51 protein-coding genes (1 of these 51 running past the window's edge) are annotated in these 56513 nt (G+C 73.7%); 32 read left to right on the forward strand and 19 right to left on the reverse strand.

Translation table 11 applies throughout. The features are described 5' to 3' along the window. Positions 1-316 precede the first annotated feature (316 nt). Entirely contained in the window at positions 317-793 is a 477-nt protein-coding gene (locus ACZ4W5_RS24165; protein ID WP_465656797.1) for a DUF4232 domain-containing protein, read from the reverse strand. Between the two features lie 433 nt (positions 794-1226). Here ACZ4W5_RS24165 and ACZ4W5_RS24170 point away from each other — a divergent pair, with 433 nt between their 5' ends. Continuing rightward, on the forward strand, positions 1227-1487 hold the full coding sequence (locus ACZ4W5_RS24170) for a hypothetical protein (RefSeq protein WP_465656798.1): 261 nt from the start codon (positions 1227-1229) through the stop codon (positions 1485-1487). Between the two features lie 146 nt (positions 1488-1633). After that, positions 1634-2842 (forward strand): response regulator, encoded by a 1209-nt coding sequence (locus ACZ4W5_RS24175; RefSeq protein WP_465656800.1) that lies wholly within the window; start codon positions 1634-1636, stop codon positions 2840-2842. 98 nt (positions 2843-2940) lie between these two features. Here the strand turns inward: ACZ4W5_RS24175 and ACZ4W5_RS24180 are convergent, their stop codons facing one another. The 3 genes from ACZ4W5_RS24180 to ACZ4W5_RS24190 all read right to left on the reverse strand — a co-directional run bounded on the left by ACZ4W5_RS24180 (position 2941) and on the right by ACZ4W5_RS24190 (position 5049). Next, positions 2941-3264, reverse strand: a complete 324-nt coding sequence (locus ACZ4W5_RS24180; RefSeq protein ID WP_465656802.1) for a hypothetical protein — start codon at positions 3262-3264, stop codon at positions 2941-2943. Positions 3265-3347: 83 nt separating this feature from the next. Then, positions 3348-4241, reverse strand: a complete 894-nt coding sequence (locus ACZ4W5_RS24185) for a hypothetical protein (RefSeq protein WP_465656804.1) — start codon at positions 4239-4241, stop codon at positions 3348-3350. Positions 4242-4362: 121 nt separating this feature from the next. Further along, positions 4363-5049, reverse strand: a complete 687-nt coding sequence (locus ACZ4W5_RS24190; protein ID WP_465656805.1) for an alpha/beta fold hydrolase — start codon at positions 5047-5049, stop codon at positions 4363-4365. Positions 5050-5172: 123 nt separating this feature from the next. On the opposite strand from ACZ4W5_RS24190, the gene ACZ4W5_RS24195 reads away from it, so the two are divergent. After that, on the forward strand, positions 5173-5424 hold the full coding sequence (locus tag ACZ4W5_RS24195; RefSeq protein ID WP_465656807.1) for a hypothetical protein: 252 nt from the start codon (positions 5173-5175) through the stop codon (positions 5422-5424). Then, positions 5421-5912, forward strand: a complete 492-nt coding sequence (locus ACZ4W5_RS24200; protein ID WP_465656809.1) for a YcxB family protein — start codon at positions 5421-5423, stop codon at positions 5910-5912. The genes ACZ4W5_RS24195 and ACZ4W5_RS24200 overlap by 4 nt, the downstream gene beginning before the upstream one ends. Positions 5913-5919: 7 nt before the next feature. Here the strand turns inward: ACZ4W5_RS24200 and ACZ4W5_RS24205 are convergent, their stop codons facing one another. Further along, a complete protein-coding gene (locus ACZ4W5_RS24205) occupies positions 5920-6777 on the reverse strand; it encodes a hypothetical protein (protein ID WP_465656810.1) in 858 nt (285 codons plus the stop codon). Positions 6778-7343: 566 nt separating this feature from the next. On the opposite strand from ACZ4W5_RS24205, the gene ACZ4W5_RS24210 reads away from it, so the two are divergent. The 9 genes from ACZ4W5_RS24210 to ACZ4W5_RS24250 all read left to right on the forward strand — a co-directional run bounded on the left by ACZ4W5_RS24210 (position 7344) and on the right by ACZ4W5_RS24250 (position 19773). Next, a complete protein-coding gene (locus tag ACZ4W5_RS24210) occupies positions 7344-8333 on the forward strand; it encodes a nucleotidyl transferase AbiEii/AbiGii toxin family protein (protein WP_465656812.1) in 990 nt (329 codons plus the stop codon). A gap of 115 nt (positions 8334-8448) precedes the next feature. Next, complete coding sequence (locus ACZ4W5_RS24215; RefSeq protein WP_465656813.1) at positions 8449-8970, forward strand: MarR family winged helix-turn-helix transcriptional regulator; 522 nt, start codon at positions 8449-8451, stop codon at positions 8968-8970. A gap of 157 nt (positions 8971-9127) precedes the next feature. Then, on the forward strand, positions 9128-9658 hold the full coding sequence (locus ACZ4W5_RS24220) for a hypothetical protein (protein ID WP_465656815.1): 531 nt from the start codon (positions 9128-9130) through the stop codon (positions 9656-9658). Continuing rightward, entirely contained in the window at positions 9655-10521 is an 867-nt protein-coding gene (locus ACZ4W5_RS24225; RefSeq protein WP_465656817.1) for an NmrA family NAD(P)-binding protein, read from the forward strand. The genes ACZ4W5_RS24220 and ACZ4W5_RS24225 overlap by 4 nt, the downstream gene beginning before the upstream one ends. Before the next feature lie 462 nt (positions 10522-10983). After that, complete coding sequence (locus ACZ4W5_RS24230) at positions 10984-14835, forward strand: Pls/PosA family non-ribosomal peptide synthetase (protein WP_465656887.1); 3852 nt, start codon at positions 10984-10986, stop codon at positions 14833-14835. An 89-nt stretch (positions 14836-14924) separates the two neighbouring features. Continuing rightward, positions 14925-16250 (forward strand): M1 family metallopeptidase, encoded by a 1326-nt coding sequence (locus ACZ4W5_RS24235; protein ID WP_465656819.1) that lies wholly within the window; start codon positions 14925-14927, stop codon positions 16248-16250. Positions 16251-16322: 72 nt separating this feature from the next. Continuing rightward, positions 16323-17717 carry a serine hydrolase domain-containing protein gene (locus ACZ4W5_RS24240; protein ID WP_465656821.1) on the forward strand — a complete coding sequence of 465 codons (1395 nt, stop codon included), beginning with the start codon at positions 16323-16325 and terminating at the stop codon, positions 17715-17717. Positions 17718-18031: 314 nt separating this feature from the next. Further along, positions 18032-18868 carry a GNAT family N-acetyltransferase gene (locus ACZ4W5_RS24245; RefSeq protein WP_465656823.1) on the forward strand — a complete coding sequence of 279 codons (837 nt, stop codon included), beginning with the start codon at positions 18032-18034 and terminating at the stop codon, positions 18866-18868. Then, positions 18865-19773 (forward strand): lysophospholipid acyltransferase family protein, encoded by a 909-nt coding sequence (locus ACZ4W5_RS24250; RefSeq protein WP_465656824.1) that lies wholly within the window; start codon positions 18865-18867, stop codon positions 19771-19773. Before ACZ4W5_RS24245 ends, ACZ4W5_RS24250 begins: the two co-directional genes overlap by 4 nt. A gap of 116 nt (positions 19774-19889) precedes the next feature. Here the strand turns inward: ACZ4W5_RS24250 and ACZ4W5_RS24255 are convergent, their stop codons facing one another. Then, positions 19890-21452, reverse strand: coding sequence for an MFS transporter (locus tag ACZ4W5_RS24255; RefSeq protein WP_465656825.1), 1563 nt, complete (start codon positions 21450-21452; stop codon positions 19890-19892). A gap of 125 nt (positions 21453-21577) precedes the next feature. Between ACZ4W5_RS24255 and ACZ4W5_RS24260 the strand changes: the two genes are divergently transcribed. The 4 genes from ACZ4W5_RS24260 to ACZ4W5_RS24275 all read left to right on the forward strand — a co-directional run bounded on the left by ACZ4W5_RS24260 (position 21578) and on the right by ACZ4W5_RS24275 (position 24940). Beyond that, the gene (locus tag ACZ4W5_RS24260) at positions 21578-22276 is read left to right on the forward strand and encodes a TetR/AcrR family transcriptional regulator (protein WP_402476632.1); all 699 of its coding nucleotides are present in this window, start codon (positions 21578-21580) and stop codon (positions 22274-22276) included. A gap of 72 nt (positions 22277-22348) precedes the next feature. Then, positions 22349-22810 carry a hypothetical protein gene (locus ACZ4W5_RS24265; protein WP_465656827.1) on the forward strand — a complete coding sequence of 154 codons (462 nt, stop codon included), beginning with the start codon at positions 22349-22351 and terminating at the stop codon, positions 22808-22810. Between the two features lie 133 nt (positions 22811-22943). Next, positions 22944-23906: a prolyl aminopeptidase gene (gene pip / locus ACZ4W5_RS24270; RefSeq protein WP_465656828.1), complete on the forward strand. Its 963-nt coding sequence runs from the start codon at positions 22944-22946 to the stop codon at positions 23904-23906. 35 nt (positions 23907-23941) lie between these two features. Beyond that, complete coding sequence (locus ACZ4W5_RS24275; protein WP_360242196.1) at positions 23942-24940, forward strand: YdcF family protein; 999 nt, start codon at positions 23942-23944, stop codon at positions 24938-24940. Between the two features lie 120 nt (positions 24941-25060). On the opposite strand, the gene mca is transcribed toward ACZ4W5_RS24275, so the two are convergent. Beyond that, positions 25061-25990 carry a mycothiol conjugate amidase Mca gene (gene mca / locus ACZ4W5_RS24280; protein ID WP_465656830.1) on the reverse strand — a complete coding sequence of 310 codons (930 nt, stop codon included), beginning with the start codon at positions 25988-25990 and terminating at the stop codon, positions 25061-25063. Positions 25991-26041: 51 nt separating this feature from the next. Continuing rightward, positions 26042-27508 (reverse strand): MDR family MFS transporter, encoded by a 1467-nt coding sequence (locus ACZ4W5_RS24285; protein WP_465656831.1) that lies wholly within the window; start codon positions 27506-27508, stop codon positions 26042-26044. A gap of 127 nt (positions 27509-27635) precedes the next feature. Between ACZ4W5_RS24285 and ACZ4W5_RS24290 the strand changes: the two genes are divergently transcribed. From ACZ4W5_RS24290 to ACZ4W5_RS24300, 3 genes are all read left to right on the forward strand, one after another. Next, a complete protein-coding gene (locus ACZ4W5_RS24290; RefSeq protein WP_465656833.1) occupies positions 27636-28325 on the forward strand; it encodes a TetR/AcrR family transcriptional regulator in 690 nt (229 codons plus the stop codon). Positions 28326-28489: 164 nt separating this feature from the next. Further along, complete coding sequence (locus ACZ4W5_RS24295; RefSeq protein WP_465656834.1) at positions 28490-29461, forward strand: hypothetical protein; 972 nt, start codon at positions 28490-28492, stop codon at positions 29459-29461. Between the two features lie 86 nt (positions 29462-29547). Next, positions 29548-29994 carry a nitroreductase family deazaflavin-dependent oxidoreductase gene (locus ACZ4W5_RS24300; RefSeq protein WP_465656836.1) on the forward strand — a complete coding sequence of 149 codons (447 nt, stop codon included), beginning with the start codon at positions 29548-29550 and terminating at the stop codon, positions 29992-29994. A gap of 13 nt (positions 29995-30007) precedes the next feature. Here the strand turns inward: ACZ4W5_RS24300 and ACZ4W5_RS24305 are convergent, their stop codons facing one another. Further along, entirely contained in the window at positions 30008-30796 is a 789-nt protein-coding gene (locus tag ACZ4W5_RS24305) for an alpha/beta fold hydrolase (RefSeq protein WP_465656838.1), read from the reverse strand. Between the two features lie 104 nt (positions 30797-30900). Here ACZ4W5_RS24305 and ACZ4W5_RS24310 point away from each other — a divergent pair, with 104 nt between their 5' ends. Further along, entirely contained in the window at positions 30901-31767 is an 867-nt protein-coding gene (locus ACZ4W5_RS24310; RefSeq protein WP_465656839.1) for an AraC family transcriptional regulator, read from the forward strand. Positions 31768-32161: 394 nt separating this feature from the next. Here ACZ4W5_RS24310 and ACZ4W5_RS24315 read toward each other — a convergent pair whose 3' ends face one another. Continuing rightward, complete coding sequence (locus tag ACZ4W5_RS24315) at positions 32162-32593, reverse strand: hypothetical protein (RefSeq protein WP_465656841.1); 432 nt, start codon at positions 32591-32593, stop codon at positions 32162-32164. A 293-nt stretch (positions 32594-32886) separates the two neighbouring features. Between ACZ4W5_RS24315 and ACZ4W5_RS24320 the strand changes: the two genes are divergently transcribed. The 8 genes from ACZ4W5_RS24320 (at position 32887) to murQ (ending at position 41559) form a co-directional block, all read left to right on the forward strand. Continuing rightward, positions 32887-34491 (forward strand): DUF2079 domain-containing protein, encoded by a 1605-nt coding sequence (locus ACZ4W5_RS24320; protein WP_465656843.1) that lies wholly within the window; start codon positions 32887-32889, stop codon positions 34489-34491. Positions 34492-35300: 809 nt separating this feature from the next. Further along, positions 35301-35897, forward strand: a complete 597-nt coding sequence (locus ACZ4W5_RS24325; RefSeq protein WP_465656844.1) for a hypothetical protein — start codon at positions 35301-35303, stop codon at positions 35895-35897. A gap of 254 nt (positions 35898-36151) precedes the next feature. Beyond that, positions 36152-37078 (forward strand): phosphotransferase family protein, encoded by a 927-nt coding sequence (locus ACZ4W5_RS24330; protein WP_465656846.1) that lies wholly within the window; start codon positions 36152-36154, stop codon positions 37076-37078. 116 nt (positions 37079-37194) lie between these two features. Next, a complete protein-coding gene (locus ACZ4W5_RS24335) occupies positions 37195-37602 on the forward strand; it encodes a GntR family transcriptional regulator (protein WP_360242232.1) in 408 nt (135 codons plus the stop codon). A gap of 137 nt (positions 37603-37739) precedes the next feature. Then, entirely contained in the window at positions 37740-38711 is a 972-nt protein-coding gene (locus tag ACZ4W5_RS24340) for an ABC transporter ATP-binding protein (protein WP_465656848.1), read from the forward strand. Then, the gene (locus tag ACZ4W5_RS24345; RefSeq protein ID WP_465656850.1) at positions 38708-39718 is read left to right on the forward strand and encodes an ABC transporter permease; all 1011 of its coding nucleotides are present in this window, start codon (positions 38708-38710) and stop codon (positions 39716-39718) included. Before ACZ4W5_RS24340 ends, ACZ4W5_RS24345 begins: the two co-directional genes overlap by 4 nt. A 139-nt stretch (positions 39719-39857) precedes the next feature. Next, entirely contained in the window at positions 39858-40538 is a 681-nt protein-coding gene (locus tag ACZ4W5_RS24350) for a DUF6445 family protein (protein ID WP_380587683.1), read from the forward strand. 70 nt (positions 40539-40608) lie between these two features. Further along, on the forward strand, positions 40609-41559 hold the full coding sequence (murQ, locus tag ACZ4W5_RS24355) for an N-acetylmuramic acid 6-phosphate etherase (RefSeq protein ID WP_465656851.1): 951 nt from the start codon (positions 40609-40611) through the stop codon (positions 41557-41559). A 111-nt stretch (positions 41560-41670) separates the two neighbouring features. On the opposite strand, the gene ACZ4W5_RS24360 is transcribed toward murQ, so the two are convergent. Both ACZ4W5_RS24360 and ACZ4W5_RS24365 read right to left on the reverse strand, forming a co-directional pair. Then, positions 41671-42183: an isochorismatase family protein gene (locus ACZ4W5_RS24360; RefSeq protein ID WP_465656853.1), complete on the reverse strand. Its 513-nt coding sequence runs from the start codon at positions 42181-42183 to the stop codon at positions 41671-41673. A 5-nt stretch (positions 42184-42188) separates the two neighbouring features. Further along, positions 42189-42911 (reverse strand): TetR/AcrR family transcriptional regulator C-terminal domain-containing protein, encoded by a 723-nt coding sequence (locus tag ACZ4W5_RS24365; protein ID WP_465656855.1) that lies wholly within the window; start codon positions 42909-42911, stop codon positions 42189-42191. 165 nt (positions 42912-43076) lie between these two features. On the opposite strand from ACZ4W5_RS24365, the gene ACZ4W5_RS24370 reads away from it, so the two are divergent. Next, positions 43077-44351 (forward strand): MFS transporter, encoded by a 1275-nt coding sequence (locus ACZ4W5_RS24370; RefSeq protein WP_465656857.1) that lies wholly within the window; start codon positions 43077-43079, stop codon positions 44349-44351. Between the two features lie 77 nt (positions 44352-44428). On the opposite strand, the gene ACZ4W5_RS24375 is transcribed toward ACZ4W5_RS24370, so the two are convergent. The 4 genes from ACZ4W5_RS24375 to ACZ4W5_RS24390 all read right to left on the reverse strand — a co-directional run bounded on the left by ACZ4W5_RS24375 (position 44429) and on the right by ACZ4W5_RS24390 (position 50181). Beyond that, positions 44429-45637, reverse strand: a complete 1209-nt coding sequence (locus tag ACZ4W5_RS24375) for a hypothetical protein (protein WP_465656859.1) — start codon at positions 45635-45637, stop codon at positions 44429-44431. Then, on the reverse strand, positions 45634-48018 hold the full coding sequence (locus ACZ4W5_RS24380) for a hypothetical protein (protein ID WP_465656860.1): 2385 nt from the start codon (positions 48016-48018) through the stop codon (positions 45634-45636). The genes ACZ4W5_RS24375 and ACZ4W5_RS24380 overlap by 4 nt, the downstream gene beginning before the upstream one ends. Next, a complete protein-coding gene (locus ACZ4W5_RS24385; RefSeq protein ID WP_465656861.1) occupies positions 48015-48356 on the reverse strand; it encodes a hypothetical protein in 342 nt (113 codons plus the stop codon). The genes ACZ4W5_RS24380 and ACZ4W5_RS24385 overlap by 4 nt, the downstream gene beginning before the upstream one ends. Before the next feature lie 265 nt (positions 48357-48621). Beyond that, entirely contained in the window at positions 48622-50181 is a 1560-nt protein-coding gene (locus tag ACZ4W5_RS24390) for a glutamate synthase subunit beta (RefSeq protein WP_465656863.1), read from the reverse strand. A gap of 162 nt (positions 50182-50343) precedes the next feature. On the opposite strand from ACZ4W5_RS24390, the gene ACZ4W5_RS24395 reads away from it, so the two are divergent. Continuing rightward, positions 50344-51027 carry a response regulator transcription factor gene (locus ACZ4W5_RS24395; RefSeq protein WP_360242265.1) on the forward strand — a complete coding sequence of 228 codons (684 nt, stop codon included), beginning with the start codon at positions 50344-50346 and terminating at the stop codon, positions 51025-51027. Further along, positions 51024-52409, forward strand: a complete 1386-nt coding sequence (locus ACZ4W5_RS24400; protein ID WP_465656865.1) for a HAMP domain-containing sensor histidine kinase — start codon at positions 51024-51026, stop codon at positions 52407-52409. The genes ACZ4W5_RS24395 and ACZ4W5_RS24400 overlap by 4 nt, the downstream gene beginning before the upstream one ends. Positions 52410-52534: 125 nt before the next feature. Here the strand turns inward: ACZ4W5_RS24400 and efeB are convergent, their stop codons facing one another. The 3 genes from efeB to ACZ4W5_RS24415 form a co-directional block, all read right to left on the reverse strand. Next, positions 52535-53908 carry an iron uptake transporter deferrochelatase/peroxidase subunit gene (gene efeB / locus ACZ4W5_RS24405; protein ID WP_465656866.1) on the reverse strand — a complete coding sequence of 458 codons (1374 nt, stop codon included), beginning with the start codon at positions 53906-53908 and terminating at the stop codon, positions 52535-52537. Continuing rightward, the gene (gene efeU, locus ACZ4W5_RS24410) at positions 53908-55992 is read right to left on the reverse strand and encodes an iron uptake transporter permease EfeU (RefSeq protein ID WP_465656868.1); all 2085 of its coding nucleotides are present in this window, start codon (positions 55990-55992) and stop codon (positions 53908-53910) included. The genes efeB and efeU overlap by 1 nt, the downstream gene beginning before the upstream one ends. Positions 55993-56250: 258 nt before the next feature. Then, a protein-coding gene (locus ACZ4W5_RS24415; RefSeq protein WP_465656870.1) for a hypothetical protein crosses the window boundary here: on the reverse strand, positions 56251-56513 show its 3' portion. 64 nt of this gene lie beyond the right edge of the window; only the last 263 of its 327 coding nucleotides appear in the window; its start codon lies off the right edge, out of view — the gene reads right to left on this strand; its stop codon occupies positions 56251-56253.

The raw sequence follows: 56513 nt of genomic DNA on the forward strand, positions 1-56513 counted from the left end.
GAAAGCTACACAGCAGGACTGCACCTCCGCGGATCGATCATGTGGCTGAAGTCCCTGACCGCAACCACATGATCCGAACCTTGAACAGCTCCTAGTGGCCGCAAAGTCAGTGGCACTGCGCCTGGCGGTTGAAGGACGCGTTCCCGGCCTCCCGCCAGATCCCGCTCGCCGCCTTCTCTCGTTCTCACTTCTCTCGTGTTCTCGCCGAAGGGGTGTTGCCGAGGCATCACCAGGAGGTGGCGTCGTCCATCGACTGCTGCCAGTAGGTGACCTTGAGGGAGCCGTCCACGAAGACGCCCTCGGCGGGCAGCGAGGGCTAGGATCCGGCACCGACGCTCTCGTTGCCGGACGGGCCGTGGAAGTAGACGGCCAGGGAGTTCACCGTCTGGCCGTTGGTGCTGTCGGTGCTGTCGGTGCCGTCGGTGGAGGACAGGTTCACGGAGGCGTAGCCGGAGTCGCCGGGCTTGAGCGTGACGACGGCCTGCGGCCTGGAGTCGGCGATCACCGGGGGCACGGACTGGGCCTCCCCGAACCCGACCGCCGGGTAGCCGTACAGGAAGCACCTGCCGCTGCCGGTGTTGGTGACCGTGAGCAGCATGTGGTTCACGAGGCGGTTCAGCGGGGCGGCCGTCGTCCTGGTGTTGTCGCCTGTACAGGTGACCGGCTTGGCCTCCTCCGAGGCCTGCCCGCCGGACGACTTGGACGCGGTGGCGTTCGCTCCGGGCTTCGCACCGGTGGACGCGGGCCCGGCGGTTGAGGGCTTTCCGGCGCCACCGGCCGGAGCGGCGGGCACCGGCGTGGTGCTCGGCGCCCTTCGGAAAGCGGTCGAACCCTTCGTCGACCGGATGACCGAAGCCTGTGAGACGGTCCGTCCCAGCCGCCGGACCGCACGCCCCGTTGGGGACACTGGAACGGTGAAAGGCCCCTGACCTGCGGGAACGAGGCGCCCCTGGAACGTCGAAACGGGACGCCGAGGGGCTTCGCGGGCCCTTGCATCCCCCGTCAGTGCGGCTGCCGGTCGGACTGTTCGTCGTCCTGCGTCGCCCGGCAGGCAGCTCGCCACGCCGCATCGATCCCGGCATCGGTGTTGCCGATCGGTGTTGCCGCCCCGGAAACGGGGGCGCAACGGGGGCTGGACTGTCCATGCTGTGACGCACCGTCAGCTCGATCCGACTGGCGGGCAGGTCGTGGTCGGCGGAGGCCGCCACGGATCGAGGAGGTTCACGGTGCGGCGTCCGCTGCTGTCGACCAGGGCGACCCTGGTACTGCTGATCGGCGTGCTCACGGGGATAGGCGCGGGCGTCCTGGCCGCCGCTGGGGGCGTGCACGCGGCCCAGTGCGTGCTGTACGGCGCCGGGGCCTTCGGCGTCAGCGTGCCCTTCGTCGACCGGCTCGTCGCCGGTCCGGAGCAGGAGCCCGCCGAGAAGGCGCCGGCCGAACGGGCCCCGGCCGGAACGGCTCCGGCCGGAACGGAGCCCAGTTCCTGACACCGGCGCGGCCCGGGCCCCGGGCTCCCGGTCCCCGGGCCGCGACCGGACCGACGTGCCGATACACCGACACGCCGACACACCAACACACCGATACTGCAAGGATGGTGCCGTTGTGGAGCCCGTAGGACGCAGGGGGTGACCGGGTGGGGAACTTGCAGCCGCTGAGCCCCGATCTGAACGAGGAGTGCCGTGCCTTCGCCGAGGCCCTGCGCAGTCTGTTCGCCGGGCTGTGGCCCGCGGTGTCGGTGCGCCGCTACGGCTCGCGCCGGCACCTGAGCCCGGGGGCGCTGTCCCGCTATCTGTCCGGGCAGCGAATCCCGTCCTGGCAGTTCGTCCAGGACCTGCTCACCGACGTGGGCGCCGACCGGGGCACCGTCGCCACCCTGGAGACCGTCGAGCTCCTCCGTTCCCTGCACGCGGCCGCGCTGCGGACCAGTGCCTCGGTGGGCCACGCCGTGCAGCAGCTGCAGTTCCAACTGGCCGAGGCCGACCGGCTGTCGAGGCGCTCGGCCGCGCACAGCGACGTCCTGGGCGACGCCCTGCTCGACAAGAACCACCGCATCGCCGATCTGGAACTGCGCCTCAACCAGCTGGAGAGCGACTGGGCGCGGGAGCGCGCCCGCGCGGACGAGATCGCCGTCTACGTCGACGACCGCGAGGACCTGCTCCTGGAGAAGCAGGACCTGGAGAAGGAGGTCGCCCGGCTGGAGGCCGAGTTGGGCGAGGCGCTCCGGCGCCGGCTCGCCGCCGAGGCCCGCTGCGAGCTGCTGGAACGCCAGCTGATCGCGGCGGAGCAACAGGCCGGCGAGGACCCGCTGCGGATCGAGGCGGTCGCGGCCGATACCGCCGTCCCGGCCGTCACCGGTCGGCCGAGGGTCCTGGTGGTCGACGACCAGCCCTCGAACCTGGTGGCCCTGGAGGCCGTCCTCGCGGCCGCCGACTGGGACGTCCTGGCCGTCACCTCCGGTCCGGACGCGCTCAAGGCGCTGCTCCAGCACAACGACATCGCCGTCATCGTCCTGGACGTGCAGATGCCCGGCATGGACGGCTACGCGACCGTGGCCCAGATCAAGGGCCGCGCACAGACTCGCGACATCCCGATCATCTTCGTCACCGCGATCGGCTCCGACCCGGAGAACACCCTGCGCGGCTACGACGCGGGGGCAGTCGACTTCATCGTCAAGCCCTTCGACCCCTGGCTGCTGCGCGCCAAGGTCACCGCCCTGACCGGCATGTACCTGAGCTACCGCGGCACCCCCCGTCCCGCCCCCGCGCACCGGCCTCCGCACCCCACCACCGACTGGCTCCTGCCCTCCACCGCCGCCCCCGCTCCCCCGCACCAGCCGTCCTGACCCCGGGCCTTTCTCGTGGAGCAGTCGGGGTCGCGGGGGTCTTCCAGGTCTTCACGCGTCGAAACGAGACGCCCTCGCAGAGAATGACCGACCAGGGTTCAGCCCACGACCGCGCCATTGCCGACGCCGATGAGCTGATCGTACGAGGTGCGGTACTCCCTCAGCGCCTCTCCACGGAAGAGCGCCAGTTCCTCCGCCGTGAGCGGGGCGGTCCGCGCGGCGATCTCCCCCAGGGACTCACCCGCACAGGCCGCGGTCAGCGAGTACCCGGCCCCTCGGTCGCAGCAGACCTGAACCAGTGCCGCGCGGACACTCGGGTCATCGCTCTCGCCCAGGTACATGGCGGCGTCCACCCGCTCATCCTCACGCGCTCCAGAATCCAGCACGAGCTTGATCAGTGGCTCAATCCGCCATGCCTCCATGCGAACATCCTGCCCGATCAACCCGACAAGTGGCGCCGGTCGGACGCGCGGAGCACACGGGGCGAACGTGGTCTGATGCGGCACTAGCAGGGCGCGGTGGGGCTACGGGTGACGTGCACCGTCGTCCAGTCCGCCGTTCCCCGATCAGGGCTTAACTCGAGCCGTTGGGAGTCACCGCCCAGGAGTTCGGCGCACACCGTGCCCTCGGCGTTCACGGAGCCGTCCACGTTCTGCAGCGTGACGACGATTCCGAACTGCCTGGCGAGCCCGGTGTTCGGATCGTGCGAGGTCACATCGAGAAGGAGGTCGACGGTCGTGGTGTTGGCGGGGTTGGCCAGGCTCATCCTGACGCTGTAGTCGCCGATCGTGCAGGTCTGGGCGAGCGCCTTCTGCTGCGCTGCCGCCGTCCGGACGGCGGCAGCGGAAGCCGATGCGGACGCTGCCGCCGACGCGGACGCCGATGCCGCAGCAGAGGCCTCGCCCCGCGCAGCGCCCGACGCCCCCGTGGACGCCGACGACGACGCCTCCGTGCCGACCCGGCCGGAACCACCACCGGTTCCCGGCCTCGCCAGCGCGGCCGCCAGCACACCGTCGGGGGACACCGCCGGCTGCGGCCTGCCGTCCTCCGGCGTCAGCTCCTGGGCGCTCACCGGACCGATGCGACAAGCCAGATCGCGATCGGTGACGCTGTCCAGGATGCTGGCGGCGGCGATAGTGTGCCGGCCGGGCGGCACGTAGTAGACCGTGCGGCCGGCGTCGAAGGCGTGGCGCTCGGTACTCGTGCAGGCGAGGTCGATCGTGTACGCCAGCATGCGGGGAGAGCGGTTGTCGACCGATAGCGCGCACCGCTCCGTTCGCATCCGACCGCCCAGGACGGGATCGACGCCTTCCGATGCACACAGGATGAGTCCCACCTCCGCACTGCGGTCCCGATCCGGCACCGAGGAGGAGCAACCGGACAGCATGGTGACCGCCACCAGTGCCGCGGTGACGCAGGCGGAGTTCCCGGCGGAGGTCACGGCGGAGGCGGCCAGGGAAGCGAAGGGGTGATCCTCAGCTCGGGCGGGACCCGGTTCCGGGGCCGGAGTGCGGGTGCGATCAGCCGCGGGGCGCCATCTCGTCGAGGAGGTGGGCGAGTTCGGCGGGCCTGGTGAACATGGGCCAGTGGCCGGAGTCGATGTCGACGAAGTCGACGTGCTCGGCCCGGGCGAGTTCCGGGGCCTCGCCGGCGGCGATCCACTCCCGGGCCTGCTGCGGGGTGAACTCCGGGCAGACCACCACGACCGGCACCTGGTAGCGGCGGCGGTCCGTCAGCCGGACCACTCCCCTGGCCACCTGTTCGGGGACGGGTACGGCCTCGGCGGCGGTACGGCGGCGGAGCTCCTCGTCGAGGTCGGCGCTGTCGGCCCCCTCGAACGGGCCCCAGCCGGGGAAGGGCATCGCGCCGTCGTGGATGGCGAAGAAGTCGGCATAGGGGCGGCCGTCCTGGTGGGGGAAGCCGCCGATCAGCGCCAGTTTGGCGACCCGGTCCGGGCGGGCGTCGGCAGCGAGCCAGCCGAGGGTGGCGGCGGCCGAGTGCGCTACGACGAGGGGCTTCTCCTCGGCGGCGTCCACGGCGGCGAGGACTGCGGCGAGCTGGTCGTCGAGCGTGGCGGACGAGCGTCCGTCGCCCTGGCCCGGCAGGGTCACGGGCCGCGGGCGGTGCCCCAGCGCCTCCAACGCGGGTACCACCGCGTCCCAGGCGCTGCCGTCGAGCCAGAGGCCGCCGATGAGCAGGATGTCCACGGTGGGACTCACTTCCTTGGTCGAGGTTTGCGGGGAGGCAGCGGGAGGAGGCCGCGACCGTCCCGGAGCGGACGCGCCGCGCCGCGCCGCGCGGACAGCGTACGCACCTACCGGATCGACCGGGTGCAGGCGGCCGAGGAACTCCCGGCCGGATTCCGGATGCCCGAGGGCCTCGACCCGGTCGCGGTGCTGGAGCAGCACCTGGGCGCCGCCCTGGCCGTCCGTCTCACCGCGGCCGTGTCCGGACCTGCGGCACCGTCCCGTCCCCGCCCCCTGAACCCCGGTGCGGGCCAGAGCACTTGGCGCCCGCCGCCGCTGCTGGCAGGATACCGGGGCGACGGGACAGTGGACGAACCACCGGAGGGCGAACTGTGAGCATCCACGTCAGCTACGAGCTGACGGCCGAGGAGGAGTACCGCGGGGTGCGGCGGGCCTACCGGCGCCGCTTCGCGGTGGTCCGGACCTGCTGCGCGGTGCTCGCGGCCTGCGGCATCGCCCTGCTGGTGACGGGTGGCCAGACGGTGCTCGGCGTGGTGCTGGTGGTGGTCGCGCCGCTGCTCGCCTTCTGGCAGTCGTTCGTCACCAGGCTCCGCGTCGCCCGCCACCGGGCGCAGTACCCCGGCCCGCTGACCATCACCTTCGCCGACAGCGGCTGCGCCTTCACCACCGGGGGCTTCCGGCAGGCGTTCTCCTGGTCGCGCTTCTCCCGGATCAGGGACGACCGGGACCACCTGTACCTCTACGCCCGCGGTGAACTCCCGGTGGCCGTACCGAAGAGCGAGTTCCACCCCTACGAACTGGGCGAACTGCTGCGGGTGTTGCGGTCCCGGCCGAACTACCGCCCGCCCCGGCCCTCTTCCTGAGGCACCGTCAGAGCGAGTAGCCGCGCGGCCGCATGGCGGTCGAGAGCCCCAGCGCGCCGCGGACGGCCTGGTCCGGGTCCATGGCGGCGTGGTCGGCCTCGCGGGCGGCGTCCATCTGATGGTGGATCTCGGCGCGGGTCGTCCCGGCCGCCGCCGCCTGCCAGGCGGACACGGCCTTGCGGTGCTGGTCGAGCACGACGGCGAACTGCTGCTCGGCCCCGGCCGGTGCTCCGGCCTTCCGGAGTTCGTCCACCGCATGCTGCTCGGCCGTGGCCATCTCGCCCGCCCAGGCGGTCAGGTGGTCGTTGGTCGACTCCCCCGCGTCCAGGCCGACCGAGGAGACGTTGTCGTAGGAGCGCACGGCGTCCAGGTAGCGGCGCTGCTCGGCGGTCAGGCGGGAGGTGTCGGCGCGCAGCGGGCGGGTGAGCGGGATGCTCCGGCCCAGGTAGAGGCAGGTCGCGACCGGGTGGTCCTTGAGGTCCTGCTCCCGCGGGGGCAGGGGGGTGATGACGGCGTTGTCCGGGAGGGCCCAGAAGTCCGGGTTGTAGTCCGCGAAGGGCTCCCGGCAGGCCAGTTGCGAGGCGGTGGCGAGGTCGTTGTGGCGGACCTGGTCGGGGTCGAGGGCGGCCTGGGCGACCACTTCGCCGCGGTGCGGCTCGGTGCATGTCACGGGCAGCACGTCACGGCCCGGCCCGTCCGGGGCATCGTGATGGGCCTGGAGGTAGCTCGCGGAGGGGTTCCGGAAGCAGGTGCCGGGCGCGAGCGAGGTCAGCGCCACCGGACTCTCGCGGTCATCCGACGGGGAGGCGAGGACCACGGCCAGTCCGGCGGCCAGCAGCACGCAGCCCGCGATCCCGGTCCACATCCACGCCCGGGCACGCGGGCCACGCCCCGAACGCCCCGCAGGCCCCGTACGCCCCGCAGGCCACCCCGACCGGGCCGCGGTCGGCGCGGCGTCCATGAGCCGGCCCGGCCTGTCGGAGGGGTGCTGTTCGGCACTCGGTGGCGGCTCGGCCGGAGTTGACACGCGGAACCCCTTCATGAAGATCACCCGATACGACTGCGAGACCTACTCCAGCGGTCGCCGAAGGATCCGGTCGGGCATCGGCATCCTCCGCGTCCGAGCTGTGCCCACCGGCGCTGGACCCCCGGCCCGCTGGCATGTCCGCGGCCGAAAGTTCGCAGGTCAAAGCTCTGTTCATGCGGCCCGGACCGGTCTAGCATTCCGGGTCACAGCAGCCCCACCACCCCCTCGCGGGGCTGCTGGGCAGACCGGCCACGCCCCCACGTCGGCCGGTGCCTCCCACGGCCGGGACCGCGGGCCTCCCCCCGTCCCCGCGGTCCCGGCCGGCCCGCACGCTGTCGGTGGTGGCCACTACAGTCGGCCACCGACGAGCGGACGGACGGACGAGCAGGCGCGGAGTGGCGGAAGTGAAGGATCTCGCGGGGGACTTCGAGCACGACGGCGGTCGCCGTCGAGCCCACCGGGCCGTCCTCGACCACCTCCTCGCCCTGGTCGCCACTTCCCGCCTGGGGGACATCCTGGTGCTGCGCGGAAGCATGGTGATGCCGGCCTGGGTGGGGGCCGACGCACGGGAGCCCGCCGACCTCGACTGGATCGTCCCGCCGCCACCACTGATCCCCGTCGATCCCGGGCACCCGTACCCGTACGTGGCGGAGCCGGCCACCCTCCAGCAGTGGCCGGAAGCCGCCGACGGCGCTGCCCGGTACGAGATCTGGAGCTTCGAGGAGGTCGACACGCCCGGTCTGCGACCCGTGCTCGCACCCGAAGGACTGCACTGGATCGGCGCGGCGGAGCCGGAGGCCGACCCGCCCCACCGGACGCTGCTCGACCTGGTGCGTGAGCAGCCGACGGCCGCCCCGGGGCTGGTCCTCGACCCGGCCGCCGCCCGGCTCGACGGCACCTGGACCTACGCGGAGTACGACTCCCCGGGCATCCGCCTGGCCATCCCCTGGCGGGCCGACGGTCTCCCGCCCGGCGAGGTGACACTGGACTTCGCCCGCGACGAGCGGCTCCCCGAGGCCCCCGTGTGGACGGCGGTCCCCCGCGGCGACGGCGCTGCGCCGACCCCCGTACGCACCGCGAGCCGTGAGCTGTCGCTCGCCTGGAAGCTGTTGTGGCTGCACGCCGACTCCGCGACGGAGGGCCGCGCCGAGCCCAAGGACCTCTACGACGCCGTCCTGCTCGCGGAGGCCGCCGGCACCGGCCCCTCCCCGCAACTGCTGCACCGGGTGTTCCGCCGAGGACCCGTCACCCCGGCGAGCGGGACCACCTTGCACCTGGACTCGTTGGCCCTCCCGCCCGGGGCCTGGGACGACTTCCGGGCACGGCACCCCATGGTCCGGGGCACGGCCCAGGACTGGCTGACCCGTCTGCGCCGGGCACTGAACGGGCACTGACCGGGCGCTGACCGACCGAAGGGGCCCTACCGCACCACCGTCGCCGGGCCGGTCTCCCGGGCACGGGCGACCGGGGCAGCTTGACCGGAATCTGATGAGGCGCCATATTACTTTCATGACGCAGCACCCCGAGACCGGTCCCGCCGCCCCCAGCATCGAGCAGGTCCGTCGGCAGATCGCCCGCTACGGCCTGTCGGCCGATCCGCAGGCGATCCTGGTCGCGGCCCGGCTGATGACGGCGGGGGCGCGGCTCGGGCAGGCCGGAGAGGTGCACTTCGGGCGGTTCGGCCTGTCGACCGGCCGGTACCGGCTGCTGGCAGACCTGGAGGACCACGGCGGCGAGAAGTCGCCGTCCCAGCTCGCGGCGACCCTCGGGGTCTCCCGGGCGACCGTGACCGGCCTGGTCGACGGGCTGGAGCGGGAGGGGCTGGTGGTCCGCCGGCCGTCGGCCGAGGACGGCCGTGGCAACGTGGTGATCCTGACCGCGCGCGGCGCCGACCGGCTGCGCGAGCTCGCCCCCGAGCACTTCGCCCGGATGCAGTCGCTGGTCGGCGGTCTCAGCGTCGAGGAGCGCGCGACCTTCCTGGACCTGCTGGCCCGGATCGTCGCGGGCATCGACGCCCTCGCCGAGGACTGACGCCCCCACACCGAGGACCGACACCCCGCCCCGAGGGCGGCAAGCACCACCCGAGCCCGAGGCGGGCCGCCGAGCGGTCCGCCTTCTCTTCACCCCAATAGTTAGGCACCTAAGCACAAATGCTTAGGTGCCTAACCAGATCCATCGAGGAGCAACCGTGAGCAAGAAGGCCCCCGGGGCACCCCCGCCCTTCGTCCTCTGGCGGGAGGTCCTGACCTCCTACGCGATGCCCGCCGTCAGCGCCGGGATCGGCGGCGTCGCCACCCAGCAGCCCCAGCTGGTCGTCGCCGCCTTCACCACCATCGGCGGCACCTCCGCCCTGGTGGCCGCCGTGCTGGGCGCCGCACTCCGCCGCCGCTCGGCCCGGGCCGCACCGACCCGGACGCCCCGGACGCCCCGGGCGCTCGCGGCCGCCGCCTCCGGGCTGCTCGCCGCCGCCCTCGGCCTCGCCGTCGGCCTGGCCGCCGCGCGCTGGCTCCCGCACCTCCCGCCGCTCGCCGACAGCCCCTGGCCACGGCGGCTGCCCGTCGACCTGCCGGTCTCCTCGGCGATCGCCGGGACCATCACCACCTGGCGCTGGCGCGCCAACCGGCCCGCCCGGGAGCCGCAGCACCGGCTCCCCGCCGACACCACGACCAACGCCAACACCAACGCCAACACCACCCGACCCGAAAGGCAGACGTCATGATCGTCATCATGGGCGCCGGAGGCGCCACCGGCGGTGCCACCCTGCGCAGCCTGGCCGCCCTCGGCGTACCGACCCGCGCCCTCAGCCGCGACCCCGCCCGACTGGCCGCCGCGCTGGACGACCACACGCTCGCCCGGACCACCACCCTCCCGGCCGACGCCGCCGACCCGGCCTCGCTGCGCCGGGCGTTCCAGGGCGCGCGCCAGCTGTTCCTCACCATGGCCAACGGCCCACGCCAGGTGCAGTACGAACTGGCCGCGATCGAGGCGGCCGTCGACTGCGGCGTGGAGCACATCGTCAAGGTGTCCGCCCCGGCCGCGGAACCGGACTCCCCGGTCGCCGTCTCCCGGGGCCACCACCGGATCGAGGAGCACCTGCGGTCGCTGCGCGTCACCACGACCGTCCTGCGGCCGTACGCCTTCCTGCAGAAGCTGCTGCTCCTGGCGCCCGGCGTGGCGGCCGGCGGGGTGCTGCACGGCGCGATGGGGCAGGCCCGGTGCAACTACGTGGACGCCCGGGACATCGGCGACGCCGCGGCGGAGGTGCTGACCCACCCGGAGCTGGCCGGCGGCAGCTACCCGCTCACCGGCGGGCGCGCCTACAGCCACCCGGAGCTCGCCGCGCTGCTGGGCGAGCTGCTGGGCCGACCGGTCCGCTACCTGGACCTGGCGCCCGGCGAGCTGCACGCCCACCTGGTCGGCCGGGCCGGGATGCCGGACTGGCTGGCCGCCCACGTGGTGGAGATCCAGCAGCTCGCGATGGTCCGCAGGGAGGTCCCGGACGACACCTTCACCCGCCTGACCGGGCGCCCCCCGCGCAGCCTGACGGCCTTCCTCGACGAGCACCTGCACCTCTTCCGCTGACCGTCCGACCCCGGGCGGTGCCGCGCCCGGCACCGCCCGGCCCGGCCCGCCACCCGAACGGAGCAGCATTTCCTGTGGCATGGGTCACGATCGAAAAGTCGACCTGACGATCCGTCAATTCGACTGACGAATCGTCACATCGATACGAACGGGCATCAGTTGTTGACTGACGTGACGTCAGATTCGGCCGTTCAAGGCCAAGTTGAGCCTTCTGCGGCCCGCTGCCGGCTCACCGCCCCGGGGCTACCATCGGTCGGGTTGTCCGCTCCGGCCCCGGAGCGGGGTCACCCGTCGCACAGGTGATCCCGCCGCCCCAGGGGTCGGACATCGGTAGGAACGGGGCGAGGACAGAGGAGCGCACGGGCTGCCATGACCGCTGAACCGAGCCACCCGAAGCAGAACGCCACGCCGCCGCGACCCGCGCCGGAGCCCGCGCCGGAGCCGCTGCCGGTGCCGGACTCCATGCCGCCGCGGCCCGCGCCGCCCCGGGCCCTGTTCCCCGGCCGCCCGGCCGCCGCCCCGCGTACCCTGGTCGACGTGCTGGACGCCACCGTGCGCGCCCACCCCGACGAGCCGGCCCTCGACGACGGGCGCACCGTGCTCAGCTACCGGGCCCTGGCCGCCGAGGTCGAGCAGCTGCGCCGTCGCCTGGCCGCCGCCGGGATCGGCCCCGGCGACCGGGTCGGCGTCCGGGTGCCCTCCGGCACCAACGACCTGTACGTCTCGATCCTCGCCGTGCTCGCGGCCGGCGCCGCCTACGTCCCGGTGGACGCCGAGGACCCGGACGAGCGCGCCCAGCTGGTCTTCGGCGAGGCCGCCGTGGCCGCCGTGCTCGGCGCCGGGCGCGCCCTGAGCGGCACCGCGGAGCGCGCGCCCGCCCCGGAGCGCCGCCCCTCCCCCGCCGACGACGCCTGGATCATCTTCACCTCCGGCTCCACCGGAAAGCCCAAGGGCGTCGCGGTCACCCACCGCAACGCCGCCGCCTTCGTCGACGCCGAGGCCGCGCTCTTCCTCCAGGAGGAGCCGATCGGCCCCGGCGACCGGGTGATGGCCGGCCTGTCGGTCGCCTTCGACGCCTCCTGCGAGGAGATGTGGCTGGCCTGGCGGCACGGCGCCTGCCTGGTGCCCGTCCCCCGCTCCCAGGTGCGCAGCGGCGCCGACCTGGGTCCCTGGCTGGCCGAGCAGGAGATCACCGTGGTCTCCACCGTCCCGACCCTGGCCGCGCTGTGGCCCGCGGAGGCGCTCAACGAGGTCCGGCTGCTGATCTTCGGTGGCGAGGCCTGCCCGCCCGAGCTGGTGCAGCGCCTGGTCACCGAGGGCCGCGAGGTGTGGAACACCTACGGCCCGACCGAGGCCACCGTGGTCGCCTGCGCCGCCCTGCTGACCGGTGAAGGCCCGGTCCGGATCGGCCTGCCGCTGGACGGCTGGGACCTCGCCGTGGTCGACGAGGCCGGGCAGCCGGTCGCCCCCGGCGGCACCGGGCAGCTGGTGATCGGCGGGGTCGGCCTGGCCCGCTACCTCGACCCGGAGAAGGACGCCGAGAAGTACGCCCCGCTGCCCTCGCTGGGCTGGGAGCGCGCCTACCGCAGCGGTGACCTGGTCCAGGCCGACCCGGCCGGCCTGCTGTTCCTCGGCCGCACCGACGAGCAGATCAAGCTCGGCGGGCGCCGGATCGAGCTCGGCGAGGTCGACGCCGCCCTGCAGGCGCTGCCCGGCGTGGCCGGCGCGGCCGCGGCCGTCCGGACCGCGCGCGGCGGCAACCAGCTGCTGGTCGGCTACCTGGTGCTCCAGGACGGCTTCGACCGCGAGCGGGCCGTGGAGCGGCTGCGCGCCGAGCTGCCCGCCGCCCTGGTGCCGCTGCTCGCGCCGGTCGACGCGCTGCCCACCCGCACCTCCGGCAAGGTCGACCGCAACGCCCTGCCCTGGCCGCTGCCCGAGCTGGAGGCCGCCGGGCCGGGCGAGCGGCTGTACGGCACCGAGGCCTGGCTGGCCGAGCAGTGGTCGGAGATCCTCGGCGTGCAGGTGGCCGGGGCCCGGGACGACTTCTTCGCCATCGGCGGCGGCAGCCTGGCCGCCGCCCGGCTGACCACCCTGCTGCGCACCCGTTACCCGAACGCCGCGGTGCTGGACATCTACCAGCACCCGACACTGCGCAAGCTCGCCCGCCACCTGGAGCGCACGGCCACCTCCGACGGCGAGGCCCGTACCGTCACCCTGGTGCCGACCAGGGCCAAGCTGCTCCAGCTGCTCCTGCTGGTCCCGCTGTTCACCGTGGTCGGCCTGCGCTGGACGGTCGCCCTGCTGGCCGCCGGGAACCTGCTCGCGCACGTCGGCGACTACCCGTGGGCGCCCACCGCGTCCTGGTGGGTGGTCGGTGCGGGCGCGCTGCTGCTGTACAGCTCGCCGGGCCGGCTCGCGATCGGAGCCGGCGGCGCCCGGCTGCTGCTGCGCGGCCTGCGCCCCGGCCGCTACCCGCGCGGCGGCGCCGTGCACCTGCGGCTGTGGGCGGCCGAGCGGCTCGCCGAGCTGAGCGGCGCGACCGAGCTGTCCGGCGCCTGGCTGGTCCCCTACGCCCGGGTGCTGGGTGCCAAGGTCGCGAAGGAGGTGGACCTCCACTCGCTGCCGCCGGTGACCGGGATGCTCAAGCTGGGCCGGGGCTGCGCCGTCGAGGCCGAGGTCGACCTGTCCGGCTACTGGCTGGACGGCGACCGGCTGGAGGTCGGCCAGATCAAGGTCGGCGCCGACGCGGTGGTCGGCACCCGGTCGACGCTGCTGCCCGGTGCCCGGGTCGGCAAGCGCGCCCAGGTGCTGCCCGGCTCCAGCGTCACCGGCCAGGTGCCGACCGGCCAGCGCTGGGGCGGCGCGCCCGCCGTCAAGCTGGGCCGGGCCGAGTGGTCCTGGCCGACGGAGGCTCCCGTGCGCCGGCCCGCCTGGGCCGCGCTGTACGGCGCCGGCGACGCCCTGATCGGCCTGCTCCCGGTCCTGCCCGCCGCGGCCGCCCTCGCCGTGCTCTCCCGGTTCGTCGAGCAGGGCGCGGACCTCGGTCCGGCGCTCGGCGGCGCCCTGCTCGGCCTGCTGCCCGCCACCCTGGCGTACGGCGCGCTGTACGCGGCGCAGCTGGTGGTGCTGGTCCGGCTGCTGAGCATCGGCCTGGTGCCCGGGGTGCACCCGCTGCACGGCCGGGTCAGCTGGCAGGCGTGGACGGTCAGCCAGCTGATGGACCGGGCCCGCGAGGTGCTCTTCCCGCTGTACGCCGGACTGGTCACCCCGCTGTGGCTGCGGGCGCTGGGGATGCGGGTCGGCCGGGGCGCCGAGGTGTCCACGGTGCTGGCGCTGCCCAGCCTGACCACCGTCGGGGACGGTGCGTTCCTGGCCGACGACACCCTGATCGCGCCCTACGAGCTGGGCGGCGGCTGGATGCGCCTGGGCGAGGCGAAGGTCGGCGACCGGGCCTTCCTCGGCAACTCGGGGATGACCGCGCCGGGCCGCTCGGTGCCCAAGCGGGGTCTGGTGGGCGTGCTGTCGGCGACGCCGGCGAAGGCGAAGAAGGGCAGCTCCTACCTGGGCATGCCGCCGGTGCGGCTGCCGCGCGCGGCCGACCGGGCGGACCAGAGCCTGACCTACGAGCCGCCGGCCCGGCTGCGCTGGGCGCGCGGGCTGGTCGAGCTGGCCCGGCTGCTGCCGGTGCTCGCCTCGGGGGCGCTGGGCCTGCTGACGGTGGCGGCGCTGTCCTGGCTGGCGGACGGCTCCCCGTTGGCGGCGGCGCTGCTCTCCGGCCTGGTGCTGCTGGCGGCGGGCGGGGTGGCCTGCCTGGTGGCGGTGGCCGCGAAGTGGCTGCTGGTCGGCCGGTTCCGGGCGGTGGAGCACCCGCTGTGGAGCGGCTTCGTGTGGCGCAACGAGCTCGCCGACACCTTCGTCGAGGTACTGGCGGTGCCCTGGCTGGTCGGCGCGGTGCCGGGCACCCCGGTGCTGAACCTGTGGCTGCGCGCGCTCGGTGCCAAGGTCGGGCACGGCGTGTGGTGCGAGAGCTACTGGCTGCCGGAGGCGGACCTGGTCACCCTCGGCGACGGGGTCAGCGTGAACCGGGGCTGCGTGGTGCAGACCCACCTCTTCCACGACCGGATCATGCGGATGGATACTGTGGTCCTCCGCGAGGGCGCCACCCTGGGCCCGGGCGGGATCGTGCTGCCCGGCAGCACGGTGGGCGAGCGCAGCACGCTGGGCCCGGCCTCGCTGGTGATGCGGGCCGAGTCCGTCCCCGCGGACACCCGGTGGCTGGGCAACCCCATCGAGGCGTGGCAGACCACGTCGTGACCGCCCCTCCCTCCGGTACGACCACCCCTCCCCGTCCCACTGGTACGACCGCCCCCACCCGTCCCGGCCCGCAGGAAGCGCCCGCCCCCGTGAAGCCCAAGCACGCCCCGCCGGCCGCCGCCGGACCGGACCCGTACTTCCCGAACAGCGGAGACCACCGCTACCGGGTGCACCGCTACGAACTCGCGCTGGACTACCGGCCCGGGCCCAACCGGCTGGCCGCCTCGGCCCGGCTGAGCGCGGTCGCGGACGCGGCGCTGGCCGAGTTCGCGCTCGACCTGGCCGAGTTCCGGATCGGACGGGTGCTGGTCGACGGCCGGGCCGCCCGCTACACCCACCGCGGCGGCAAGCTGCGGATCCGCCCGGCGAAGGCGCTCGCGGCCGGTGCGGCGTTCACCGTCGAGGTGCACTACACCGGCAACCCCCGCCCGGTGCGCAGCCCGTGGGGCGGCCTGGGCTGGGAGGAGCTGACCGAGGGCGCGCTGGTGGCCAGCCAGCCGGTCGGCGCGCCGTCCTGGTTCCCGTGCAACGACCGGCCCGCGGACAAGGCGACGTACCAGGTGGCGGTCACCACGCCGTCCCCGTTCACGGTGCTGAGCGGCGGACGGCTGCTCACCCGGACCACCCGGGCGTCCAGCACCACCTGGGTGTACGAGCAGAGCGCGCCGACCTCGCCGTACCTGGTGACGGTCTCCATCGGGCACTACCGGGCGGTGCCGCTGGCCGCCCGGCCGTCGGTGCCGCAGACCGGGTACGTGCCGGAGCGGCTGGTCGGGGACCTCACCCGGGACTTCGCCCGGCAGCCCGAGATGATGGCCCACTTCGCCGAGGTCTTCGGGCCGTACCCGTTCGGCGAGTACGCGGTGGTGGTCGCGGACGAGGAGCTGGACGTCCCGGTGGAGGCGCAGGGCGTGGCCACCTTCGGCACCAACCACCTCGGCGGCGGCTGGGAGCGGGAGCGGCTGATCGCCCACGAGCTGGCCCACCAGTGGTTCGGCAACAGCGTCACGATCGCCGACTGGCGGCACATCTGGCTGAACGAGGGCTTCGCCAAGTACGCGGAGTGGCTCTGGTCCGAGCACGCCGGGGGCCCGGCCGCCGCCGTGCACGCCGCCGCCGCGCACCGGCTGCTGGCCGGGCTGCCGCAGGACCTCCGGCTCGGCGACCCGGGCCGCCGGCTGATGTTCGACGACCGGCTGTACCAGCGCGGCGGCCTGGTGGTGCACGCGCTGCGGCGGGCGCTCGGCGAGGACGCGTTCTTCGCGATGCTGCGGGACTGGGCCGGCGTCAACCGGCACGGCGTGGTCACCACCGGCGACCTCCTGACGCACGCCTCCCGGTACACCACGGCCCCCCTCGGCCCGCTGTTCGAGGCGTGGCTGGAGCGGCCGGAGCTACCGCCACTGCCGGGCTGAGCGGATGTCGCCGCTGCCGCGCTGAGCGGATATTCGGTCGGGCCCACGGGTCGGCTGGGCTACTGTCCGGGCATGCCGAACAGTGATCACTTCGCCGACCTGCCCGACCGACTGCTGCCCACGACCGCCCGCGCCCTGCTGCACCGCACCGCCGTCGCCCAGGCCGAGGGCCGCACCCCCTCGATGGTGGCGGGCGTGGTGCGGGACGGCCGGCTGGTGTGGACCGGCGCCCGCAGCATGATCGAGGGGCACGCACCGGACCTGGACGTCCAGTACCGGATCGGCTCGCTCAGCAAGACCTTCGCCGCGGTGCTGGTGCTGCGGCTGCGCGACGAGGGCCTGCTCGACCTCGCCGACCCGCTCGGCCGCCACCTGCCCGGCACCCCGGCCGACGACCTCACCGTCGCCCAGCTGCTCGCCCACTCCGGCGGGCTCGCCGCCGAGACGCCCGGGCCCTGGTGGGAGCGGACCGAAGGCGCCCTGCGGCCCGGACTCGGGGACCTGCTGGAGGAGTCGAGCCCGCTCAAGCACCCGGCCGGGCGCCGCCACCACTACTCCAACCCCGGCTACGCGCTGCTCGGCGCCCTGGTCGAGCGGCTGCGCGGCGAGCCCTGGGGCGAGGCGCTGCGCCGCGAGGTGCTGGCCCCGCTCGGCATGGACCGCACCACCCTGCTGCCCGAGCACCCGCACGCCGGGGGCTTCGCCGTCCACCCGTGGGCCGACGTCATGCTTCCCGAACCCCCCACCGACACCGGGCTGATGGCCCCGGCCGGTCAACTCTGGTCCACCGGTGCCGACCTGGCCCGCTGGGCGGCCTTCCTCGCGGCCGGCGACGACCAGGTGCTCAAGGCCGACACCCTCGCCGAGATGCGCCGCCCCGAGGTCGGCCCGGAGGACGCCGAGTGGACCTCCGCCTACGGCCTCGGCGTGCAACTGTCCCGCCACGAAGGCCGGGTGCTGTACGGCCACACCGGCTCGATGCCCGGCTTCACGGCCTGCCTGTGGATCAGCGCCGAGGACGGCCTGGCCGCCTTCGCGCTGTCCAACGCCAACGGCAGCGGCACCGGCCGGCTGGCCGCCGAACTGATCGGCATCACGGCCGCCCACGAGCCCCGGCTGCCCGAACCCTGGCGCCCGCTGCCCGAGGTGGACGAGGAGCTGCTCGCCCTCACCGGGCCCTGGTACTGGGGCGCCGCGCCCAACGCCCTGCGGCTGCGCGCCGAGGGCGTCCTGGAACTGACCCCGCTGACCGGCGCGGGCCGGGGCTCCCGCTTCCGGCCGCAGCCGGACGGCACCTGGCTGGGCCTCGACCGCTACTACGCGGGCGAGACCCTGCGGGTGGTCCGGCACCCCGACGGCACGGTCAGCCACCTGGACATCGGCTCCTTCGTCTACACCCGCGAACCGTACGGACCGGCCGACGCCGTCCCGGGCGGCGTCGACCCGGCGGGCTGGCGGGGCTTCTGATCCTCGGGCCGACCCGGGGGCCGACTCTGGGGGCATTCTCCGGGGGCGCGTACGAATCAGGTACGCGCCCCCGTTGTCCACCCCGGCCGAACGACCGCCCGGTGCCCGGCAGATGACCGACAGGCCAAGGCCCGCCACGGGTGGCCCCATTCAACAGGTGCACATCTGCGCTCCTCCGGCCCGCAACGTGAATGCCAACCGGCTTGGAGACACATACGGGGACCGGTCCGCGCCCGATGCACGACCCCTGCGGGCCGGAACGGTGCCCTGGCGATCCACGGCACCGCCGATCGTGCTGCCCTGGAGGGTCCGCCATGACCACCGTCCCCACGTACGCTCCGTCCGCAGTCGCCCCCACCCACGACACCCCGGCGGTCCCCGCGCCCCGCACCCGGCCGGCCCCGGCGCCGACCGCCTACACCGTCTCCCTCGCCCGCGACGAGGACGACGTGCGCGCCGCCCAGCGGCTGCGCCACCAGGTCTTCGCCGCCGAGCTCGGCGCCGTCCTGCACAGCCCCGTCGCCGGACTCGACGTCGACCCCTTCGACGAGTACTGCGACCACCTGCTGGTCCGCGAGGGCCAGGACGGGCCCGTCGTCGGCACGTACCGGCTGCTCCGTCCCGAAGCCGCCCGCCGGGCCGGACGGCTGTACTCCGACGGCGAGTTCGACCTCTCCGCGCTGGCGCCCGTCCGGCCCGGCCTGGTCGAGCTCGGCCGCTCCTGCATCAGCCCCGAGCACCGGGGCAGCGGTGCCGTCATCAACCTGATGTGGGGCGGCATCGCCCGCTACCTCGCCGACACCGGAAACACCTGGGTCGGCGGCTGCTGCTCCATCGACCTGGAGGACGGCGGTGCCACGGCGGCCCGGGTCTGGGACACCGTCAGCGCCAAGCACCTGGCCCCGGCGGAGTACCGGGTCACCCCGCACCGCCGCTGGGACGCCACCGGCGTGCCGCGCGCCGAGCGCGGCGCCCTGCCCGCCCTGCTCCGCGGCTACCTGCGGCTCGGCGCCTGGGTCTGCGGCGAGCCCGCCCACGACCCGGACTTCAACTGCGCGGACCTGTACGTCCTGCTGTCGCTGGAGCGCACCGACCCGCGCTACCTGCGGCACTTCCTGTCCGGAGCGGCCGCCCTGGGCAGCTCGTCATGAGCGTCTGGCTGCCGACCGCGCCCTGCCGGCCGGAGACCTGCCTCAGTGAGCGCGCGCCGGAGGTCTCGCACCCCCGGCGGGTGCTGCGGCTGACCGCCTGCCTGGTGGCGGTGGCGGCCGGCGTGCTGCTCACCCCGCCGGTGCGACTGCTGCCGTACGGCGCCCGGGACCGGCTGATCCGGCTCTGGGCGCGGGTGGTGCTGCGCTCCCTCGGGGTGACCGTACACCTCGGCACGGCCCGGACCCCCGGGGCGAACGGGCGGACCGGGGCGGGCGGGGCTGCTGGGGTGGACGGGCGGACCGGGGCGGTCGGCTTCGTCCGGAGCCGGGACGGCCGGGCGGTCGGCGCCGACGGGGCGCTGGTGGTCGCCAACCACGTCTCCTGGCTGGACATCCCGCTGCTCGCGGCCGGTCGCCCGGGGCGGTCGCTGGCCAAGACCGAGGTCCGACGGTGGCCGGTGCTCGGGCCCCTGGTCGCCTGGGGAGGAACCGTGTTCCTGGACCGCGACCGGCTGCGCACGCTCCCGGACACCGTGGCGGCGGTGGCCGAGGTGCTGCGCTCCGGACACCCGGTGATCGTCTTCCCGGAGGGGTCGACCTGGTGCGGGCGGGAGAGCGGGCGCTTCCGGCCCGCACTGTTCCAGGCCGCGGTGGAGGCGGGCGCCTTCGTCCAGCCGGTGACGATCCGCTACCGGCTCGCGGACGGGCGGCCGACCAGCGCGCCCGCCTTCATCGGCGACGACGGGCTGCTCACCTCGCTCGCCCGGGTGGTCGCGGTGCGCGGGCTGGTCGCCGAGGTCACCTTCCTGCCGCCGATCCCGCCGCCCGGACCGCAGCCCACCCGGGCGGGGGCCCGGCGGGAGCTGGCCCGGGCGGCCCAGGCCGCGGTGGAGGGGATCCGCTGAGCCGGCCGGACCCCGGGCGTCAGAGCTGTCCGGTAGCGCCCGACCGGGGGCACCGGCCGACCGGGGCACCGCTCGACCAGGGCAACGGCCGCCCAGGGGCAACGGCCGACCGGGGCCTACCGGTTCGCCCCGGCCAGTTCCTCCGGCTGCGCTGCGCCCGGGGCGGCCCCGGCGATCGGGCGGGCCCGGCCCAGCAGCACCGCGACCAGCACGGCGGTGACGGCCAGTGCGGCCGATCCGCAGCGCAGCGCGAGGTGGATGCCGTCGACGAAGGCGCCGTCCACGGCCTGCTGGACCGGCGCGGGCAGCGCTCCGGCCGGGCCGCCACCGCCGTGCGCGGCACCGGTGGGCGCGTCCGCGACCGGCCCCACCGCCCCGGCCGGGACACCGAGCCGGTGCAGGGCCGAGGTCAGCTCGTCCGTCATCCGGTTGGTCAGGACGGCGCCGAGCACCGCGATCCCGAGCACGCCGCCGAGTTCCCGCAGGGTGTTGACGGTCGCCGAGGCCATCCCGGTCTGCGCCGGAGCGACCCGTCGGAGCACCGCGATCGAGATCGGGGTGAAGGTCAGGCCCATCCCGAAGCCCAGCATGAACAGCGTCCAGAGGTACTCGACGTAGTGGGCGCGGTCGCCGTACAGCGACAGCCCGCCGAGGCCGACCGCGCAGAGCGCGAGCCCGAGCACCATCGGCAGCCGGGGGCCGTACCGGGCCGCCAGCCGGCCGGACAGCGGGCCCGCCACCACCAGCATGGCGGTCATCGGCAGCCCGCCGTAGGCCGCACCGGAGGGGGACCAGCCGAGCACGCCCTGCATCATCAGCGGCAGGAAGAACAGCGCCCCGAACATCCCGAAGCTGACCATGAAGCCGCTCAGCAGCGCCCCGTTCAGCGCGCCGTCCCGGAACAGCCGCAGCTCCAGCATCGGCTCGGCCAGGCGCAGTTCGAGCAGCAGGAAGGCGACCAGCAGGGCGAGCGCGGCGGCGCCGCAGCCGACCACCAGCGAGTCGGTCCAGCCTCGTGACGGGCCCTCGATCAGGGCGTACACCAGCAGCCCGAGGCCTGCCGCGGAGAGCGCGAAGCCCCCGAAGTCGATCCGCCGGGCCCGTGGCGGGATGCCCGGGAGGACCTTGGCGGCGAGCACCACGCCGACCACGCCGATCGGCACGTTGATCCAGAACACGCTGGCCCAGCCGAGGTGTTCGACCATGGGGCCGCCGATCACCGGGCCGATCGACAGGCCGAGTGCGGACACCCCCGACCAGAGGCCGACGGCCCTGGTGCGCTCGCGCTCGTCGGTGAACACATGGCCCAGCAGGGTGAGGCTGCCCGGGGTGAGCAGCGCGGCCCCCACGCCCTGGACCATCCGGCCGCCGACCAGCACCTCGATCGTCCCGGCGAGCGCGGCCACCGCGGAGCCCGCCGTGAACAGGCCCAGGCCCAGCACGAACATCCGGGTGCGGCCGTAGCGGTCGCCCACTGCACCGCCGGTCAGCACCAGAGCGGCGTAGACCAGGCTGTAGCCCTCGGCGACCCACTGGAGGCCGCTGATCCCGGCGTCCAGGTCCTGCCCGATGCGGGGCAGGGCGACGTTGACGACGACGTTGTCCAACATGGCCATGAACATGGCCACGCAGAGCGTCAGCAGGGCGAGCCGCTTGCGGCGGGCGCTCGCTCCTTCCATGGATTCCCTCCCACGACTGAGCCCCTAACGCCGTTAGGGGCGGCTTCGATGGCCACAGGCTGCCCCTAACGGTGTTAGATTGCAAATGGGATTCCGCAGCCGCACCCGGAGGTGTCCGCACAGCCGTGCCGGAGAACGACAGCGCCACACCGGCGCACCACACCACGCCACCCGCCCTGACCAGGGAGAGCCTCGCCCAGGCGGCGCTCCGCGTGCTGGAGCGGGACGGCCTGGCCGGGCTGTCCATGCGCAAGGTCGCCGCCGAGGTCGGCGTCAAGGCCGCGTCGCTGTACTGGCACGTCCGCAACAAGGAAGAGCTGCTCGACCTGCTCAACGACGCGATCATCGCCTCGGCCGAGCCCCCGCCCCGCGAAGGCGGCTGGCGGGTCCAGATGCGCGGATACTGCTGGAACTACCGTCGGCTGCTGCACGAGAACCGCGACGCCGCCAAGGTCATGGCCGGACGCCTCGCACCGGGACCGCACATGCTCGGCCTGCTGGACGACCAGCTGGACCGCCTGCGCGAGGCCGGATTCTCCGACGCCCACGCCGCCCTGACCACCTACCTGCTGAGCTCCTTCGTCCAGGGCTTCGTCCTCCAGGAGCAGTCGCCGCTGTCGGCCGCCGAGGCCGAGGGCGCCAGCCGGCTGGAGGTCGTCACCGAGGTCCGCGAGCGCTTCCGCGCACTGCCCGTCGAGGACTTCCCCAACCTGGTCGCGCTCGCCGCCGACCTCACCGAGCCGAACCACGACGTCCGCTTCGAGTTCTGCGTCGAGCGCATCCTCGACGGGCTGGCCGCCCTGCTGCCGCCGGACCACCGCTGACCTGCGGCGCCGCAGCGAGGATCCGCTACGCTACCCACCGGGCAAAGGATGGGCAAAGGAGTGGGGTGGGGCATGGCCGGGGAGCAGGCAGCACAGGAGCCGGGGGCGGTGCCAGGAGCGGAGCCGGTCCGGCACCAGCCCGGGGACCCGAGCCCCGTCCCCGGCGGCCAGGTGGGACTGGCCACCGGACTGACCACCGGCCTGGCCCGCCACTCGGCCGGCTGCCTCGGCGAGTTCATCCTCGAAGCCGTCGGCGGCGTGGTGCTCCTCGCGCTCACCACGGCTTCACTGGCGGGCACGTTCCTGCTCGCCCAGACCCTCCACCGGGCCAGCCCGGCCGCCGCCTACGCACTCGCCGCGGCGGGCCTGCTCGGACTCGTCCACGGCATCCGCCACCGGCGCAGGCCGAAGGAACAACGCAGCCGGCTCGGCCGGATCACCGCCGGGATCGTGGGCGCGCTCGGCCTCTGGCTGGTCCTCTGCGTCGGCTACGCCTCCTTCGACAGCGCCTTCGGAGTGAACATCGGCCTCTGAGCACCGGGCTCCGAACACCGTCCTCTGAGTACCGGACCCTGAGCACCCGACTCTGAATATCGGACTCCGCCCCGCCCGACAACGGGTAGGCTCGCCCGGCGCCCCGCCCGAACGTCCACGGAGGAGTTCCCCGATGTCCGAGCCGTACCAGCACGACGAACCCTACGCACAGGGTCTGTTGGACGTCGGCGACGGGCAGCGGATCCACTGGAACACCTCCGGCGCCCCGGACGGGAAGCCCGCCGTGGTGGTGCACGGCGGGCCCGGATCGGGCCACAACCCGGGCAGCCGACGGTACTTCGACCCGCAGCGCTACCGCGTCGTCCAGTACGACCAGCGCGGCTGCGGACGCAGCCTGCCGCACGCCGCCGACCCGTCGACCGGGCTGGAGCACAACACCACCACCCACCTGGTCGCCGACCTGGAGCGGCTGCGCGAGCACCTGGGCATCGACAAGTGGCTGCTGTACGGCGGCTCCTGGGGCTCCACCCTGATCCTGGCGTACGCGCAGGCCCACCCGGAGCGGGTCTCCGCGATCGTGCTCTGCGGGGTGACCACGACCCGCCCGGCCGAGACCGAGTGGCTCTACCAGGGTGTCGGCCGCTTCCTGCCGGGCCCGTGGGCGGAGTTCCGCGACTTCCTGCCCGCCGCCGACCGGGACGGCGACGTGTTCGACCTGCTCTCCGCCTACAGCAGACTGCTCAACAGCCCGGAGGAGAGCACCCGTCGGGCTGCCGCCCAGGCCTGGGCCACCTGGGAGGACGCGGTGATCTCGCACGAGGTGCTGGGCAAGCCGAACGCCTACTCGGACCGCCCTTCCGACGCCCTGATGGCCTTCACCCGGATCACGGCGCACTACTTCTCGCACCGGGCCTTCCTCCCCGACGACCAACTGCTGCGCGACGCCGGCCGACTGGCCGGGATCCCGGGCGAGCTGATCCACGGACGACTCGACCTCGGTGGCCCTCTCGACACCGCCTGGCACCTGGCCGAGGCCTGGCCGGACGCGAAGTTGACGGTGATCGACGAGGCCGGGCACACCGGAAGTCCCAAGATGGCCGAGGCCCTCCGCGCGGCGGTCGACCGCTTCGCCTGATCCACCTCTCCAACCCTCCCCCTACGATACGAACCATGCTCGCCTACGCTCCGGCCGCCCTGTTCTTCCTCCTGTTCGGAATAGGGGTGCTGCGCGACCGACGCCAGTTCAGCAACGCCGTGCTGCTCGGCATCGCCGTCTCGCTCCTCTCGCTCGCCCTGCTCGCCGAACTCCGCAGAGCACCCACACTGGTGGCGGAGCTCGCGGCCGTGGCGATCATCCTGCTGCCCACCGTCGGAACGGTGGCCCTGGTCTGGTTCCTGCTCTCCAACGGCGTGACGATGATCCGCAAGGAGGGCACCCGTCCGGCCAACCTGCTGTCCCTGCTGGCCGGGCTCGGCATCATCGCCGTGATCGCGCTGCTGGCCGCCGCCATCGTCACCCACTCACCGCGGCTGGCCATCCTGGCCGGCACCGCCGTCCTGGTGGTCGGCTACGTCTCCTTCCTCTTCGTCTGCTTCGTCGGTTACGCCTTCCTCTACGGACGCCACCGGCCGCGCCGGGACGTCGACTTCGTGGTCGTCCTCGGTTCCGGGCTGATCGGCGGCGAACGCGTGCCGCCGCTGCTGGCCAGCCGGCTCAACCGGGGCCGCGAGGTGTACGAGGCCCAGGCCGCACGCGGCAACCCGCCGGTGCTGATCACCTCCGGTGGCCAGGGCCCGGACGAGAAGCTGCCGGAGTCCCACGCCATGGCCGACTACCTGGTCGAACGCGGCTTCCCCGCCGAGCACATCGAGCGGGAGGACCGCTCGCGCACCACCGAGGAGAACCTGCTGTTCAGCCGGGCCATCATGGAGCAGGCCAAGCCCGACTACCGCTGCGTCGTGGTGACCAACAACTTCCACGCCTTCCGGGCCGCGTTGACCGCCCGCAGGACCGGCGTCAACGGGCACGTCTTCGGCTCGCCCACCGCCCGGTACTACTGGCCGAGCGCGACCATCCGCGAGTTCGCGGCGATCTTCCTCTCGCACAAGCTGGTCAACTTCGGCATCTGCGGACTCCTTGCGCTCTGCGGGGTGCTGGCCGCGCTCTGAGCGGTAGTTGACCGGTGGGTCCCCTGGCCCGGTGGGCCCCCTGGCCCGGTGGGCCCCCTGGCCCGGGCCTCCGTCGTTGCCATCATCAACCTGCCCTCTTCGAACGCCCGAACGCCCGGCTCAAGGCTTGCTCAGTGCTCCTCCTTCCCCGGCATTCCGGTCGGCCCGCAGCCCCGCGAACAGATCGGTCTCGACCGCACCCGCCCCGCCGGCACCTTCGGCACCGGCCACGAAACTGCGCGCCAGGTGGTAGTCCTCGGTCGGCCAGACCTCGCGTTCGACGTCCCGCGGGTGGGCCATGAAGGCCACCCCGGGCTGGACCTGGGTGGCGTGCGCCAGCATCGCCGCGTCCCGGACGGCGAACTGCTCGCCGCACGCGATCCGGGTGGTGGTCGCGAGGGCGGGCGGGGCATCGGGCCACCCGGCGAGCAGTTCACCCATCGCCGAGGGGATCCCACGCTCCGTCATGGCGTCGTGCATCGTCTGGAACCAGGGCCGGGAGAGGGCCAGGTGGTAGTAGAGCTTCGCCGTCTGCCAGGGTTCGCCGGCCTCCGGGTGGCGCTTCGGGTCGGCGGCGGCCTCGAAGGCCTCCACGGCGACCTTGTGGGTCATCACGTGGTCCGGGTGCGGGTACCCGCCGGTCTCGTCGTAGGTGATCAGGACGTGCGGACGGAACTCCCGGATCAGCTCGACCAGCGGCGCCGCCGCTACCTCCACCGGCTGGGCGGCGAAGCAGCCCTCCGGCAGCGGTTCGTCCGGGCCCGGCATCCCGGAGTCGACGAAGCCGAGGAACTGCTGTCGCACACCGAGGATGTCGCGCGCGGCCGCCATCTCCTCGCGCCGGATCCGGGTGAGGTCGGCGCGGACCTCCGGGCGGTCCAGCTCCGGATTGAGCACCGACCCGCGCTCGCCTCCGGTGCAGGTGGCGACCAGGACGTCCACGCCCTCCGCGGCGTACCGGGCGAGGGTGGCCGCCCCCTTGCTGGACTCGTCGTCGGGGTGGGCGTGCACGGTGAGCAGACGCAGGCCACCGGGGTGCTTGGTGAACACGGATACCTCCAAGGTCGGGGTTCGGAAGGGGAACTGCGGAATGATCTACGGTCAGGCCGCCCTGCGGGCGGTGCCCGGGTAGAGCAGGGCCGGCGCGATCGAGAGTGCCGACAGGGCCAGCACCCACCAGAAGGTCGTGCCGAAGGCCGCAGCGGGGCGATCCGGCCGCGCCGCCTGTGCGTGCTGGAGGACCAACGTCAGCACCGCCGTACCGAGCGCCCCGCCGAGCCGGTTGAGCACGTTCACCGCACCGGCGGCAGCGGGCACCTGGGTCCTGTCGACGCTCCCGTACACCGCCGCCATGCCGGGGATCACGATGACTCCCATGCCCACCCCGCGCAGCACCAGCGAGCCGACGACCAGCCAGTCCGCCGGGCCGGAGCCACGCCCCAGCTGGGTGAAGGCTAGGGTGCCGAGCAGCGAGCAGCCGATGCCGAGCAGGATCAGCGGGCGCGGCGCGACCCGGTCGGCTATTCGGCCGGACAGCAGCGAGGTGACCGCCGTGCCGAGCGCCTGGGGCGCCAGCAGCAGCCCGGCCGCGACGGCCCCGGTGTGCTCCAGCTGCTGGTAGTAGAGCGGCACCAGGAACATCGAGCTGTACAGCACGGCCCCTTGCAGGAAGCTGTTCGCCGTCGCCACCGCGAAGCCCCGCCGGGCGAACAGCCGCAGGTCGATCAGCGGGGCCCGGCCGGCACGGCGCCCGGCCCGCAACGCGTGCCACCCGTAGGCCACCAGCAGCACCGCCCCCGCCGCGACCGTAACCCGGCCGGTCGCGCTGCCCTCACCGCCCTCACCGGCCGCGCCGATCGTGGCGAGCCCGTAGACCAGGGCGGTCAGACCGGGCGACAGCAGCGCCAGGCCCGTCACGTCCAGCCTGGGCGCCGGGAGTTCGGACGGCTCCGCGGCCGGGAGCCACCGGGCCGCCAGCAGCACCGTCACCAGCCCGACCGGCACGTTCAGCAGGAACATCCAGCGCCAGTCCAGGTACTCCAGCACCAGCCCGCCGAGGATCGGCCCCAGGACGGGAGCGAGGCTGATCGGAAGCAGCAGCGTGCCCATCACCCGGCCGAGCCGGGACGGTCCGGCCGCCTGCACCATGATCACCTGCCCCAGCGGCTGGATCATCCCGCCGCCGACGCCCTGCAGCACCCGGAAGGCGATCAGGCTCCCCGTCGACCAGGCCAGGCCGCACAGCGCGGACCCCAGCACGAACAGCACCACCGAGGCCAGCCAGGCCCGGCGGGCCCCGAACCGGCCGGCGGCCCAGCCCGAGAGCGGCATGGTCAGCGATATCGCCAGTAGGTAGCCCGTCACCACCCACTGCACCGCCGCCACCGAGCTGTGCAGCTCACGGGTGACGGCATCGATGCCGACGTTCACGATCGTGGTGTCCAGCAGTGCCAGGACCGGGCCCAGCGCGAGCACCGCCCCCATCCTCATCAGGCCCGGCGGCAACGGCTCCGGCCTCGTCGACCGGGCCTCCCCCGGCCTGCCCTTCCTCGCGACCGAGACGTTCATGCGCCCTCCCCAGGCTCGTTCCACCGACAGCCGCTCCGGCCGCCGAGGAAGAACTTAGGACGAGCCCACTGATTAGGTCAAGCATAATTACTGTGACCGACCCAGCGAACTGCGCTAGGCTCGCGCCATGACCGACACCGGGACCGCACCGAACCTCCGCGAGCTCAACAAGCGCCGCACCCGCGAGGCGATCTCGCACGCCGCGACCAGGCTCTTCATCGAGCGCGGCTTCGACCGCACGACCATCGCCGAGGTCGCGACCGCGGCCGGGGTCGCCAAGATGACCGTCACCAACCACTTCCCGCGCAAGGAGGACCTCTTCTTCGACCTGCACGAGGAACTCGCCGGCCGGCTCGCCCGGACCGTGGCCGAGCGCGCCCCCGGCGAGTCCGCCCTCGCCGCCCTGCGCCGCGACTGCCTGGCCGGACTCGACCGCCACGACCCCCGACTCGGCTTCTCCGGACCGGACTTCGCCCGGACCGTCGCCGAGAGCCCCGCCCTCGGCGCACGACTGCGCGAACTACACGAACTGAGCGAGACCGCACTCGCCGAGGCGCTCGCCGAGGCCGTACACGCGATACCCGTCGATTTCGAGAGCCGGGTCGCCGCCGCCCTGCTCGCCGCCGTCGACCGGTCCGTGCTCGCCGAGGTCTTCCGCCGCACGCTGGCCGGCGACGACCACGCCACCATCGCCGCCGCCGTCCGCCCCTCGGCCGTCCGGGCCTTCGACCGACTGGAGGGCACCCTCGGCTCGTACGCCGTCCGCGAGGAGCCGGAGGGCCGGGCGGACGGGAGCGCTCCGGAGGAACGGGGGTGAGGCGGGAGAGGACGGCCCGGGCCGTGACGGCTCGTCGGATCCGACAGCGGTGAGCACTGGCAACGGGGGTGACGGACGCTCTTATCCTTCCCTTAGATCGTCCACCTAGCGTCTCGCCCATGATGACGCCACGCAGTGCATTCGGAGCCGTTGCCCTCACGGCCGTGACCTTGACGGCCACCGTCGGGGCGGCCGCCCCCGGCAAGGCCGCCGCAGCCCACGGCCCCGGCAAGGTGACGGACAACCTCTACATGTCGCTCGGCGCCTTCGAGGACGCGACCTCCGGCGCGGACCCGAGGGTCAAGGCGATGATCGACCGTGCGGACATCGGCGGCGTCCAGGTGGTGGCCCCCTGGAAGGCCCTGGAGGGAAAGAAGGGAGAGTACAAGTGGTCACGACTGGAGAGCGCGCTGGAGTACCTCCAGGAACGCCACAAGAAGTTGTTCGTCCAGGTTCAGGACCGGTTCTTCGACGTGGCCGTGGGAGACGCCAACCTTCCCCAGTACGTGAAGGACGAGGGCGGGGTCACGCCGACGGTCGACGAGAACCCCGACAACCCGACCACCCACGGGGCGATGGCCGCCCAGTGGAACACGCAGGTCCGAGCGGACTTCCAGGCCATGCTCAAGGCGATGGCGGAGAAGTTCGACGGCAGGCTCGCGGGGGTGAACCTGCCGGAGACCGCGGTCGAAGTGGACACCGAGAAGGACCGGACCGGGTACACCTCGGCGTCCTACATCGATGCCGAGATCGACAACATGCGCTACGGCAGGAAGGTCTTCACCAGGACGCAGTTCATCCAGTACGTCAACTTCCTTCCGGACGACGACGACCACAAGCGCATGAAGGAGATGTTCGACGTCGCCAGGGAGAAGAAGATCGGCATCGGAGGGCCGGACACCCTGCCGGACCGGCCGTACCAGATGGAGAACTCCTACAAGTTCCTCCACCAATACCGGAATTCAATTCCCCTCGTCGCGATGGCCGTCCAGGAACCCGACATCAACGCCAAGGACCCGAAGACCGGTAAGCCGTACACCCGCGAACGGTTCACGGACTTCGCACACGACTACCTCGGTGCCCGCCAGATGTTCTGGACCGTCGAAGCGGACTGGCTGCAGCGACCCAAGGCATGACACCCGCACGAGTGCGGCCACCGGCCGGGCGGCACCCGATATGCTTCCCCGGCCACAATTCGCGACGTGACGATGGGGTGAAGGCGATGCCTCTTGAGGGCGAGTACGAGCCGAGCACGGCACAGTGGGTGCGCGATCAGGTCGAGTTGTACGAGAGTTCGGGCGGCACGCAGGGGACGACGCTCCGGGACACGGGCCTGCCCGTCATCATCCTCACGACGCGCGGCGCGAAGAGCGGCAAGATCCGCAAGACCCCGTTGATGCGCGTGGAGCACGAGGGCCGGTACGCGGCTGTGGCCTCGAAGGGCGGCTCCCCGCACCACCCGGTGTGGTACTTCAACGTCACCTCGGACCCGCACGTGGAGCTCCAGGACGGCCCCGTACGGCAGGACATGACGGCCCGCGAGGTCACGGGGGACGAGAAGGCCGAGTGGTGGGAGCGCGCGGTCGCCGCGTACCCGCCGTACGCCGAGTACCAGGAGAAGACCGACCGCGAGATCCCCGTCTTCGTGCTCGAACCCCTGCGGAGCTAGGTCGCCGGGCGCGTCAAGCGCCAGCACGCGCCATCCGGGACTGGGTCAAGACCGCGCCTTCGCCGGGCCCCGCCTGCCCGGCGGGTGCGTGCGGCCCGACGGGCCCGGCCGGCCCGGCGGGTGCGTCCGCGCCGTCGAGCAGAAGCGCGGCGACCGCCCTCGGGGCCTCGCGCATCGCGTTGTGGCCGGTCGGCAGGTCGTGGACGGTCCAGCCCGGGTCGGCGAGCAGTCGGCTGCGCTGCGCCGCGAAGGGCGTGCGGTCCTCCCACGCCGAGCAGTAGACGAACTCGCGCCGGGGGACGGCGGCGTGGGTGCCCGTCAGGTGGACCGTCTGAAGGAAAGCGGCGAGCGGGTGCGGGCGGCGGCGTGGGTCGCCGTCCGGCCGCCACGGGGGCCGGACGGCGTAGCCGGTGGCGGCGGCACCGGCGACGAACGACTGCCGGTAGCCCTCGTTCATGATGGACCAGCAGGACTCGCCGTCGCGCGGCACGCAGGCGTCCAGGTACACCAGACGGGAGACCCGGCCGCCGGCGCGGTCGGCGGCCGCGGTGATCACCATTCCGCCGTAGCTGTGACCGACCAGCGTCACCTCCTCCGGACAAGCCCGCTCCAACAGGCGGAGCACGTCGGCGGCATGGGTGTCCAGGTTGGCGGCGGCGACCACCGCGGGATCGTCGTGGGGGTGCAGGCCGGTCAGGGTCAGGGCGTGGACGGTGTGACCGGCCCGCTCCAGCAGCGGGACCACTCCCTCGAACGCCCAGGAGCCGTGCCAACCACCGGGTACCAGAACGAATGTCGCCATGGGACTTCTCCTTCTCGGCTCGGCGGTGGCACCGGGGGCCACCGCTCACGACCAGAAGTCTCGTCGGGGCGCGTCACGGCGTGCTACCGGTAGAGTGCCAACCGATGCCCGTTCCCCGCCAAGCCCGCCCGGTAGCCGGCGCCACGTCCCTGACCTGGCCCTCCGGCGGGCGTCACCTGTGGTCCTCCGGCGGCAGCAGCGAGGAACGGGTGCACGCGCGCGGGCACCTGGTGTACGCGGCCAGCGGTGTGCTGGTGCTGCACACCGAGAGCGCGACGTCGATCGTCCCGGCCAACCGGGTCGCCTGGACGCCGGCCGGCTTCGCCCACCGCCACCGCGCCCACGGGGACACGGACATGCGGATCGTCTTCCTGCCGCCGTCCCTGGCCAGGCTGGTTCCGGGGCGTCCGGCGGTGTTCTGCGTCTCCGGCCTGGCACGGGAGGTCCTGCTCGCCCTGACCGGCCCGCGCGACGACGGCCACGGCGGCGCGGGCACCGGGGGCGGGGACGCCGGAGACGGGAGCGCGGGCGCCGGGCGCGGGGGCGGGGGCGGAGCGGTGCCCGGTTACGGACGCGCCGCGCGTCAGCGGCTGCTGCGGGTCCTGGTCGAGGAACTGCGCGAGGCGGACGAAGAACCGCTCCACCTGCCGCACCCGCGCGACGACCGGCTGCGGGCGGTCGAGCAGATCCTGTCCGAGAGGCCCGCCGACGCCACCACCCTGGCCGGGCTCGGCCGACAGGTCGGAGCCAGCGCCCGCACCCTGAGCCGCCTGCTGCGCGACGAACTCAGCATGACCTTCTACGAGTGGCGGACGCAGTTGCGTGTGCACCACGCGCTCGTGCTCCTCGCCGAAGGCCACGACGTCACCCACACGGCCCACGCCTGTGGCTGGGCCAACCCCAGCGGCTTCATCGCCGCGTTCACCGACCTCGTCGGCACGACCCCGGGCCGCTACCGGTCCGGCCACTGACCCGCGCCAGGGCGGGGCAGGGCCGGGACCGAGGCCAGCGGCGGGGCCCGAGGTGTCCGATGCTCCTGAGCTTCTTCGGCACCAGCGCCGCGGCCGAGCCCGCGAGGCGCCCTCGACCAGCCTGCGGATCGCGCGACCCCGGACAAATCGGGACGACGCCCGCAATCACGCCAGCAGCGCCAGTGATTGATGGATAGTCAGCACAAGCATGGCGACGGCCCGTTCCATGCAGAAAGGTTGCACGCAACGGGCCGTCGGGCACGCGCCGTACGGGCGGGCCGCCCCCGCCCCGCGCGTCACGCACTCACACCTGCCACCGCAGGACCGACCGACCCGGAGCCGAAAGTCCGGGCCGTCAACACGCCCTCCGGATAGGCAGGTTGTGCAGCGCTGGTCAGCGCACGGTCACGGTGAACACGGGCGAGGCGGCGTTCCCGCTGATGATGCGCAGCTCGTTCAGGCCCTTGATGCCGAGCTTGACGCCGAGCGAGTAGGCCCCGTTGCGGTTGGTCTGCACGGAGGCGGGCAGGGTGACCCACTTGCCGTGCTGCTTCTGCTGGAGGGTCACCGTACTGCCGGTCTTGAGGCCGGTGGTGGTGCCGGTGACCCGGAACAGCTGCCAGGCATTCACCGAGGTGACCGACGGCTTGGCGGTGATGGAGGCGGACGCAGGAGCGGAGGTGGAGGCGACGACCGCGGTCGCGGCCACGGGGAGGGCCTGCGCGGCCGAACCGGCTGCCATGGCGGTGCCCGCCGCTCCGGCGAGCAGCGCGCTGAGGGTGACGACGGCGGCCAGGCGCATGGAGTTCCGCTTGGAGACGATCACTGGTGCACCCCTTTCAGGGGAGGTGGTCGTTCGACCCGAAGCACCGTCGGTGCGATCGGGTGCTGTCGCCAAGGAAGACGTCCCACCCGGCGCCACCGGTTGTGTGCGGAACGTCACTGTCATGTAACAGTCGCCCTGCCCGCCCGATCGCCCCAACTGGCAGCGCCCGTACGGTCGTTCCACCACCTCCGGGCAGCGCAAAGGCCCGGCCGGCGCCGCCGGACCGGGAGTTGACGCCTGCGTGCCCTTCCACCACCCTTCCACTAATCGAATAGTGAAAGGGTACTTTCCCGATGCCCGTGGCCTTCACCCCGCTCGACTCACCGAGCCCACAGGGCCCACAGGGCCCGCAAAGCCCACACCGCCCAGTCGCCCGATCCGCCCTTCTCGCCCCACTCGACCGAGCGCCCCGCCCGCGCCACCGACGACTCCCTATCCGCCGCCTCCTGCGCACCGTCCCGCTCCCCCGCCGACCCGCCGTCCTGGCCTGGGGTCTGGCCACCGGCTTTGCCGCGCTCTACACCTGCGTCGGCGTCAACCGCCACCGGCGAGGCCTCACCAAGGCCTACGACCTGGGGATATTCGAGCAGGCCGTCCGGGCGTACGCCGACGGCCGGGCGCCGATCGTGCCGCTCAAGGCGCCCGGCTACAACCTCCTGGGTGATCACTTCCACCCGCTGCTCGCGCTCCTCGCCCCCGCCTACCGCGCGTTCCCGAGCCCGCTCACCCTGGTCGTCGCCCAGGCCCTGCTGATGGCACTGGCCGTCGTCCCGCTCACCCGCTGGGCGCACCAGGTGGCCGGGCCGCGGGCGGCCCTGCTGGTCGGCTGCGCGACCGGGGCTTCCTGGGGGATCGTCCGGGCCGCGGCGGACGACTTCCACGAGATCGCGTTCGCCGTCCCGCTGCTCGCGTTCGCCGCCACGGCGCTCGGCCGGCGCCGACCGCTCGCCGCCGCGCTCTGGTCACTGCCGCTGCTGCTGGTGAAGGAGGACCTGGGGTTGACGGTCGCCGCCGTCGGCCTGCTGATCGCCCACCAGGCCCGACAGGACCGACGCACTCTGCTGCCCGGGCTCGCCCTCGCCGTCACCGGTGTCGCCGCGACCGCGCTCACCCTGCTGGTCATCCTGCCCGCGTTCAACCCCAACGGGGGCTTCGACTACTGGCAGCAGTTGGACACCGGCGGCGGGCGGGCCCCGCTCTGGACGCTCCCGCTCCGCCTCGGCTGGCCGCCGATCAAGTGGCTGCTGCTGTTCCTGCTGGCCGCCACCACCGGCTTCCTCGGCCTGCGCTCACCGCTCGTCCTGCTCTGCGCACCCACCCTGGGCTGGCGGCTGCTCTCGACCAACCCGCACTACTGGGGCGTCAGTTACCACTACAGCGCGGTGCTGATGCCGATCGTATTCGCCGCCCTGGTCGACGCCGTCCGCCACACCCGCGACCAGGCCACCGTCACCTCCACCTCCACCTCCGGAGAGACCGCCACGGGCCCGACACCCGCCACCCCCCGCCGGGTCCGGCGCGCCCTCGCCGTGACCGCCCTGGTGACGGTCGTGACGCTGCCGCTCTACCCGCTGCATGAGGTGGTGATGCCCGAGGCCTGGCGCACCTCGCCCCGGCTCACCGAGACCCGGGCGATGCTCCGCCTGATACCCGACGACACCACTGTCGCCGCCTCCAACCGGCTGGCCGCCCAGCTCACCGGCCGGGCGGAGGTCACCCTGGTGTGCCAGGAACCGGTCGGCCCCGGCCCGGACTGGGTGGTCGTCGACCTGCGCGATCCGAGCGTGCAGTCCCCGTGCGCCACCGCCGCCACCGCCCGCATGCTGGCCGCCTACCAGAGCCGGGGCTACCACCGACTGATCGACCAGGACGGCTTGCTGCTCCTCGAACACCCCTGAGCGGCCACACCGGTGGCGAGGGCGAGACGGGCAGGTCAGGACCGGCGGGGCAGGGCAGGTCAGGACTGGCGGGGCGGGTGCGGGCGTCGGCGCGAGCAGGGCCGGTTGCGGCCCAGGTCACCGGCCGTGCGCCCGCACCGGCGAACGACAGTCGGATGACTGATGCCGGGGCGTCGGCGTCCGCAGGGCAGTGAGGGGCCGGGCAGCGCCCCGGCCCCACGGGGGTCGCGCTCCCCTGCCCGGGCCGGTGTTCACCATGCCCGTCGTCGCGCCCCGTCGCACGCCGCCGGCCGCGTCGGCACGGCGAGCGCCGACGTGCCGTTCCGCACGGTGAAGCACGTCCGACTCGACCTCGACGGGGCCGGTGACGCGATGCGGCGGGACTACCCGGCCTTCACCACCGGCCTGCGGCAAGCCGCCGGTCACGACTGGCAGCAGCGCATGCGGCAGGCGCAGGTCGCCGCGTCGGGCAACGAGCTGATCCGGGCCGACCTCAACTCCGGTTCCCCCGGGTCCAGCTGTGGATCAGCTCCGGCGACCTGTACGGCCGCGGTTGGGTCCAGCGTCGGTAGGTGCCTCAGACCGTTCCGGCGCGGTCCTCGGTAGGTGCTGATCGCCGCTGTGGTGCCCGCGTCGTGCGTGTCTCACAGAGCGGTTGGCTCTTTCGGATGGCGCAAGGGCATGTCGGCCGGAACTTCCGATTGGCGTGTTCACGCCCGTGCCACTCTGGGATTTCCAGTGAGGAAGTCTCCGAACGAGAGGGAATCGGTGCCATGAGGAGAATCGCGCGCGGGCTGGCAGTACTCGGGGTGGTCGCGGCGACGGTTGCGCCTGTGCCGGCGCACGCGCAGATCCGGCTGTTCCATCCTCCGGAGCTCGGAATCCGGTTCAACCCCGATGGTGTTCCCGGCCAGTGCGGCGGAAGGACCGGTGATCAATGGGCCGAGGAGAGAACCTGGACCGACGCCATCCGTTTCGATACCGACAGTCGTCCGGGCGGCTGCCAGCTGGCGTTCGGCGTCTACGACCCCGACGGCGACCTGGAGGGCGTGTCTCTCACCTACGAGCTCCGCTCCACCCCCGGCGGGGACCCGGCACAGTGCGGCAACCAGGGCACGTTCAGGATGCCGATCAGCAAGGATGCCCGAACCTTCGGTCCCGCCGTCCGGATCGACACCGACAGTCGTCCGGGCGGCTGCAACCTCACCTTCGCCGTGCCGCAGATCAAGCAGACGTACGTCGCCCTCGACATCCAGTACGACCCGGACGGGGACCCGGCCCAGTGCCACAACACCGGGCGCAGATGGGCCGAAACCGACCGTGGCCCGGTGACGATCGGCATCGACACCGACGACCGTCCCGGAGGGTGTCGGCTCCAACTCCGGCTCACGGTAGGAGCGGGCTGACCGCAAGGAGGCCGCCCCGGGTGGCTCCGCACGCGGCCACCCGGGTACGAAGTACCGGTGGGCCCCGAGTGATCTCGGGGCCCACCGGCCTCGCGCAGTCCTACGCCGAACACCCCTGACCACCGCGAGGAACGGCGTCCCCGGGGTGCCTGGCAAGGCACTGATCACGCCACTGAAAGCCTTTGCGCGTGCTGCCGTCCGGATGATGAGGTGGCACGGTGATCGACCGTCATGGAGCAGTGCCCGTAGGACCGTTGACACTGGCCTGGGTCCACCGACACCTGTCAACCGGCGAACGGATCGTCGGCACCGAGGCGCTGCACGGCGGCATCACAGCCGATGTGCGGAGGCTGACCATCGGCACCCGGGACGGAGGCACCCGTGACCTGGTGCTGCGGTCGTTCGTCGACCCGTCCTCCGTGGAGCGCGCCGAGGAGTGGCTGAACCGGGAGGCCGACGCCCTGGCGCTGCTGGCGGGGACCGATGTGACGGCTCCTGGACTGGTCGCGGTAGATCCGACCGCCGCCCACTGCGAGTACCCCTCGCTCCTCATGACACATCTGGCGGGCCGGACGGTCCTCGATGACGAGGGACTGGAGACGCGCGTCCCGCTGCTGGCCCGGCAACTCGTGGCGATCCACGCCGTGCGCCCCGCCGAACGGCCCCGGGAGTACGAGGCGTTGACGACCGCCGACACCGTGGTGGTCCCGAAGGACGCCGACACGGCGGCATGGGCCGCGGCGATCGACGTGATCCGCAGGCCCGCGCCGCGCTACGAAGGCCGGTTCCTGCACCGGGACTTCCAGCCCGGCAATGTGCTGTTCGACGTGCCGCCCGCGAAGTCGGCGGGTGCGCGGATCACCGGCGTCGTCGACTGGGCCGCCTCCTCCTGGGGCCCGGCGGACCTGGATGTGGCGCACTGCTCCACCAATCTCGCGCTGCTGCACGGCCCGGCCTGGGGGCAGCGGTTCGCCGAGGCGTACGAGGAGGCCGGCGGGGTGCTGGCCGCGGCCGCGGGCGAGCGACTGTACTGGCAGGTGCGGGACCCGCTCGCCTGCTCGGAGGAAGTGCAGGTGGTGGCGCGGGCCTGGCGGGACGCCGGGAGGGCGGAGCTGACGACGCAAGCCGTGGAGGAGCGACTGGATGCCTACGTCACCGGCCTGATGGACGCGTTGGGCTGAGCACCGGCGGTCCGGGGCCCGACTTCCGCCCGCGAACGCGGCCCCGTCCCGGCTTGACCCGCGGGCCGCCCTGGTCCACCATTCCACTATTGAACTAGTGAAAGGCCGCAACGGGTGTGATCGAGTACCGCATCGATCGGCGCAGCGGGGTCTCCACGTACCAGCAGATCGTGCAGCAGACCAAACAGGCCCTGCGGCTCGGGATGCTGGAGCCCGGGGACAAGCTGCCGACCGCCCGCGAGGTGGTCGAACTGACCGCCATCAACCCCAACACGGTGCTCAAGGCCTACCGCGAACTCGAACGCGAGGGACTGGTCGAGCCCCGCCCGGGGCTCGGCACCTTCGTCCGGCGTTCGCTCGCCCGGCCGGAGGCGGCGGCCGACGGACCGCTGCGCGCGGACCTGGTCGGCTGGGTGGACCGGGCCCGCGAGGCCGGGCTGGAACGCGAGGACATCGCCGCGCTGATGGCCTCCGTGCTGGAGCAGCGCTTCGACGCCGGGGTTCCGCCGACGCCACCGAGCTGACGCACGCCGGAACGGGGGCCGGTGTCGTACCGAACAGACAGACAGACAGACAGACACACCACAGCCGTACGCCGGGCCGCCCGGCAGCACCGAACCGAGAACAGTGGGGGGACCGGGTGAACGACGACCCGACAACCGTGACTCCGGCGCTGGAGGGCGTCGGGCTGGGCAGGCAGTACCGGGGTGAATGGGCCCTGCGCGCCTGCGACTTCACCGTCCCGAGCGGACGGATCTGCGGGGTGGTCGGCCCCAACGGTGCCGGCAAGAGCACCCTGCTCTCCCTCGCCGCCCGCCAACTCACTCCCACCGAAGGCGAGTTGCGCGTGTTCGGCGCACCGGCCGACACCCGTGAGGAGCGCGCCCGGGTCGCCTACGTGGCACAGGACAAGCCGCTCTACCCGGGCCTCACCGTGGCCGAGACCCTCCGGATGGGCCGCGAGCTCAATCCGGTCTGGGACCAGGAGACCGCCGAACAGATCGTCGACCAGGGCGAGTTGCGCCGCAAGGCCCGGATCGGCTCGCTGTCCGGCGGCCAGCGCACCCGGGTCTCGCTGGCGCTCGCCCTCGGCAAGCGCCCCGACCTGCTGCTGCTCGACGAGCCGATGGCCGACCTCGACCCGCTCGCCCGGCACCAGCTCATGGGCACCCTGATGTCGGCCGCCGCCGAGCGCGGCACGACCATCGTGGTGTCCTCGCACATCCTCCCGGAGCTGGACGGCGTCATCGACCACCTGCTGCTGGTCCAGCGCGGACGGATCCGGCTGTCCGGCGACCTGGACGACATCCTGGCGGGGCACCAGGTGCTCACCGGCCCCGCGGCCACCCGGTCCGGGGGTGCCGACCTCCCGCCCGGCCTGGTGGTCGAGCAGCGGACCGCCGGTCGCCGGGTGACCGCGCTGGTACGCACCGGCGAGCCGCTGGACGGCCCCTGGGAGAGCGAACGGCCCAGTCTGGACGAGCTGCTGCTCGGCTACCTCCGCGCCCCGGCCGAACCGGCCCCGGGCACCACAGGCACCCGTGGCACCACCGGCACCCCGGTCACCACAGGCACGACCGGCACCAGCGGCACGACCCGCACCACCCCGGCGACCGACGAGAAGGCAGCATGAGCACGGATGTCCTGACCGACCCCGCGAAGCCCGCCCCCGCCCCCGGGTCCGCCACCCCGGACCGTTCCGGAACCCCCCGGCTGCGCGGCCTGATCTGGCTGACGCTTCGCCAGAACCGTGCGCTGCTCTGGGTGCTGTCAGCACTGCTGGTTCTGCTGATGGCCGACCTCGTCTGGATCCACGTCGTCGACCAGCACATCACGGGCGTGCTGCGGCGAACGGGCTGCTACAGCCCCGAGAGCTGGGACAGCAACAGGTGCTGGATCCTCCTCTCGCCGATCAACCAGCCGAACTTCTGGTTCATCTCCGTGCTCCAGCCGGTGGTCACCGCCGTCCCACTGCTGATCGGTGTGTTCATCGGCGCACCGCTGCTGGCCCAGGAGCACGAGCGCGGCACGATCCGGCTGATCCGCGCCCAGTCCGTCAGCCCCGTGCGCTGGCTGGCCGCCCGTCTCGCGGTGCCCGGCCTCGCCGTCCTGGCCGCCACCGGCGTGCTCGCCTCGCTGATGACCTGGGTGTGGTGGACGGACATCGTGCACGGCCCGGTCGCCTTCGACCCGCCGTTCCAGTTCTTCACCTACCCGGCCCTCGGGGTGGCACCGGTCGCCTGGTCCCTGTTCGCCCTGGCCCTGGGCGTCCTGGTGGGCCAGCTGGTGCGCCGGAGCCTGCCCGCGATGTTCCTCACCGGTGCGCTGGTGGCGATCGTCCACGGCCTGGTGCGCTGGGCGCGTCCGTCCTTCTACCCGACGGTCGACGCGGTGGCACCGCTCAGGGCCATGCAGCCCACCAACGCGTGGCTGGTCGACGCGAAGACCATCCTGCCCGACGGCAGCCGGGTCGACTCCGTCGCGTGCGTCGAGACGCATCGGTGCGACGGGGCCACCGGCACCTGGCTGAGCTACCACCCCTCCGCCCACCTCGTCCCGGTCCAGCTCGTCGAGGCCGGCATCCTGTTGGCGCTCACCGCCCTCGCCCTCACGGCCGCCTTCCGCCTCGTCCGCCGGTAGCCCTCCAGGCAGCACGCCAGCACCACGCCGACCCGCGCCCGAGCCCGGGCGCCACCCCCTCCCCACCCACCGCGCACTTGACGAAAGGTTGACCTGTTCACGGCAGATAGTTGACGCTCGGCGCCCCTATGGTCGGCCCATGCCCTCACAGCCCATCAGGCCGACCGCCCTGCCGGTCCTGCCCTACCGCAAGCCCACCCGCGGCCGGGACTACTGGGTCCTGGACAACGTCCTGCCCGACCCGGACGCCGTCCGCGAACGCGTCCTGGCCCGCGGCGACTGGACCGAGGGCTACCCGTACCGCCCCGAGACCTGGCCCGGCCTGCGCACCATGCCCGGCCTGGAACCGGACGAGCTGGCGCGGGTCGAGGCCCAGGTCCGCAAGGCCACCGGCGCCTCCCGGCTCTGGGTGCAGAGCACCCCCGGCGGCGGCACGCTCAACCACAACTGCGTCCAGGTCGTCGGCGCCGGGGAGTCGGAGTCCCGCCCGCACACCGACTCGCGCGCGCTCTGCCGCTACGCCGCCGTGCTCTACCTGAGCCCCGGCGCCCCCAAGGACGCCGGCACCAGCTTCTACCGCCAGCAGTTCCCCGGCGGCCGCCTCGGGGGCAACCTGGTCAACGCCCCGCACAACAACCTGGTCGAGGCGCTCGGCACCCGCCACGTCCCCGCCGACCACTTCACCGAGGACGTCCGGGTCCCCAACCGCTACAACCAGCTGCTCCTCTACCACGCCAACCTGATCCACAGCGCCACCGACTACTACGGCGCGGAACTGGCGGACCGCCGGATGACCGCCGTGTTCTTCTGGATGGCCTGACCGGCGGACCACGCCGGCCCGGGGCCCCACGGACCGGTTCGAGCGCCGCCCGCCCGGGGACGCTCCCCGCATGAACCCCGACGCCGTGCCCCCCACCGAGACCGTCCGCCCCGACTGGGCCGCCATCGACCGGCTGCCCACCGCCGACCTGCTCCGCCTGATGAACGCCGAGGACCGCACCGTCCCCGTGACCGTCGCCGGGCAACTGGCGCGGATCGCCGCCGTGGTCGACGCGGCGGCGGCAAGGATGGCGCGCGGCGGGCGGCTGATCTACGCCGGGGCGGGCACGGCCGGGCGGCTCGGGGTACTGGACGCCGCCGAGTGCCCGCCGACCTTCGGCACCGACCCCGGGCTGGTGGTGGGCCTGATCGCGGGCGGCCGGAGCGCCGTGACGGAGGCCGCCGAGGGCGCCGAGGACCGCACCGACCTCGCCGAGGCCGACGTGGCGGCACTCGCCCTCACCCCGGACGACACCCTGGTGGGCGTCTCCGCCTCGGGCCGCACCCCGTACGCGGTCGCCGCCGTGCGCGCCGGCCGGGCGGCCGGGGCACTGACCGTCGGGCTGGCCTGCAACCGTGGCTCGGCGCTGGTGGCGGCGGCGGAGCTGGGGATCGAGGTGGAGGTCGGCCCGGAGGTGCTCGCCGGATCCACCCGGTTGAAGGCGGGCACCGCGCAGAAGCTGGTACTCAACATGCTGTCCACCGCGCTGATGATCCGCCTCGGCCGGACGTACGGGAACCTGATGGTCGATCTGCGGGCCACCAACGTCAAACTCCGTGAGCGCGCCCGCCGGATCGTCGCGGAGGCGACCGGCGCCGACGCCCCGACGGTCGAGCGCGCCCTCACCGCCACCGACGGCCGGACGAAGGACGCCGTCCTGCTGCTGCTCGCCGACGTGGACGCGCCGACCGCCGCCCGGCTCCTCACCGCCTCGGCCGGACGGCTCCGCGACGCGCTCGAACTCGCCCGCCGCCAGCGCCCGTTGCCCGACCCCGGATCGCCGGAGCCGAGCCGGCCCTGACCGGAGACGGCCACGGCCATCGAGCGGTCCGGCGCCACAGCCGGTGCGCACCCTCCACGGTTCCCCCCTCCCTCAGGGCAGGGACCGGGCCGGGAACCCGCCGGGAACCCGCTACCCCAGCCGCAGGTCCGCGGCCGCCACGACCTCTCCCAGACGCGGGAAGTCCAGCTCCACCGAGGCCCGGTGCTCCGCCTCCGTCAACCCGGCCATCGCGTCCTCGACGAACACCAGCCGGTAGCCGTGGTCGGCGGCCGCGCGGGCGCTCGACTCCACGCCGAGGTTGGTCGCGATCCCGGTGAAGACGAGTGTCTCCACGCCCCGGGCCTGGAGCAGTTCGTGCAGTCCGGTGCCCTGGAAGGCGCCGATGGTGCGCTTCACCACCACCTCGTCGGCCGCCGCGACGACCTCGGCCACCAGCCCGCTGCCGGGCGGCTGTTCGGCGACGCCCGGGCGCTCGACCCGCACCGCGACGACGGGGGCGCCGGCCGCCCGGAACTCCTCGGCCAGGCGCAGCGAGGCCGCCACGACCTCCGGGCCGGAGTGCGGCGCGAGCTGGTTGGCGACGATCCGGTCCATCAGGTCGATCAGGACCAGGGCAGTGCTGCGGGGGTCAAGGGTGGTCATGGCGCTCACGCTAGCCCATCGCCCACGGCGTCCGGCCCCGCCCCTGCGGCAGCCTCATCCGCCTCCGACCCCTCCCGCGCTTCCGCCGCTTCCCGCCCTTCCGCCGCCTCCCGGGCGATCTCCACCCGGAAGCCCTCCACCAGCACCCGCAGCCCGTAGTCGAAGTCCGCGTCGTGGTCGGTCATCCGCAGCACGTCGGCGGCCTCGCTCAGCAGCGGCAGGTCGCGCAGCGCCTCGTCGGGGAACGGCGGCCGGGGGCGCTGCGCGGCGTCCTGTCGCCAGGCCTGTTCCTCGGTGACCCAGCCCATGATGTAGCGGTCGACGGTCAGCAGCAGTCGCAGCGCCGTGCGCGGGCGCAGCCCGGCCCGACACAGGGCACTCAACTGTGCCTCGACTGCAGGGAGTTCGTCCTCGGTCGGCAGGGTGCCGGCGTGCACCCGAGCGCCGTCGCGGTAGGCCAGCAGGGCGTTGCGCTTGGCCCGGGCGTCGGCGGCGATCCAGTCGGGCCAGTGCTCCGGGTCCGGTTCGCGGTCGGACGGGAGGGCCTCGGCAAGCATCGCCTCGGCCATCAGGTCGAGCAGTTCCCGCTTGTTCTTGAAGTGCCAGTAGAGCGCCGGTGACTGCACGCCGAGCTCGCGGGCGAGCCGCCGGGTGCTGAGCCCGTCGATGCCCTCCTCGTTGAGCACGCGCAGCGCGGTGCGCACCACCTCGTCGCGTTGCAGCGCCATCCGATCGGCCTCCCGGTAATCCGCTTGCGGGGCCACCTTATCGCCGCTAAGTTCCGACCCGGACTTTATCAGTGATAAGGACGCAATGACCTATCCGACGGCCACCGCCACGACTGCCACCGGCACCACGACCACCGACAGCCCCACGACACCCAAGGGCCCCGCATGACCTCAGGAACGGACCGCCGACGGTCCCAACTGCTCCCCGACACCACGCCCTGGCGCACCTCCCGGGACTTCCGCCTCACCTGGACCTCCGGCACGGTCACCCTCCTCGGCTCGGTCTTCACCATGACCGCGATCCCGCTCCAGATCGCCGACCTCACCGGCTCACCGCTCGCCGTCGGAGCCGTCGGAGCGGTCGAGCTCGTGCCCACCGTCCTGTTCGGCCTCTACGGAGGCGTGCTCGCCGACCGCGCCGACCGCCGTACCGTCGCCCTGGCCACCGAGGTCGCCCTGGCCGTCCTGAGCGCCGTGCTGCTGGCCAACGCGCTGCTAGGGGCGCCAGCCGTCTGGCCGCTCTACCTGGCCGCCGGCCTGGCGGCGGCCGTCCAGGGCATCCAGCAGCCCTCAGTAGAGGCGATGATCCCCCGGCTGGTGCCGCCGGAGCAGCTGGTGGCGGCCGGGGCGCTGCTCTCGCTGCGCTGGAGCATCGGCGGCGTGGCCGCGCCGGCCGCCGCCGGACTGCTGATCGCGACCACCGGCGCCCCGGCCGCGTACCTGATCGACCTGGCCACCTTCCTGCTGTCGATCGCCCTGCTCGCCCAGGTGCGGCCGGTCCCCTCGGCGCGGGACGCCGAGGCGTCGTCGCTGCGCGACTTCACCGAGGGCGTCCGGTACGCGGCCCGCCGGCCCGACCTGTTGGGCACCTACCTGGCCGACCTCGCCGCGACCGTCTTCGCCCTGCCCACCGCCTTGTTCCCCTTCCTCGCCGGGGAGCTGGACGCGACCTGGGCACTCGGCCTGCTCTACTCGGCCTCCGCCGCGGGCAGCCTGCTCGCCGCCGCCACCGGCGGCTGGACGGAACGGGTGCACCGGCACGGACGGCCGGTCCTGCTCTCCGCCGCGCTGGTCGGCGCGGCCACCGCCGCGGCCGCCGTCGCCCCGGGCCTGTGGGCCGTACTGCTCTGCCTGGCCGTCGCGGGTGCCGCCCACTGGATCGGCGACACCTTCCGCAGCGCCATCTGGAACCGGTCCGTTCCGGACGAGCTGCGCGGCCGCGCCGCCGGCCTTGAGCTGCTGATCGGCTCCGCCGGACCGGCCCTCGGCGACCTCCGGGCCGGCGGCCTCGCCGCCCGGCAGGGCATCCGGGCCGCCCTGGGCACCGGCGGGCTGCTCTGCCTGGGCAGCAGCACCCTGCTCGCCGCCGCGCTCCCGGCACTGTGGCGCTACGACCAGCGCACGCCCGCCACGGCGGCCGGGTCCCGTCCCGCGCCGTGACGGCGCCGGACGACCGGACGACCGGACGACCGGGTCCGCCCGGCCGTCAACCATCAACCATCACCCCCCACCCCCGACTACCCCCCGGCCGGCAACAGGTACCCCAACTGGGAGATCACCGACCAGAGTCGGTCCGCCAGCTCGGACGCGGCCGCGACCGCCCCGACGAACACCTCGGGCGCACTCGCCGCCGCGACCAGCCCGCCCTTGGCCACCGCCCCCAGTCCGGCCACCGCACCCGCCCCGACCGCCGCCCACACCCCCAGGGCCAGCAACCCGACCGCCCCCAGCCCGGCCAGGAACAGTTCCCCCTCGGGGGTGAACAGCCGCCGGTCCCGCTCGATCGTCACCGCCAGCTCGGGCACCAGGGTGGGCCCCAGCGGCGCCGACCGCTGCCGGGCCCGGACCAGGTTGAGCATCGCCTCCCGGATTTTGTCCGGGAGTTGCACGGCCCGCAGCGGCACCCGGTGGATGTGGTACAGCACCAGCCCGTCGTACCCGGGACGGCCGTTGGCCGGCCTCGGGTACTCGCGGAACTCGGCCCGGTCGGTGGGCCAGTAGCAGATCCAGTCGACGTACGTCTCCCCGTTCTGCTCGGTGACGTTGACCGGCACCGGAAGGATCATCAGCCCGGCGCCGAGCCGCCAGCTGGTGGCCGCGGCGACCACCGAGTACGGCAGCTGCTTGACCGCGGTGCGCTGCAGGGCGATCAGCCGGTTCTCGATGATCCGGCCGCACGGGTCCCGCAACACCGCGATCTTGCCCTGGAGTTCGCGGTAGGTGTCGAGCGCGGTGCGCTCGGTGCCGACCTCCAGGGCCTCCATCCGCAGGTCCGGGACGTGGTTCTGCAGGCCGAGCAGGTCCGGCTTGAGCGCACCGCCCGGGGTGAGTTCGCGGATGGCCTTGACCAGTTTGACCGCCGGGGTGCTCCGGTCCTTGAGCATCCGCTTGATCGCCTCGACCTTGGCCGTCGGAAAGGTGTTGGTCAGGTCCTCCGACAGCACCTGGAGCACCATCCGCAGCACCGGGTCCTGCGGCTGGGCGGTGAGCCGCCCGTACGGCAGCGCCTCCTCGGGGCCCAGCCGGTCCCGGCGGGGCGTGCCCCACCACTCGGCGATCCGGTCGAGCTGGAAGGTCACCCAGGTCGCGCCGGGGCGGGCGTCGAAGTCCACCCCGAAGTGGTGGCGCACCCACAACTCGGCGGCCAGGTACTCGAAGACCGTCGGCGGCTCCTCCCGCGCCGGCCCCAGCAGCAGACACGTGTCCTGGTCCCTGAGGAAGCTCACGCGATGTCCTTCAACGGGCTGCTCACCGCGATGTCCGTCCCCGAGGTCGGCGTGTACTCGTTCCACTCGGCGATCAGCGTGCCCCGGTGGCCGGGCCGGCGGACCGGGAACGGCGTCAGGGTGCCGTCGTGCCGGTGGGTCAGACCGCTGAGCACCAGGTGGGTGTCGTCCGGCACCCGGACCACCCGGGCGGTCTCCTGGATCCGCCGGTCCTCGTACTCGTCCACGACGACCGCGGTGCCCGGGGCGAAGCCGGCGCTGGAGGCCACCGGCACCAGCACCGGGGCGCCCCCGGCGGGCGGGTCGACCACGGCGGCGCAGGTGGTGACGGCCTCGTCCTCCAGCAGCAGCGAACTGCTGCCCGGGTTGGCCGGCGGGATGCCGGGGTAGTTGCGGTCGTCGTAGGCGGCGATCTCCCGGGCGATGCTCAGGTACGGGTGGTCGGCGGGCAGTTGGGCGCCGTGGAAGCCGCCCTCGGCGAACCGTACCCAGGCCTCCTCCCAGCCCTTGCGCACGGTGAGCACCACCCGGGCGCTGCCCGCCCGCAGGAAGGCCTGCCGGTTGGCGTCGGGGTGGCTGATCCGGCTGACGAAGGGCCAGGCGGCCGGGGCGTCCCAGAAGTAGGAGTAGAGGAAGGTGACCACGTTCTCCCACTCGATGGCCTGGTTGACGAAGGCCACCTCGGCCTCGTGCCCGAGCACCGCCGCCCAGGCCGCGGCGCTCACCTTGAGCGCGCCGGTGTCGTCACCGGGGAAGCCCGCGCCGTGGCCCAGCCGGTCGGGGTCGCTCGCGACCGAGTCCTTGAAGGCGTTCACCACGTCGGAGGGCATCAGGTGGTAGTCCACGCCGAGCAGGAAGCGCAGTACGCCCTTCATGATCTCGTCGCTCTCCTCGCGCCGGAGCGTGAGGGTGTCGACCCCGTTGAGGCGTTCGCGCAGTGCGGCGGCGCGGGCGGCGAGGTCCTGCTGCTCGGCGTAGTACTTGGTCTGGGCCGCGTTGAACAGGGCCGCCCAGACGTCGTTCTGCCACTGCCGGCGGGCCTCGTCGGTGGGTTCGACGACGGCCGTCAGGTTGAGCCAGGTCTGCCGGTTGTTGACCAGGTGGAAACTCACCGTGCACGGCCCGCCGGCGTGCCGCAGCAGGGCGCCGTTGACCGGGTCGGCGAGGTCGACCGGTCCGTGGGTGCCGAACGGCTCGTTCCACTCGGGGATGGTGCTGCCGAGCACCTTGAGGTTGTAGTTGTAGTCACCGGTGCGGCTCTCGGAGGCGAACTGGAACCAGAGGTTCTTGATCCAGTACCGGTCCGGGACGTTCAGCGGCGGCGCGTCGAAGATCCCGGCGCCGTCGTTGTTGGGCGCGGTGACGTTGACGTGGAGGTCCGGGTGCGGGCCGGGGGCGAGCGGCACCACCGCGCCGTACCGCTCGGCGAGCACCAGGTAGTGCGGCTGGCTCTCGCCGGGGCGGACCTCCTCGGTGATGTCGGAGTGCGGCACCTCGAACTGGAACGGCCCCAGCTTCGCCTCGATGGCCGCGAGTTCGGCATAGGCCTGGCGCAGGGCGCCGGCCGGTTCGGGGATGGCCAGGTCGTAGGTCAGCCGCAGCCCGGAGCGGTAGAGCCGGACCCGCCACTTGCGCATCATGCTGAAGTAGTCGATCCGGACCGGATCGGTGGCACTGGCGTTCTTCAAGGTACGGGTGGTGGTCTCCGAGGAGCCGGTCACGGTGGTGGTCGTGATGGTGACCTTGTGCTCCTGCTTGGTACGCGCGGAGGCCTTCTGGGTGATCGTGGTCGCGTGCTTGCGGCTGTCGGTGGCGGACTGCGAGTCGGCGCTCTGGCTGGTCATGCCGGAGGTGGCGGAGCCGGAGATCAGCGGGATCCCGCCCGAGACGGTGCCGGTGACGTTGAACTGGTTGCTGTGCTGGAGCTGGTTGGTGGTGGACTGGGCGAGTTCGGTGTTGTCGGTGACGCCGGTCTCGCTGAAGTTCTCCAGCGAGTCGGTGACGATCGAGCTGAACTCCTTGGAGGTGACGGACCATTCCTTCTGGGTGACGGCCGTCTCCTCCAGCGGCGCGAGCGGGATGGTCGCGACCAGTTCGCCGCGCTCGATCCCGGCGGGGGCCATCTCCAGGCGCTCCAGGTTCATCATGCCGATCGGGTCGACGGCCGCGTTGTGGTCGTACGCGGCGTTCGCGACGGCGGCCAGCCCGGCCCGGGCCTGGCCCGCCGCAGTGGTGTCGGATCGGCGCAACTGCTCCAGCTCACGGCCGAGTTCACGCAGCGCGGGACCGTCGGCGGCGGCCAGGACGGCGGCCCGCAGCGGACGGTCGGCGGGGTCGGCGGCGGAGGCGGCGAGCAGCTCCCAGGGCAGCTCGGCCGTCAACCGCCGCGCAGCGCGGTCACTTCGTCCGGTCGGAGGTCGAGCCCGCGCAGGTAGGCGTGCGCGACCAGGCCCGGCCCGCCCGGTGGACCGGGCACCTTCAACGGGACGAGGGTGGCCTTGTCGATGCTGCGGGCCGCGTGCCCGAGCACCGGTGGCGACTGGTCCCCGCCCGGCCAGGGCGGCACGGGCGGTACGGGCGGCACCGGCAGACCCACCACGGCGGGCGGCGGCGCGACCCGGGACGCGGGCACGGCCTCGGACGCGGGCACGGCCTCAGGCGCTGGCACGGCCTCGGGCAAGGGCGTGAGCTCGGGTGTCTCCGGGGTGCGATCCGACATGACGGTCCCCTCCGTAATCCGTCCGGTTGCTGCCCGCCACCTACCCGGCGCCACCGGGCGGACGCGCCGCACCCGAACGGCTCGCAGAGCGCACGCCGTTGCGCGGAGGTGCTCACCAGCGTGCAGGCCCGCCGCACGCCCTCCCATCGGCCTGCCCGCCCTCCCATCGGCCGCGCGCCCTCCGTCCGTCCTCGGCCTGGACCGACGCACCCGCCGTCCGGCCCGGGCCCCGCTCCTCACAGCGTGAGAGCCCGGGCCCCGCTCCTCAGAGCGTGAGGGCCCGCGCCGACGCCCGCACCGGGGACGGGAGTTCGGTCCGCCCGCGCAGGTAGCGGTCCACCGCCGCGGCCGCCGACCGGCCCTCCGCGATCGCCCAGACGATCAGCGACTGGCCCCGCCCGGCGTCCCCCGCGACGAACACCCCGTCGGCGGCGGTGCCGAACCCGTCGTCCCGCTCCAGCGTCCCCTCCGGCCCGATGCCCAGCCCGAGTTGGGCGTACAGCGGCTGGTCCGGCTCCGGCCCGACGAAGCCCAGCGCGAGCAGCGCCAGCTCCGCCGGGAGCACCCGCTCGGTGCCCGCCCGGGGGCCGCGGTCGCCCGGCTCGGCCTCGGCGTAGCGGACGGCCGCCAGGCGCCCGTCCGGCCCCGGCTCGAACCCGACCGTGACCGCCGCGAACACCCGGCCACCGGCCGACGACGACCGGCCCGCCTCCTCCCCCGACGCCGACCCCGACTCCCCCGACGACGCCCCCGCCTCCCCCGACAACGACGACGACCCCGCCCGCCCCGCCAACTCCTCGTGCGAGGTGGTCTCCCGGTACACCTTCGGGTGGACCGGCCACGGCTGCCCCGGCCCGCGCCGCTCCGGCGGACACGGGTTGATGTCCAGCTGGGTCACCGAGGCCGCGCCCTCGCGCAGCGCCGTCCCCAGGCAGTCGGCCGCGGTGTCCCCGCCCCCGACGACGACCACCCGCCGCCCCCGCGCGGACAGCGGCGAGACCTCCCGGTCCCCCTCGTCCACCCGGTTAGCCCAGGTCAGGTACTCCAGGGCCGGGTGCACCCCGGCCAGCCCGCACCCGGGCACGGCCGGCACCCGCCAGGCACCGGCCCCCACCGCGACCACCACCGCGTCGTACCCGGCCCGCAGCTGCTCCCCGGTGACGTCCCGCCCGGCCCACACCCCGGTGCGGAACTCGGTGCCCTCGGCCCGCAGCTGCGCCAGCCGCCGCTCCAGCCGGTGCTTCTCCAGCCGGAACGGCGGGATCCCGTAGCGCAGCAGCCCGCCCGCCCGGTCGGCCCGTTCGTAGACGGTGGTGGCGTGCCCGGCCCGGGTCAGCTGCTGGGCCGCGGCCAGCCCGGCCGGCCCGGAGCCGATCACCGCCACCCGCCCGCCCGGCTCCGGCCGCTCGGGCGGCTGCGCCGCGTCCCAGCCCTCGGCCCAGGCCCGGTCGGCGATCGCCAGCTCCACGTTCTTGATCGTCACCGCGTCCCCGTCGATCGCCAGCACGCAGGCGCTCTCGCACGGGGCCGGGCAGAGCCGCCCGGTGAACTCCGGGAAGTTGTTCGTGGCCAGCAGCCGGGCGGCCGCGGCCCGCCAGTCCGCGTCCGCGACCAGCCGGTTCCACTCCGGCACCAGGTTCCCCAGCGGGCAGGCCGCGTGGCAGAACGGCAGCCCGCAGTCCATGCAGCGCTCCGCCTGTCCGCCCACCAGCGGCAGCAGCGCCCCCGGCCGGTACACCTCCCGCCGGTCCCCCAGCCGCTCCCGGGCGTCCCGGCGCGCCCGCTCCGCGCGCGGGGTGGTGAGGAAGGCCATCCGCTCTGCCATCGAGGCCTCCGGCGGGGCGTACCGAAACGGACCGGTGGCCGCCCGGCGGCGCGCCACCGTGTGGCCACCGTACGCCCACGAAGCGGCACGCGACACCCGTGCCGGCCGGGAATCCGTGCCCCGCTCTCCACTGCCGTGAGCACGCCAGGGAGAATCTCCCGCATGAGCCACACCGTGCTGATCGCCGAGGACGACCGCGCCATCCGCGACTCGCTCACCCGCGCCCTCACGCTGGAGGGCTACCGGGTGCGGATAGCCGCGGACGGCACCCAGACCCTGGCCGTCCTCGCCGAGCAGCGGCCGGACGTCCTGGTGCTCGACGTGATGATGCCCGCGCCGGACGGCCTGGAGGTCTGCCGCCGGCTGCGCGCGGCCGGCGACCGCACCCCGGTGCTGATGCTCACCGCCCGGGTCGAGGTCCCGGACCGGATCGCCGGCCTGGACGCCGGGGCCGACGACTACCTGGTCAAGCCCTTCGACGTGGACGAGCTGTTCGCCCGGCTGCGTGCCCTGCTGCGCCGCAACCCGCCCGCCGACACCCCCGAGGACGTCCTGACCGTCGCCGACCTGCGGGTCGAGCCCCCGGCCCGCCGGGCCTGGCGCGGCGGCGCCGAACTGGAGCTCTCCCGCACCGAGTTCGACCTGCTGGAGCTGCTCACCCGGCACGCCGGCGCCGTCCTCGACCAGACCACCCTGTACGAGCGGATCTGGGGCTACGACTTCGGCCCGGGCTCGAAGAACCTCGCGGTCTTCATCGGCTACCTGCGCCGAAAGCTCGACCGCCCGGGCCTCACCCCGCTGATCCACACCGTCCGCGGCGTCGGCTACACGCTGCGCGAGCCGTGACCGGCCCGGCGGCCCGCCGCCCCCGGCTGCCGCGCCCCGGCCTGCGCACCACCCTCTCGCTCGCCTTCGCGGTGATGGCGGCCCTGGTCGCGGTGGTGATCGGCACGCTCGGCTACCGCGCGGCGGCCACACTGATCCGCGACGACGAGTCGGACGACTTCAACTCGGCCGTCCACGCGGTCAGCGGCCAGGTGGACCGCCAGAAGCTGTTCCCGGGGGACTTCAACAGCCCGAGCGGGCTGAGCGAGCAGCTGCTGCACCCGATCAGGGTCACCGCCCAGGCCCTCGACTCGCACGGGGCCATCCTCCCGGGCACCGCGCACCTCGCCCTGCCGACCACCGCGACCGACCGCGAGCTCGCCCGCGCCGACGAGCCCGCCCGTACGGTGATCGACGAGCGCCAGGTCGGCGGCCGGACCTGCCGGGTGGGCGTGGTCTCGCTCGGCGGCGGCCGGGGCGCCGTCCAGGTCGTGCTGCAACTCGACGACATCGAGGAGCTGTTGGAGGTGCTGCGGCACCAGATGGTGGCCGTGGTGGCCGCCGTCGTGCTGGTGGCCGGCGGATCCGGGTGGCTGGTCGCCGGGCGGATCACCGGCCGGCTGGTCCGGCTGACCGACGCGGCCGAACGGGTCGCCGCCAGCGGCCGCCTGGACGTCCCGGTGCCCGCCTCGGGCCAGGACGAGGTGGGCCGGCTCGGCCGCGCCTTCGACCGGATGCTGGTGCGCCTGGCCACCGCCAAGGAGAACCAGCGCCGGCTCGTCCAGGACGCCGGGCACGAGCTGCGCACCCCGCTGACCAGCCTGCGCACCAACCTGTCGGTGCTGCCCAGCATCGACCGGCTGCCGCCCGCCGAACGCACCGCGCTGCTCGCCGACCTGGCCGAGGAGGCCCGGGAGTTGACCCAGCTGGTGGAGGAGCTGGTGGCCCTGGCGGCGGACCGCAAGGCCGACGAGGACCCGGTCGAGGTGGTGCTGGCGGAGGTGGTCCACGAGGCCGCCGGCCAGGCCCGCCGGCGCAGCGACCGGGAGATCACGGTGGTCGCGGACGACACCGTCGTCATCGCCCACCCGGACGCGCTGGCCCGGGCGGTGGGCAACCTGCTGGACAACGCGGCCAAGTTCGACCCGGCCGGGACGTCCCCGATCGAGCTGGTGGCGCACGGCCTCCGGGTCGAGGTCCGGGACCGCGGCCCGGGCATCGACGAGACCGACCTCGACCGGGTCTTCGACCGCTTCTACCGGGCCACCGCGGCCCGCAGCCTGCCCGGCTCGGGCCTGGGCCTGGCCATCGTGGCCGAGGTGGCCCGCTCGCACGGCGGCACCGCCTACGCCGCCAACCGGGTCGGCGGCGGTGCGGTGATCGGCTTCACCCTCGGCGGCTGAGCACGCCCGAGCAGTGGCCGAGCAACGCCTGGGCAGTGCCTGCGCAGTGCCCGGGCACGTCCGAGCACGCCGAACGGGCCCGGCGCGCACCACGCGCACCGGGCCCGTTCAGGTGCCGGACCGGCTCAGACCGCGGCGAGAAGTCCCCGCCCGAGCCAGTCGGCGTCGTCCTTCACGCCCGGCAGGACGAAGAAGTACCCGCCGCCGGTCGGCGAGATGTAGTCCACCAGCGGCTCGTCGATCAGCCGGGTCTGGGTGGCCTCGAACTGCCGCACCACGTCCTGCTGGTAGCAGCAGAACACCAGGCCCATGTCCAGGTTGCCCGCCTTGTCCACGCCCCGGTCGTAGTTGAACCCGCGGCGCAGGATGCGCGAGGCGTCGGTGTCGGCGGTGCGCGGGTTGGCCAGCCGGATGTGCGCGTTGAGCGGGATCGCCTTGCCGTCCGGGTCCTTGCCGTAGTCCGGCGCGTCGTTCTCCTGGTGCCCGTCCAGCGGCGCGCCGGTGTCGCGGCGGCGGCCGAACATCTTCTCCTGCTCGCTGAGCTTGACCCGGTCCCAGAACTCGATCAGCATCCGGATGATCCGGATCACCTGGTAGCTGCCGCCGGTCGCCCAGGCGGGCTCGCCCGCGCCGTCGGTGACCCAGATCAGCCGGTCCGTCTCGCGGGCGGAGGTGGTGTCCGGGTTGGCGATGCCGTCCTTGAAGCCGAGCAGGTTGCGCGGGGCGCCGTCCGGGCGGGCGGCGCTCTTGAAGCCGTCGATCCGCCAGAGGATCTGCATCGCCCCGCGGGTGTGCCGGGTTATGTCGCGCAGCGCGTGCAGCACGGTGTCCTGCTGGTCGGCGCAGATCTGCAGCGAGAGGTCGCCGTGCAGTTCGCCGGGCTGGAGGTTGTCGTTGGGGAAGGTCTTCATCGGCGTCAGCTTGACGGGCTTGGCCTTGGCGAGCCCGTAGCGGTCGTCGAACAGCGAGGCGCCGACGCCGACCGTGACGGTGAGGTTGTCGGTGGGCACGGTGGGGCCGAGGATGCCGCTGTCCGAGGGCGGGGCGCCGACGCCGAGGTCGGGCGGGGTGCCGCCGGCGGTAAGCAGGCGGATCCGCTCGGTCAGGGTCTTGAACAGGTCCTCCAGGCCCTTGCGGTCCTGGGCGATGACCTGGCAGGAGACGAACGCGGCGAAGCCGGGGGCCGGGGTGATGACACCGGCCTGGTGGTCGCCGTGGAACGGGACGGCCCCGTTCACCGGCTGGTGGGAGTCCCCGGCGGCGGCCGGTTCGGCCCCGAGGGTGAACGCCCCGCCGGCCAGCACGGCGGCCCCGGCGCCCGCCCCGAGCGCGGCCCGGACGAAGCTGCGCCGGGCCGGACCGGCCGGGCAGCCGCCCTGGTCGGCGTCGGCGACCGTCTCTGCGACCGGCCCGGCGACCGACTGGGCGACCGGTGCGGCGACGGCGGCAGCGGCGTGCGGGAACGGGCAGGAGCCGGTGGCTGCGGTGTGGTCGGTCATCAGGCGGCCTTCCGGATCTCGAGCAGGGCGGGGATGGGCGAGAGGTCTTCGAGCAGCTGGCCGGTGGCGCCGTTCAGCTGGCGGCGGGTGCCGTCGGGCAGCTTGTCGAGCGGGGTCCAGCCGTCGGCGGTGTGCGCCGCGGCGACGAGGTCCCCGACCCGCTTCATCCCGGCGTCGACCCGGACCAGCACCTGCGGGTCACGCTCGTCGAGCAGCGGCCGGAGCAGGGTCAGCAGCTCCTGGGTGCCGGCCAGGTTGGCCTGGGTGGTGGCGAGGTTGGTGCCGCTGCCCATGTCGGTGTCGCCGGTCAGCTCGAACTGGAGGGTGTTCTCCAGGATCTCGTGGGCGCGCAGCGGGAGGTCGCCCGGGTCGAAGTCCTGGGTGGGGAAGTCGTGCACCAGCTTGGCGACGTTCTGGGCGAGTTCGTCGGCGACCGGCGTCAGGTCGGCGGCGGACTGGCCGTGCCAGAGGCCGTACTCCAGGCGCAGGAAGCCGGTGAAGCCCGGGTCCTGGGCCTTGTCGGCGTAGCCGTCGGCGCGGCCGTCGATCTTCTTGTCGAGGTCGGCGAAGGTGCCGTAGGCGGCGCCGAGCGAGGCGTACTGGAGGTGGGCGGTGAGCCAGTCCGCCTTGGCGGCGTTGAGGTCGCCGCCGTGCACGTCGGTCTGGATCTTCTGGGTCTGCGTCATCAGGGTCGCGAGGCCCTTGGTGACGTAGTCCTTGTAGCTGTCCAGCGGGGCCTTGAGGTCGTCCTCGGAGACCGGCTTGACGGCCTTGACCTCGGCGCCGCCGGAGACGTGCACGGTGGCGGAGGTGGCGGTGGTGCCGCCGGTGGGCACGCAGCGCCAGGCGTAGTCGCCGGAGCCGATGGTGGCGGTCAGCGCCCGGGTGGTGCCGGGGGCCAGGCCCTCGATCTCGCCGTAGACCGCGCCGGTGCCCGGGTTGACCAGGTAGACCTCGGAGACCTTGTCGCCGGTGTTGTGCATCTGGAACACCTGCTGGCCCGGCTGGGGGTTGCCGAAGCCCTTGCCGCACTCCTTCTCGGAGACCGCGACGGTGGCGGAGCTGTCCTGCTTGCCGTCGCTGACGGCGATCACGGCGCCGGCCACCACGACCGGTACGGCGACCAGCGCGGTCGGCAGCACCCAGCGCGGCCGCCCGGTGCGCACCGGCCCGGCCTGCTCGGAATCCGCCGCAGCCGCCGCATCCGCCGCGGGCTTCGCCTCGACCGCCGCCGCTGCGGCCGCAGCCGGGGCCGGAGCCGGAGCCGCCTTGCCGCCGCGCACGCCCTCGATGAACAGGGTCATCACGATGCTCAGGTAGGCGATGTAGCCGACGACCTGGAGGACCGTCATGGTGACGGTCAGGTTGAGGGTGCCCTGGACCAGCGTGGCGTACCAGGACGAGGCGTCCAGGTGCCCGCTCAGGTCGAAGGCGTACGAGCTGCCGCCGCCGACCAGCCCGGACTCCTGGAGGTCGCGCAGGCCGTAGCCGAGCACGCCCGCGGCGACCACGATCAGGCCGGCGCCGGTGATGGTGAAGAACTTGGTGAGGTTCATCCTGAGGGCCCGGCGGTACAGGCCCCAGCAGAGCGCGACGGAGAGCAGCAGGCCGACGGCGGCGCCGATGATCGGCCCGGTGGACTCCCCGGCGGTGCGGGCGTTGGTCCACAGGAAGAGCGAGGTCTCCAGGCCCTCCCGGGCGACGGCGAGGAAGCTGGTGAGCACCAGCGCACCCGCACCCATGGCCAGCGAGGCCTGGACCTTCTCCTTGATGTCGGCGGAGAGGGTGCGCGCGGAGCGGCGCATCCAGAACACCATCGCGGTGACGAAGCCGACCGCGATCAGGCTCAGCACCCCGCCGAACGCCTCCTGGGCGTGGCCGGAGAGGTTGGCGGCGGTGAAGGTGAGTACCGCGCCGAAGCTGAGGCTGAGTGCGACGGCCGCCGCGACGCCCGTCCAGACCTGGGGGAGCCGGCCCTTCTGACCGGCCCGCACCAGCGTGGCGACCAGGATCGAGACGATCAGGCCCGCTTCGAGTCCCTCGCGCAGCCCGATCAGAAAGCTCGGAAACGCCTCATCCCACATGCAGCGGGCTCCTCCCCCGGGCCGCCCCGGGTCGTACCTGTCTGGAGTGCGCCGCCGCGGCGGCGGCGGAACGGCACGGCGAACGCCCCGGACACCGTGGTCCAGGGCGTTTCGCTTAGCTTAGGCAAACCTTAGAGGGACGGCGGTCAACTGCACCCCCCGTTCAGGTAAGGGTTCGGTATGGGAACACCCATGCTCCGGCCAACTCCGCACGTCGGAGCCGTCGGAGCGGTCGGGACCGTCCGCGGCCGGGCCGGGTCACCCCCACCACTGCTCGGGTGCCACCCCGGGCCCGGGCTCCGGAGGGACCGTCACCGGTTCGGCGCAGCGCACCAGCAGCTCCCCCTCCTCCGTTCCGGTGACCAGGAAGCCCCGCTCCCGCAGGACGAGTGCGGCCGCCCCGCTCAGCGCCGCCCGCGCCGACCCGGAGGGCTGACCGTCCGTCTCCACCCCGGGGGACCAGCCGACCGCCACCCCCTCGGGGTGACGGTCGATCGACAGCGGCGAGGTGCCCGGCGTGG

The sequence above is a fragment of the Kitasatospora sp. NPDC029367 genome, assembly GCF_055569135.1.

Coding starts and splice junctions, on each gene's coding strand:
- ACZ4W5_RS24180 (WP_465656802.1), bottom strand. CDS start 3,264: ATGGAGGCATGGCGGATTGAGCCACTGATCAAGCTCGTGCTGGATTCT.
- ACZ4W5_RS24205 (WP_465656810.1), bottom strand. CDS start 6,777: ATGTGGACCGGGATCGCGGGCTGCGTGCTGCTGGCCGCCGGACTGGCC.
- ACZ4W5_RS24215 (WP_465656813.1), top strand. CDS start 8,449: ATGACGCAGCACCCCGAGACCGGTCCCGCCGCCCCCAGCATCGAGCAG.
- ACZ4W5_RS24225 (WP_465656817.1), top strand. CDS start 9,655: ATGATCGTCATCATGGGCGCCGGAGGCGCCACCGGCGGTGCCACCCTG.
- ACZ4W5_RS24230 (WP_465656887.1), top strand. CDS start 10,984: ATGCCGCCGCGGCCCGCGCCGCCCCGGGCCCTGTTCCCCGGCCGCCCG.
- ACZ4W5_RS24240 (WP_465656821.1), top strand. CDS start 16,323: ATGCCGAACAGTGATCACTTCGCCGACCTGCCCGACCGACTGCTGCCC.
- ACZ4W5_RS24245 (WP_465656823.1), top strand. CDS start 18,032: ATGACCACCGTCCCCACGTACGCTCCGTCCGCAGTCGCCCCCACCCAC.
- ACZ4W5_RS24250 (WP_465656824.1), top strand. CDS start 18,865: ATGAGCGTCTGGCTGCCGACCGCGCCCTGCCGGCCGGAGACCTGCCTC.
- ACZ4W5_RS24255 (WP_465656825.1), bottom strand. CDS start 21,452: ATGGAAGGAGCGAGCGCCCGCCGCAAGCGGCTCGCCCTGCTGACGCTC.
- ACZ4W5_RS24265 (WP_465656827.1), top strand. CDS start 22,349: ATGGCCGGGGAGCAGGCAGCACAGGAGCCGGGGGCGGTGCCAGGAGCG.
- pip (WP_465656828.1), top strand. CDS start 22,944: ATGTCCGAGCCGTACCAGCACGACGAACCCTACGCACAGGGTCTGTTG.
- ACZ4W5_RS24275 (WP_360242196.1), top strand. CDS start 23,942: ATGCTCGCCTACGCTCCGGCCGCCCTGTTCTTCCTCCTGTTCGGAATA.
- ACZ4W5_RS24285 (WP_465656831.1), bottom strand. CDS start 27,508: ATGAACGTCTCGGTCGCGAGGAAGGGCAGGCCGGGGGAGGCCCGGTCG.
- ACZ4W5_RS24290 (WP_465656833.1), top strand. CDS start 27,636: ATGACCGACACCGGGACCGCACCGAACCTCCGCGAGCTCAACAAGCGC.
- ACZ4W5_RS24300 (WP_465656836.1), top strand. CDS start 29,548: ATGCCTCTTGAGGGCGAGTACGAGCCGAGCACGGCACAGTGGGTGCGC.
- ACZ4W5_RS24305 (WP_465656838.1), bottom strand. CDS start 30,796: ATGGCGACATTCGTTCTGGTACCCGGTGGTTGGCACGGCTCCTGGGCG.
- ACZ4W5_RS24310 (WP_465656839.1), top strand. CDS start 30,901: ATGCCCGTTCCCCGCCAAGCCCGCCCGGTAGCCGGCGCCACGTCCCTG.
- ACZ4W5_RS24320 (WP_465656843.1), top strand. CDS start 32,887: ATGCCCGTGGCCTTCACCCCGCTCGACTCACCGAGCCCACAGGGCCCA.
- ACZ4W5_RS24345 (WP_465656850.1), top strand. CDS start 38,708: ATGAGCACGGATGTCCTGACCGACCCCGCGAAGCCCGCCCCCGCCCCC.
- ACZ4W5_RS24350 (WP_380587683.1), top strand. CDS start 39,858: ATGCCCTCACAGCCCATCAGGCCGACCGCCCTGCCGGTCCTGCCCTAC.
- murQ (WP_465656851.1), top strand. CDS start 40,609: ATGAACCCCGACGCCGTGCCCCCCACCGAGACCGTCCGCCCCGACTGG.
- ACZ4W5_RS24360 (WP_465656853.1), bottom strand. CDS start 42,183: ATGACCACCCTTGACCCCCGCAGCACTGCCCTGGTCCTGATCGACCTG.
- ACZ4W5_RS24365 (WP_465656855.1), bottom strand. CDS start 42,911: ATGGCGCTGCAACGCGACGAGGTGGTGCGCACCGCGCTGCGCGTGCTC.
- ACZ4W5_RS24370 (WP_465656857.1), top strand. CDS start 43,077: ATGACCTCAGGAACGGACCGCCGACGGTCCCAACTGCTCCCCGACACC.
- ACZ4W5_RS24385 (WP_465656861.1), bottom strand. CDS start 48,356: ATGTCGGATCGCACCCCGGAGACACCCGAGCTCACGCCCTTGCCCGAG.
- ACZ4W5_RS24390 (WP_465656863.1), bottom strand. CDS start 50,181: ATGGCAGAGCGGATGGCCTTCCTCACCACCCCGCGCGCGGAGCGGGCG.
- ACZ4W5_RS24395 (WP_360242265.1), top strand. CDS start 50,344: ATGAGCCACACCGTGCTGATCGCCGAGGACGACCGCGCCATCCGCGAC.
- efeB (WP_465656866.1), bottom strand. CDS start 53,908: ATGACCGACCACACCGCAGCCACCGGCTCCTGCCCGTTCCCGCACGCC.
- efeU (WP_465656868.1), bottom strand. CDS start 55,992: ATGTGGGATGAGGCGTTTCCGAGCTTTCTGATCGGGCTGCGCGAGGGA.